The organism is Marinovum sp., assembly GCF_034669705.1.
Taxonomy (GTDB): domain Bacteria; phylum Pseudomonadota; class Alphaproteobacteria; order Rhodobacterales; family Rhodobacteraceae; genus Marinovum.
Genome location: NZ_JAXMOR010000006.1, coordinates 1 through 57,214 on the forward strand (window position 1 = coordinate 1; position 57,214 = coordinate 57,214).

Below are 57,214 nucleotides of genomic sequence, written 5' to 3' on the forward strand. Positions count from 1 at the left end.
CGCCGGACGCTTGAGCAATTTGAGGGCTCCGCACCCGGCGCGCTTGCCAAGCCCGAAGCCGACCACTACCAAAATCAAACCCGCAGACTCTCGTCATGAACGAGGGACCAGTGGGGGGCAGGTCAGCCAGCCTATCAGAACCGGGCTGCCCTATGACGACATCTGGAAACCGTCGCCGCCATTTGCGACACTGCACCCATGGATCCGGCGACTATCGCCGCCCTGTAACTGCGGCCGAGCCAAGGCAGAGGAACAAAGTTACACCATTTCACGGGACACTATCACGGCGAGCGGCAGCCAAGTTTTCTGATTGTCAGCCCCGGCGCTCCCGAGACTACTCCCCGGGACCGCAATGCCCCGACAGAGCGCGTCTAAATTTCTGACGCGCTTCTGCGAAACCGTTTCCAGCGGGCCCGCGCGGCGGAGGAACTGGGCACGCGCACGCTTTGTAGCAAGGTCAAGAAACACAAATTGGTGCCTTAGTCCGAGCAAGTCAGAAACTGCTTAATCCACTCAAAGTTTGGTCCTCAGGTCTGGGCACTGTCAGAGTCCATCTCTGCCCATCTGAACATGTGGTTTCTCAGCGTCAGTCTGAACCCTTCAAGATCGCGGGATGCGATCTGGTCGATCATGTCAAAGTGCTCGGCGGAACTGGTCCGGAATCCACGGATCGTGGCCCAGGGGTGATTGCCGGACGGCAGGATCACCTCACGCAGTTCATCGATGGTACGCGCCATGATCGGGTTTCCCGACAGGCGCGCCATGGCCCGGTGAAAGTCGTGGTTGGCCAAGTCAACCTCACCATAGGTCAGGTTCTCTATGCTCCACTCGAAATGCCGGGCTTTCTCGCGCAGATCGGCCAGCCTGGCCAGATCGCCTGCGCTGAAGAAAGCCTCGACGTTCGCCACTTCGAGCACAAAACGCGTCTCTCTGTAGGCGCGGTCAAGGTCCCTGTCGAACATCACCACGCGATAGCCGTGGTTTTCGACGTGCTCGAGGGTGCGCAGCGTGGCCAGAGTCGACAGCGCCTTGCGGACTTCTGCCCGGCTCACCCCGTAGCGTGCCTCCAGTTCGTTGAGACGCAACCATTCGCCGCTCTTGTAAAGCCGCGCCAGGATGTCGCGCTTGATCCGCTGGGCAAGCGGCGACACCGTCGGCCCCTGCGCGGCGGCCGGATCCGGCATCTCTGCGTCGATCCGCGATACTGCCTGTTCGCTCATTCTATCTCCCCTCCCTCTGCCGGGTCTTTAAGGACATGCAGGGTCATGCAGGCCACCTCATCGGCGCCCATGTGAATGGAATTTCTCGCCACCCGTTGTTGAAGTGCCTGCCCTTCCGGTTCGCCGGTGTTCGGATTGGGATCATATCGCGGGAAATTGCTGGAAGACAGGTCAAGTCGGATGCGGTGGCCGGGCGCGAAATGGTTGGCCATCGGCGGCAGCTCCAGCGTCACCCGCACCTTGCTGTGCGGCGCAGGAAATTCCGTGCGCCGGGGATCCGCGACATACCGCAGCCGCAGGATGCTGTCGCAAAGATTGAGGGCAAACCCCTCGGGATATGCCGTCGAGGGGGGGTATTCGTCAATCAGCTTGCCCGAAAAATCGGTGTCCGGACCGTCGGTGGAAACGGTCAGCTCCAGGGTGACAGAGCCAGCAAGATCGACGCCGGTCTCGAGCAGGTCGGTCCGGAAGACCAGAACGTCGGGACGCTGGGCGAGCGGGCCCGCGCTGGTGCGCTGATCAAAGCCGCCGGCGCTGGCGAAAGGCTCGAGGCTGGCCAGCGGGCCACCCACGGTGGGCACCGGGTCGGCAGGGTCGAATTCGAAGGACATGACAGCGGTGTGGGCAGGCGGGGTCCTGCCAAGACGACCGTCAGGCTGCAGGTGCAGGTTGACCGGATGCGCGTCGGCGGGCGGCCAATCGGTCGCCTCTCGCCACCGTCCTCCATGGTCGAGATGGCCCGCGTCGGTGCGCCTCCCGGTGCCGCCGCCCATCATGAAATACCTGACCCGCGGGCCGTCCGGCGGCAGACCCTCGAGCGCGCGACGCAGCGCATGGGCCTGGAACTGCATCCAGTCGCCGGCCCAGCTGTCCAGCGGCGCCTCGGGCCCGAGATCGACGCAGCCCACGATCCGTTCGCTGCGCCGGCCATGGGTGAAGGCGCCGAGGATCAAGGTTTGCGGGCCGCGGCCGGCTGCGCTGAGGCCAAGGAAGTTGCCCACGGCCGTCACAGAATAGGGATCGTACCAGCCTGACAGATGGGTGCAGGGCACGCAGGGGTACTGCGCGTGACCGCCTTCGAACCAGAGGCCCGGCGTTTGCCAATAGGCGCTGAATTCACCTTCAGTCCATTGTTCGAGCAGCGCGGCCTCGGCGCGCGGATGCGCCTTTAGCGGCGACTGCCCCGGCCTCCAGGGCAACCGCCGGAGCCAACCTGCAAGGGTCTCACGCGCGAGGGCCGCTGCCACGGCTGCGTCTGCCAGCGCCTCCGGCGAGCGCCGCGCGGCCGCAACGGCCCAGGTTGCTTGTTTCAGCTCGTAAACGCCATTGGTGCGGATCACGGATTTCCAGCCGTTCCACAGGCCACCGCAATCGAAGATCTGGCCTGTCAGCCCGGGCGGATCGGTCAGCCCCAGCGTGGCCTGCAAATGCGCGTCATACGACAGGCCGGTGGTCAGGATACGCCCGTCGCACCAGTCCTGCGACACGATCCACGCGCATGTGTCGTAGCCGTCGGTTCCGTCGGAGACGTATTTGACAAAGTCCCCTTCAGAGGCATGTCGGCCGCGGCAGTCCTGGGTCACGTAGACGAAACCGTGACGCCAGTAAAAGTTACCGATATCCCTTGGGGCCAACGGCACGGCATCATGTTGCGAGACATTGGCATCGCTTGTCGCGGTGCGGTCGTAGGGCGTGCGATGCAGGACCACCGGACGTGGTGCCGGGTCCGCTCCGGCATAGACATCCACGGCAAGACGCACCCCGTCCCGCATTGCGATCCTGCGCGTCAACGGCGCGACCGGCTCGCTCCTGTCGAGCGTCTGGATTGGCCCTCCACTGTATCCGGACACGCTCAGATCACTCCATCGTTGAGGTGGCAGGCGCTTCTGTGACCGGACGCGATTTCCTTGAGTCGGGGGGCCTCGACCCGGCAGAGGTCCGTGGCGTGCGGGCAGCGCGGATGAAAAGCGCAGCCGCTGGGCGGGCTGATCGGGCTGGGTAATTCGCCCTTGAGCGGATCAAAGGCTTTCTGACGCGTCTCGATCTTGGGGATCTGCTTGAGCAGCGCGTCGGTATAGGGATGATTAGGGCGGGCAAAGAGCTCGTCGGTCGGAGCGGTCTCGACAATCCGGCCAAGATACATGATCGCGACCCGGTCCGAGATATGTTCGACGACGCCTAGATCATGACTGATGAACAGGTAGGTCAGACCCAGTTCGTCGCGCAGGTCCATGAAGAGGTTGAGAATCTGTGCCTGGATCGACACGTCGAGCGCGGCGACAGCCTCGTCGCAGACCAGAAACTCCGGGCGAACCGCCAGCGCACGGGCAATCCCGATCCGCTGCCGCTGGCCACCGGAAAACTGATGTGGATAGCGCCGCCGGATGGCCGGCGATAGCCCGGCCCTTTCGAGCTGCCGGTCGATATAGCCGGGTTCCTCGTCCTTGAGAATGCCGTGCACGCGTGGCGCCTCGCCGACGATCTCCGCCACTCGCATCCGCGGGTTCAGCGACGAATAGGGGTCCTGAAATATCATCTGGACCTTCAGCTTGGTCGCTGTGCGCGCCTGCCGGTCCATCTCGGCCAATGCCCGACCTTGCCAGCGAACTTCCCCCGCGCTTGGAGGCATGATCCCCGCCACCATTCGGCCAAGGGTCGATTTTCCGCAACCGGATTCGCCCACCAGTCCCACGACTTCGCCTCTTTGCACCGACAGGTCTACGTCACTGACCGCGTGCACCGCTTTTGGCGGTTTGCGCAGGCCGGCCTTGATGGCGAGGCTTTCGGCGAAATCCGGCTTGGTGGCGAAAACCCGACTTACATTATGGAGTGACAGGATCGATTGATCGGTCATGCGACCTTCTCCCCTTTGAGGGATGTTTCCGGGTGGTGACACCGGGTGACATGCCCCCGGGTGATTTCCCGCTCGGCCGGCATCTCGAGGCAGGCCGCGGTGGCGCGGTCGCAGCGCGGGTGGAACGGACAGCCCTGCGGACGCCGCCCTGTGGCCATCGGCATGCCAGGGATCTGAAAGAGCCGCTGTCCTCGGCTGTTGCGGGATGGCACCGAACGGATCAGCCCCAGGGAATAGGGATGCAGCGTCCGGTCGAGCACGTCTTCGGTCGGTCCAGTCTCGACCACCCGCCCGGCGTACATCACCGCCAGCCGCTGGGCGAGCCCGGCGACAACCGAAAGGTCGTGGGTAATCCAGATCATGGCGGTCCCGCTACCCTGCGCCAGTTTCTGGACCTCCGAGAGAATCTGCGCCTGAATCGTGACGTCGAGCGCCGTGGTCGGTTCGTCGGCGATGATCAGGTCGGGGCGATGCAGCATCGCGATCGCGATCGCCACGCGCTGGCGCATGCCGCCGGAAAACTCGTGGGGATAGGCAGCCAGCCGCTCCTCGGGCGAGGGAATGCCCACCATACCCAGCGCATCGCGCGCGCGTTCCCAGGCCTCGCGCCGCGACACCTTGTCATGCGCCAGCACGGTCTCGACCATCTGGGTGTCGATCCTGAGAACCGGGTTCAGGGTCATCATCGGGTCCTGAAAGATCATCGCGATCCGCTTGCCTCTGAGCCGGCGCATGCCGGGCTCTGACTGCTGTGCCAGGTCGCGGCCATTGAACAGGATGCGGCCGCCGGTGATGTGACCGGGCTCATCGAGCAGCTTCATGATCGAGAACCCGGTCACGGATTTGCCCGATCCGCTTTCGCCGACAAGGCCGAGAAACTCGCCGCGGTGCACGCTCAGATTGACCTCTTCGATGGCAGACACCGCGCCGAAGGCGACCGACAGGTTCTCGACGGACAAGACCGGGTTCATCGTTCCATCCTCGGGTTCAGGACGTCCCGCAGGTGGTCGCCCACAAGGTTGATCGAGACGATGGTGATCAGAAGGGCAACGCCCGGGAAGAAGCTGGTCCAGTAATCGCCGGCCAACATGTAGCGATAGCCGTTGGAGATCAGCAGGCCGAGCGACGGCTCGGTGATGGGCACGCCGAGCCCGAGGAAGGACAGCGTCGCTTCAAAGGCAATCGCCGAGGCGATCTGGATCGTCGCGATGACGATCAGCGCCGGCATGCAGTTGGGCAGGATGTGGCGGAACACGATGCGCCAGCGGGGAAGGGCCAGGGATTCCGCCGCCTCGACGTATTCCCGCCGCCGCTCTGACATCGCCGAGGCGCGCGCGGTGCGGGCATAGATTGCCCACTCCACGATGATCAGCGCCAGCATGACGTTGAAAATTCCCTTGCCCAGCACCGCCAGGATCATCAGAGCGGTCAGGATTGTCGGAAATGACAGTTGCAGGTCGACGAGCCGCATCAGAAGTGTCTCGGTCCGACCGCCGGCATAGGCCGCGACCAAGCCGACCGCCGTGCCGACCACCGCGGCGATCAGCGCAGAGCCAGCGCCGACCAGCAGCGATATGCGCAAGCCGTAGAGAATGCCGGAAAGCAGGTCGCGGCCCTGATCGTCGGTGCCGAGCCAGAAGGTGGTGCCGGTATAGCCTTGGCTGCCGGGAGACAGGCGGCCGTCCATGATATCCAGCTGCATCAGGTCGTAGGGGTTCTGCGGCGCCAGTACCGGGGCGAAGACGGCGGCAAGGACGATAGAGGTGAACACCACCAGCGCACCCACGGCCAGCCCGGATCGAGTGAACTGGCGCAGGAAGTCGCGCAGCAGCGAGCCGTCGTCCGCCTGGGGTGCGGCCCACTGCGCTCGCGATCGTGCCAGCGCGTCGGATTGTGGATCGGTGATACCGGTCATTCCTGTGTCTCCAGTCGCACGCGCGGATCGAGCGTGGTATAAATCAGGTCGACGATCAGGTTGATCGTCACGAAGATGATCACGATCATCATCAGATATGCGACGATCATCGGCCTATCGAGAACGTTGATGGAGTCGATGATGAGCTTGCCCATCCCGGGCCAGGCAAAAACCGACTCGGTGACCACGGCAAAGGCGATGGTGCCGCCAAAGCCGAGCCCGATCACGGTCACCACGGGGATCATGATGTTCTTGAGGACATGGACAAGGATGATGCGTCGCGGCGACAGACCCTTGGCGCGGGCGAACTTGACGAAATCCTTGGAAATCGTCTCCCGAACCCCCGCCCGGGTGAGCCGCATCACCATGGAGATCTTGTAGAGCGACAGGTTCAGGGCCGGCAGGATCAGGTGCTGGATCCCGTCCCACGTGAGGAACGACCAACGCATTCCGAGGACCTCGACCGTCTCGCCGCGTCCGATGCTGGGCAACCAGCCGAGCATCACCGTGAAGACCATGATCATCATCAGCCCGACCCAGAAGGTCGGCAGGGAAAACCCGAGAATGCTGAAGGCCATGATCGCCTTGGACAGCAGGTTGTCTGGGTAGAGCCCGGCATAGAGCCCCAACGGAATGCCGATCACCACCGACAGAAACAGCGCGACGAGCGCCAGCTCCAGCGTAGCCGGCAGGCGCTGCAGGATGATGTCGAAGGCGGGTTGGTTGTAGACGTAGCTGTTGCCGATGTCGCCCTGAAGGGCATTGCCCATGAATGTCAGGTATTGCCGCCAGAGCGGCTGGTCGAAGCCGAGCGCCTCGATCGCCCGCTGCCGCACGTCCTGCGTGGCCTCGGGAGAGATCATGATGTCGACCGGATTTCCGATGACGTTGACGCCGATAAAGACCAGCACCGTCATCGACAGCAGAACGAGCGCGGCCTGAAACAGGCGCCGGATGAGCCAGGTGATCATGTCGTCCTCCCTTGTCCGCGTAAGTCTGGCCCGCCATGGGGCGGGCCAGAGAGCATTCTACATTGCATCTGCGGGGTGGACGTATTGGATCATCGAATTGACGGCCATGTTGGCATCAAAGGTGATCCCGCCCCGCGTCGCCCAGGTTGCGTTGAGGAAATAGAGCGGGATGACCCCGTGCTCGCCAATCATGATATCGGTGGCGTCACGCAGGAGCTGGTAGCGCGTCTCCTGGTCGAATTCCTGCAAGGCGGCGGCAACCAGAGCATCGAACTCCTGATTGGAATACCGGCCGCGATTGTAGGACCCGAAGCCGCGATCGGCATCATAGGTCATGTAGCCGTTGCGCAGATTCAACGAGGTGTCAGGCGAACTGTCGTTGCGTCCCCAGATGAAGGCCGAGAATTCGCCCTTGGTGGCCGCCGAGGAGTAGACCGAATAGGGCTGACAATCGACCGCGTTGATCTTGATGCCCCCGCGCGCCCACATCTGCGCGATGGCCTGAGCGGATTCTGCGGTATTCACATCGCGGTCGGTGGCGCAATGCAGGGTCATGCCGAAACCGTCGGGGTATCCGGCCTCGGCCAGAAGCGCACGGGCCTGATCGACGTCATAGGGATCGGGCGGCATGTTGTCGGAGAAACCGCCCTGCCCCGGGGCCGCGACCTGCCCTGCCGGCGCCGCGAGACCGTCCATGATCCGGTCGGCAATTGCCTGGCGGTTCAGCATCAGCGACAACGCCTTGCGAACCTTGGGATCCTTGAGCGGGTTCACCTCCAGAGGGTTGCCTTCGGTGTCGGTGATCCAGGGACTGTTGTCGTTGGCAAGGTCGAGATGCATGTAGAGCAGGCGCACCGATGGCGCGGAAAAGACCGTCAGGTCAGCGTTGGCCTTGAGCATCGGAACGTCTGCCGGCGGCACGGCGTCGATCACATCCACCTGTCCCGAAAGCAGCGCTGCGGTCCGCGCGGCCGGATCGGTGATGAACTGCATCCGGACCCTGTCCCATTCCGGCGCCGGACCCCAGTAGTCGCGAAAGGCTTCTACTTCGACATTTTCGTTGGGGATCCAGCTGACGAATTTATAGGGACCGGTGCCGATCGCGGCCGCGCCGGAATTGAAATCCGCCGTGGTCGCGTCGCCGAGTTCTGACGGGGTGATAAAGACATGCCCGATCTGGTTCATCAAAAGCGGGGTCGGTTCCTTGGTGACGATTTTCAGCGTCAGGTCGTCGATCACCTCGACTCGCTCGACCGCCGCGACGTTGACCGACATCGGCGACGGGCTTTCGGGCATCGAACTGGCGCGCTCGAGCGAATAGGCCACGTCCGCTGCATCAAACGTCGATCCGTCGTGGAACACCACTTCCGGCCGCAACTTGATTTCCCAGGTCATCTCGTCCAGCGGCTTCCATGAAAGCGCGAGCCCGGGTTCAAGCTGCAGATCGAGACCGAAGCGGACCAAACGGTCATAAATGTCGGTAGCAATGGCCACCCCAGTCGGCTGGACCGTGTAATGCGGGTCGAGCACCGATTGCGGGGTCGAGCGGCCAAAGACAAGGTCGCTCGCGCTCGCCTGGACGCCGCCCACGGCCGCCGCAACGGTTAGGGCCGTAGCACTCCAAAGCTTGGTTCTGAACATAAAGGTTCCTCCCTTTTGACCGGCGCGGGCGTCGCTCCGGCAGTCATGGTCCGATTCATCTCCGGGTCGGATGTGAGGCGAGAATAGGGGTTAAAATTATTTGCGCAAATATTTAATCAAACTATTGCGCAGATAGTTTCTGGCCCGCGCAACCCGCGCGTATCCAGCTGGACGCCATGAGGTTCCCAACCGTCTGAGCCAATAGACAACGTGTCCGATCTGGACGTCGCACCTTCGCACTTCGCGTTCTTCAGGAGAGATCGGTCGTCCTGGGGCAGCATGTGCACGCCGGTCGCACCTGCCGCACCGTCCAGTAAGTGCTATTCGACGCGACCGAAGTCGCGCTGCACCTGCAATTCACGCGCAGAATTCAGTTCTCGGACCTCCATTGCCGATAGGCAATCGATAACGGTCGCACCTCTGGCCCCACAGCCCCCTCCGCCACTGGCACGAATTGAAACCATCTGGCAAGATCGGCCCAACCTGTTCCAGACCCCCTGCCGGAGGTGACCGTGATACTGACCAAGCATGACGTCGACATCGAGACGCCAACCGGACCGATGCGCACCGGCGTTTTCCAGCCGGCGGAGCCGGGCCGGTACCCGGCCCTGCTGTTCTACTCGGAAATTTTCCAGCGGACGGCACCGATCGAACGGGCTGCGGCGCTCATGGCCGGGCACGGGTTCATCGTGCTCGTGCCGGAAGTCTTTCACGAGCTGAACCCCATCGGGACCGTGTTGGCCTATGACGATGCGGGCAAGGACAAAGGCAACAGCGACAAGTGGGAGAAACCGCTGGAGTCGCATGATTCCGACACGGTCGCGATGCTGGATTACCTGGCAAGCCTGGACTCTCACAACGGTCGGACAGGCGGCATGGGTGTGTGCATCGGCGGTCACCTGGCCTTCCGGGCGGCGCTCAATCCCGGCATTGCCGCCGCGTCCTGTCTTTACGCAACCGATCTTCACAGCGATACCCTGCCCGCGGCGCCGGGGAACGGCACCCTCGAGCGCTGCGGCGATATCGAGGGTGAAATGATGATGGTCTGGGGCCGGCAGGACCCCCATGTGCCAACCGAAGGCCGCGCGAAGGTCCACCATGCCCTGATGGACGCCGGGGTGACCTTCGCCTGGCACGAGGTGAATGCCCAGCATGCCTTCATGCGGGACGAAGGCGACCGCTATGATCCGGAACTCGCCCTGTTCGTCTATCAGCAGTCGGTGGCCTTGTTCCGGCGCTGCCTTGCCTGAGGCCGCATGCGCCGTTTGCTCGCGCGACGTGCGCTGTCACCCGGATCGCATCAACGTGTTCTGATTGATCGCGTAATCCTCGTACATCGGCAGCGTCGCAGCGCCAACGGCGCGGGCGACTCCGCCGAATTTTCCGGCCTCGACCCTGGGGCGTCCGACACCTTGCAAATCCGCCTTGTCCAACTCAGCTTGGACCGCGGTCACCACCGCGCGCCGGACGTCGTCGGGAAAGGCGCCATCGATGATGACTGAGTCGAAATCGATCACCGCAAGCGACGAGATCACCGCATGCGACAGACCGCGCGCGCAGGTGACGATCCAGTCGGCTGCCTCGGCCGGATGCGCGCTCCAGACACCGTCGTCGGCCGCGACACGCGCAGGGTCGCCGCCCGCCTGTCGGACCCTGTCCTCGAAGACAGACAGCGAGGCGCAGTCGACCAGCCGGTCCTTACCGGGCGGCCCGCCGGGCACCCGAAGCGGGCCGAAGCCCCCGGCATTGCCCTGCCTGCCGAAGAAGACGCTTGAATTCAGCACGATACCGCCGCCGATGAAGGTGCCGACAAAGAAATAGACGAAGTCGGTCTTGTCCAGGTGCCGGCCGTGCATCAGTTCGGCGGTGCAGGCGGCCGTGCCGTCATTCGCGACCGTGACACGCCAGGGACCCAGACGATTGAGCGCGCCCTCGACGTCGAAGGCCATCCAGGCCTCCATCACCTCCTTTGGCGCGCCGGCCTCCTCGGTCCAGCTCCAGAGCTCCCATGGCATGGCCACGCCGAACCCTGCCACCTGTGACGCATTGATCCCCGCCGCGCCGAGCACCTCCGGAATGGCGCGGTCGACAAAGGCGATGCAGCGTTCAGGCACCGGATACTGGTGAAATTCGCAGGCGCGTGACACCACCCCGCCGGCGAAATCGATGATCACCAGCTCGGTGCTGCGTCGGCCGATCTTGAGCCCCATGTAGCGCTTGGCGTCCGGATTTATCGCCGAGGGCACCGAGGGCTGCCCGATCCTGCCACGCTCCGGCTTGCCGCGGACCAGCAGGCCGGCCCTGTCCAGCGACTTGAAGATGACCGAGACGGCATTGGGCGACAGGCCGGTCGCGACCGTGGCCTCGGACTTGGTGAGCCACCCGTGGTTGCGGATGAGCTGGAGCACCAGCCTCTCGTTGTAGTCCCGGACCGTGGATTGGTTGGAGCCCCTCTGCGGCGTTGAACGCAGCAAGGCGTTGCGATCATGATCCACTGATTTTCTTCCTTTTGAGGCCTGCTGGTTGACTACCTTTGCCATGAAACCTCCCCTTCCCCGGTCAGGCCGAGATTGCAAGGCGCAGTCGGAATACTTGAGCACATTTATTACTTCCTTCGCAAGTAAGTATTGACCGGCGGCTGTATGCCAAGGTATCTCAAGCCAGAGCAAACGGACCGAGTCGCCTGTTTTCCGCGCCCATCTGGTCGGGAGAGCGGCGCCAACCCACCGGAAGTCGAAGATGAACACGCCTGATATGGTTTTCCCCAGCGAGGTTGCCGACCTGTCGCGTCGCGTCGCCGAGCTGCCGCGCAAGGAGGGCCGCTGGCTGATCGCCGTCGCCGGAGGTCCCGCCGGAGGCAAGTCGGTGCTGGCCCACGTCATCACCGGGGCGGTCAACGCGGCCGGCCGCACCGCCCGCGCCATTCCGATGGACGGGTTTCACCTCGACAACGACATCCTCGACGCCCGCGGCCTGCGGGCGCGCAAGGGGGCGCCGGAGACCTTTGACGCCGATGGCTTCATCCACCTCATGCACCGGCTGAAGGCGGGCGGCGAGGTCATCTACCCCCTGTTCGACCGCAGCCGGGATCTGGCCGTGGCCGGGGCCGGGGTGATTGAGGCCGACTGCGACGTGGCCATCGTCGAAGGCAACTACCTGCTGTTTGACGAAGCGCCCTGGTCGTCTCTTGGCAAGCTCTGGGACCTGTCGGTCTGGCTCGACACGCCTGAGGAGGAGTTGCGCAACCGTCTCGTGCAGCGCTGGCTGGATCACGATCACACGCCCGAGGAGGCGCTGGCGCGGGCCGAGAGCAACGACCTACCGAATGCCCACCGCATCCTTGCCGCCCGCCTGCCCGCCGACGTGACGATATCCGCCGTGGGCGTCGATACATGAGCGCGATTTCGTGAAGATGCGACGCGGCACGTCGGACCGTGTCGCGCCCAGACGGCTTCAGACATGCGGCGCAGGAAGCGCCCATCACACCACCCATCAAGGGAGACGAGACCATGCCAAGCAGCTTGAGCCAATTGCGCGAGATGACCACCGTCGTCGCGGACACCGGCGATATCCATGCGATCCGGGCGCTGAAGCCCTATGATTGCACCACCAACCCGAGCCTGATCCTGAAGGCGCTGCAAATGCCTGCCTTCGAGGACATGGTGGCGCGAGAGGTCGCGGCCGGAAAGAAGGCCGGCAAGACCCCGCTCGAGATCGCGGATGCGCTGACGGTCGGCGTGGGCGTCGAACTGGCGCAACTGGTGCCGGGCCGCGTCTCTACCGAAGTGGACGCACGGCTATCGTTCGACACCGAGGCCTCGCTTGCCAAGGCGCGGGCGCTGGTGGCCGCCTATGAGGACCGCGGTGTCGGGCGTGACAAGATCTTCATCAAGCTCGCCTCGACCTGGGAAGGCATCCGCGCGGCCGAGATCCTTCAGGACGAAGGCACCGACTGCAACCTGACGCTGCTGTTCTCGATGGCCCAGGCGGCGGCCTGCGCCGACGCCGGCGTGGCTCTGATCTCGCCTTTCGTCGGCCGGATCACCGATTGGTACAAGGCCAAGGAAGGGCGCGACTTCGGGCCCGAAGAGGACCCCGGCGTGCTCTCGGTGCGAGAGATTTATGACTATTACAAGTCGAACGGGATCGAGACCATCGTCATGGGCGCCTCGTTCCGCAACATCGGCCAGGTCAAGGCGCTGGCCGGCTGTGACCGGCTGACGATCTCGCCGACCCTGCTCGAAGAACTTGATGCCGAGACGGCGACGCTCGACAAGGTCCTGACACCCGAAAAGGCCACCGGCATGGCGCGGATCACCGTGGACGAGGCAGACTTCCGCTGGCGGATGAACGCGGATGCGATGGCGACCGAGAAGCTGTCCGAAGGCATCCGGAACTTCGACGCCGACCACCAGAAGCTCCTGAAAGGCATCGAGGAAAAGCTGGCTGCGGCCTGACAGGCACTTTATAGCCGGCGGCCTCGTGCTTTGGAGGGCAAGGCCCGCCGGGCATGACACGTTCAGACGGACTGCATCGAGGCGGGGTCACACGCATCCGGGCCGAAAAGGACGGGCGCTCACCCCGGTCGGAGACGTCCCGCAGCCCGAACACAGTGCTGCGCTCGCGTGCGATCTATCTTCGCACGCCTTCGAAGTCCGGGATCAACCCCGCCTCAGCCGGACCAGTGTCTTGGTGTAGCGGAAAAGGAAGCAGGTGCGCCGGCCGGGGCCGCCGGCGGTCGGCTGACAATTAGGGGGGTCTTTGGCTCAGTCGTGGAACGCGGCGACGGGCACCCGCCGACCCAGCGTGAAGGCATCCGCCACCAGCGTCATTGGCCGCAGGTCGACATCGCAGCGCCCGTCCCGGACCAGCTCGGCCATGCGGGCGTAGAGCCGGGGGTATTCGCCGGACAGCGCCGCCGCCGTGCAGCTGGTGCTGCCGTCGACGGTCATATGCGCGCCGCCCTCGGTCAGCTTGAGGGTGCCGCCCTCGGTGACCGCCTCGATCTCCCAGATCTGCGCGCCCTCCGGGCGCCAGTCGAAGACGGCGCTGACCTCGGCCCCGCCGGGGTGGTGAAAGCCCAAGCTGGCGGCAATCGGGGTCTGGCGGTTCTCGGGCACGTCGAGCCGCGCCTCGGTGACATGCAGCGGGTCAGGCAGGATCTCGGTGAGGATCGACAGCGCGTTGATGCCGGGATCGAAGACGCCGAGCCCGCCCGGCTCCCAGATCCAGTCCTGACCGGGGTGCCAGCGGCGGACGTCCTCCTTCCAGGTGACGGTCAGCCGGGTCAGCGCCTTGTCTGCCAGCCAGGCCTTGGCCGCGGCCACCATGTCGGCCGCGCGCGAATGCCATGTCGCATAAAGCGTCAGTCCGGCCTTGCGCGCCGCCGCGTCCAGCGCGTGGCACTCGGCCAGCGTCGCGCCGGGCGGCTTTTCCAGCATCACATGACGCCCGGCCGCCAGCGCCTGCATCGCGTAGTCGAACCGCGGCACCGGCGGCAGGCAGAGCGAGACGACGCGGATATCGGGCCGCGCGTCCAGCATCTCGCCCAAGTCGGTGAACGCCTCGACACCCTCGACCGCGCCATGACGGCTGACCGTGCCGGCCAGTTCCCAATCCGGACTTCCCGTGATCGCGGGAACGTGCTGGTCCACAGCGATCTTGCCGATGCCTACGAGGGCAACTTTCATCAGTGACTGTCCTTTCCGACCGGCGCGCCGCGACAGCCCTTGAGAGAATCGAGGTCAGCGCCGGTATCGTCGCCGTCCACATGCGCCTGATGCAGCCAGGCATAACCGTGCCTGGCGCAATCGTGGCGCGGGGTTCAGACTGCGCGCCGCGCCTGCACCTTTGCGTCAGGGCCACCAAGATGCAACCGGCGTCGCTCGACGTCCACCTTGATCCTGTCGCCGGCTGTGAAATTCAAGGATATGATGCCGCTCAAGACACGCTTGTTTCCAACCCGGGGTTTGCCATGCGACTTCGGAAAGAACGGGGCCAGAGGCGCGATCGGCGCATCCTTCAGCCAGAAAAGGTCGCTCGTGTCACCGGGCCGTTTTCAGAGCCGTGAAACATGTAGCATGACGGAAATCAACGCGTTCTGTCCCTAGGTGTCGTGGGTGCCGACGAACATCCGGTCCTTGGCCGCGGTGATGTGGTGGCGCATGGTGGCCTGGGCGACCTCGGGCTGTTTCAGGCGGATCGCCTCGAGCACCGCGCGATGCTCGGCCAGCACCACTTCCTGACGCACCGGCGTGTCGAGCAGGGTCAGCGACCGCGAGAGCTTGACGCCATAGGCGATCTGCTCGCTCAGCGACTCCAGCACCGAGGCAAACAGCGGGTTCTTGGAGGCGCGCGCAATCGACAGGTGCAGCTTCTGGTCGGCATCGACGCCGAGCGCGTTCTGCTGGTAGGTCCGTTCCAGCTCGCGATAGGCCCGGTCCATCGCCGCCAGGTCCTCGTCGTCGCGGCGCCGCGCGGCCCAGGCCGCTGCGGCGCCTTCGACGTCGATGCGGAACTCGTAACAGCGCTGCACGTCAGAGACCGACTCGAGCGGCACGAAGCTGATCAGTTGGCGGTCGGGCCGGCGCATCACGTAGCTGCCCGAGCCCCGGCGCGACTGGACGATGCCGTCATCGCGCAACCGCGACAGCGCCGCCCGCACGATCGGCCGCGAGACGCCGAAGGTCTGCGCCAAGACCTCTTCGGCCGGCAGCCGGCTGTGCACCGGGTATTCCTCTTCGAGGATTTTCGCCAGCAGCTGATCGTACACTTGATCGGCCAGTGAAGGGCGCCGGGTCTCTGACACGCTGGTCTCCTGTGGTCTGGTCTTGAGGGCAGTATAGACCGGCCGACGGCCCGTTGTCCCGAGCTCTTGGCGCGCCTGCCCCGGCTGCCGTGGCACCCGGGGCGGGCCGCAGTCTTACCCGGCGGCCGCGGTCGGTTTCGCGGCGGGTTTGCGGATCACCAGGAAGTAGACGAAGACCAGCGTCAGCACCACGAAGAACAGGCTGTCGAGATTGGTGAAGAAGGTCGTCGGATCGCCGTTCGACAGCGCCAGCGAGCGGCGCAGGAATTCCTCGAGGTTGGGTCCGAGGATATAGCCCAGCAGCATGGTGATCACCGGGAAGCCATTGCGCCGCAGATAGAAGGCCAAGACCCCCATACCGAGCGCCATGAACATCTGGAAGGTGGAATAGGTCGCGACATAGCTGCCCACCACGGCCAGCAGCGCGATCACCGCATAAAGCACATCCTTGCGCACCGAGACGATCTTGATGAAATACGGCCCGATCAGGTAGAGCGTCAGCGGGATCAGTACCACCGCCGAGAACAGCAGCGCCGCCAGCATCGGGGCGATCAGCCCGGCCTGGTCGGACATCAGCTGCGGTCCCGGCTGGATGCCGTTGATCACCAGAACGCCGAGCATGATCGCGGTGATCGGATCGCCCGGGATGCCGAAGGTCAGCATCGGCACCATCGCCCCGCCACAGACCGCGTTGTTGGCGCTTTCCGAGGCGGCGATGCCCTTGGGGTTGCCCTTGCCGAAGGTCTCGGGCTCGTCAGAGGTGCGGACCGTCTCGGTATAGGCCAGGAACGAGCCCATCGAGCCGCCAGCGCCCGGCAGGGTGCCGACGAAATAGCCGATCAGGCAGGACTTGAAGTAGACGCCGAAGCCGATCTTGCGGATGTCCGACAGCGGCGGCAGGAAGTCGCGACGGCGGATCTTGACCTTTTCGGCAGCGGCGGTGGCGGCGGAGATGTCGCGTGACGAGGCGGCCTGCATCAGCACTTCGGCGATCGCGAAGGTGCCGATGATCACCGGCATCAGGTCGATGCCCGCGGTCAGGTTGGAATAGCCATAGGTGAAGCGGGTGATCGGCTCCATCGCGTCAAGCCCGACGGTGGCCAGCATCAGACCGATGCAGGCGGCGAGGCCGGCCTGCGGAATGCGGCCGCGCTGCGCGATCACCACGACGATCAGCGCGAAGGCCAGAAGTGAGAACTTGCCGGTGGTCTTTACCAGCAGCGACAGCTCGGCCACGAAGGGCGCCACGGCAATCAGGAGCAGCGCGCCCACGGCACCGCCGAACATCGAGCCGAGAGCGGCATGGCCCAGCGCCAGCGCGCCCTTGCCCTGCTGCTGCATCGGATAGCCGTCGAGCGCGGTCATCATCGACGACGGCGCGCCGGGGATGTTGATGGTGGTGGCGGTGATCGAGCCGCCGCACATGCCGGCCATGTAGATGCTGGCGCAGGCCATCAGCGCGGTCTCGACGTTGAGCGTGTAGGTCAGCGGCAAGAGCAGCGCCATCGCCAGCGTCGCGGTCAGGCCCGGAATTGCGGCAAAGATCGTGCCGATCACGAAGCCCAGGATGACATAGGTCAGGTTGAACGGGTCGGCCAGCAGCGAGAAGCTGCTGAAGACGAGGAAGATGAAATCCATGAGTTACCCCCACAGCGTCGGGAGGCGGACCCCGAACAATTGCTGGAACATGAGATAGGCGATCCCGACAATCGCGGCGGAGATGACGAGCTTGATCAAGAGCTTCTCGAAGGACGAGAAGATCACGATCAGCGCCAGCACGAAGAGATAGGACGACAGGAAATACCCCAGCGGCTTGAACCCGAGGATATAGACGAAGATCGCCACCGCCACCCAGAGGTGGGTGTAGTTGGCCGGGGCCGCCTCCTCTTCGGGGGCGGACGTGGCGCGCAGCTGCTGAAGGATCAGCACGGCGGCAAAGAGGATCGCCGCGGCCCCCACCAGGATGGGGAAGAACGACGGCGTCAACCCGCTCTCGGAGATCGGGGCGCCGAGGCTCAGGGCCGAGATCAGATATCCGACAGACACGGCCAGGATGACATATAGAAATAACAGCTGCCTGTTCAAAAGCATCGTCTTCTCCCGCGATGGGTGTGGTGAGGGGCATCGGGGCCGGCGGCTTGCGGCGCCAGCCCCTCGGGGCCATGCCCCCGGCCTGACGGTCGGAGGCATGAGGATATCGGAGAGCCGGGCTTACAGCTCCAGTTCGTCCATCAGGGTAAAGGTCTTGTCCTGCAGCTCGTCGATCCAGGCAACGACCTCGTCGGAGCCGAGCCAGTCGGCGGTCACGCCGATCTGTGCCAGCCAGTCCTGGAACTCGGCGCTGTCATAGGCCGCCTTGAAGGTGGTCTCGAGGGTCTCGACCGCCTCTTCGGGGGTGTTGGCCGGGGCCGCCAGCACGATGAAGCTGCCGGTCTGCAGGTCGTAGCCCTTGGATTTCAGCGTCGGCACGTCGGTGTAGGTCGCGTTCTGAACCGAGGTCAGCTCGACCACGCCCTTGGCGTCGCCCGACGACAGGATGCCGCTGAAATCGCCCAGCGACGAGATCGCCGCGTCAAGCTCGCCCGAGAGCAGCGCCTCGGCTTCGGCGCTGGACGAACCGGCATAGGTGATGACGTTGAAATCGACGTCGAGCAGGTTTTCCAGCTGCATCGCCGAAAGATACGGACCCGAGCCCTTGGGGGCCACGCCGAGACGCACTTCGCCGGGGTTTTCCTTGGCACGGGCCACCAGGTCCTCGAAGCTCTCGATGCCCGAGTGCTTGGAAACGACGATGGCATCGGCCTCGGAGGTGATGCGGGCGATCGGGGTCATGTTGTCGAGCGAGTAGCCCGGCACCATCTGGCCGCGCGGCAGGGTGATGATGCTGTCATAGGTCAGCACGCCGACGGTGTGGCCATCGGGACGGGCGTTGGTCATCTGGATCAGGCCGGTGGCGGTCACCGCGCCGGCGATGTTTTCCACGTAGATCGACTTCGGCAGGTCCTGCTCGGCGATGTTGCTGATCTTGCGCGAGATCGCATCGGCGCCGCCGCCGGCGGGCCACGGCACGATCAGGCGGATGTCGCGGGTCGGGAAATCCGCCGCGGCGACCGTGGTGCCGATGATGCAAGCGCCAAGCGCCAGGGTAAGTTTGCTTTTCAGGGACGTGGGAATCATGAACCTGTTCCTCCTTCACAGATGTCGGGAACCAGACAAGTCTGGCAAATTGCACGCGCCGGACTGGCCTGCGAAGCGGATCGCTTCGCCGGTCCGGCGTCGATGTTGGCAGTAGAGGGAAGCGATATCGGGCAATCCGCCCGGCCATCGCCTGTGCGCTCGGGACCGGACGCAATCGCGAAGGGCAGAGCCACCCCGCGTCTCGTCAGACCGTCGCGCTCGTGAAAGACACGGCAAGCGCCGCGCCTTGAATGCGACTGATAACACCCTCCCATATATTACCGAGTCCTCGCCCCCTCGCGGCGTGAGGCCAAAGGCCGGACTGCGAGAGAACTTGCGTCACACTACTGTGCTGTATTTTACAAATCAACACAAAAAATGACCGATTTGTGGGTTGATAGGTCAAATATCCAGACAAACCTGTTCACTCAAACTACAACTTACTGCTTCTGCGACAAATCTGTGAGAAGCCTCCGCCGGCTTGGCCGTAAGCCCTGGCACCTTCGCATAAAAAAGGCCCGCCCACCGCGCCAGGGCGCGGCGGCGGGCCTTTCGGTGCCGCAAGCGGAACCGCTCAGAGATCGCGCAGATCGGCCGGGAGGAGCGCGTCGGGCAGGTTCTGGTAGCACACCGGCCGCAGGAAACGGCGGATCGACAGCGTACCCACCGAAGTCGCGCCGAAGTTGGTGCTTGCCGGGTACGGCCCGCCATGAACCATGGCATCACAGACCTCGACACCAGTGGGGAAGCCGTTGGCCAGAACCCGTCCGGCCATCCGCTCGAGCACCGGCAGCAGCGCGCGCGCCAGGTCGATGTCGCCGTCGTCCATCTGCAGCGTCGCGGTCAGCTGGCCCTTGAAGCTTGCCGCAACCGCCTGCATCTGCGCCGCGTCCTTGACCCGGATCACCAGGCCAAGCGGGCCAAAGACCTCTTCCGACAGCTGTTCGTTGGCGATCCAGTCATCGGCCGAAACCTCGAACAGGTAGGGCGCGGCAGAGCGGCCCTCGCAAGCAGTGGTCAGCAGAGACTTGACCCCGGCCCCCTCGGAGACCTTGCGGGCGCCGCTGCGATAGGCGTCGGCCATGCCGTCGGTCAGCATGGTCTGGCCGGCCACGGCCTTGAGCCCCTCGGTTGCGGCGGCGGTGAAGGCATCGGCCTCGGGCCCGTCCACCACGATGGCAATCCCAGGGTTGGTGCAGAACTGGCCGACGCCCATGGTCAGGCTGCCGGCCCAGCCGGTGCCGAGCTCGGCGCCGCGGGCGACGGCGGCCTCTGGCAGCACGAACATCGGGTTGACGCTGCCCAGCTCGCCGAAGAACGGGATCGGGTCGGGGCGCTTGGCGCAGAGGTCATAGAGCGCGCGACCGCCGCCGAGCGAGCCGGTGAAGCCCACAGCCTTGATCCGCGGGTCGGTCACCAGCGCCTCGCCCACCGCGCGGGTGCCGCCCTGGACCAGGCTGAAGATGCCGGCGTCCATGCCCAGCTTGTCGAGCGCTGCGACGATGGCATCGGCGACGATCTCGCCGGTGCCGGGGTGCGCGCCGTGGCCCTTGACCACGACCGGGCAGCCGGCGGCCAGCGCCGCGGCGGTGTCACCCCCGGCGGTGGAGAAGGCCAGCGGGAAGTTCGAGGCACCGAAGACCGCGACCGGGCCGACCGGACGCTGCATCATCCGCAGATCGGGCCGCGGCAGCGGCTGGCGGTCGGGCAGTGCTGCGTCGTGGCGGCGGTCAAGGTAGTCGCCCTTGAGGATATGCTCGGCAAACAGCCGCAGCTGGCCGGTGGTGCGGCCGCGCTCGCCCTGAAGGCGGGCTTCTGGCAGGCCGGTCTCGGCGCTGCCGATCTCGGTGATCTGGTCGCCGCGGGCGTCGATCTCGTCGGCGATGGTGTTGAGCAGCTTGGCCCGGTCCTCGCGCGATGTCGCGGCAAAGCCGGCAAAGGCGGCATCGGCCGCGGCACAGGCCTGCGATACCAGCTCGGGCGAGCCTGCGGAGAAGTCAAAGCCGGAGCCGGTGGCGGGGGCAGAAGAGAACGTGCTGTCGGAGCCGACGCGGGTGCCGGCAATCCAGTGCTGTCCGTGGGGAGTGAATGTCATGTTATCGTCCTGTCTTTTCGCGCCATGCGTTGTATTTCACGAGGTTTTCCTCGTCGGTGCCCGGGTAGAGGCCGATGATCCCGGCCCCTTCGTTCACCTGTTCGAGCACGAAATCCTCGTAGGATTCCATTTCGGTGCATTCAACCGCAATCTCGTCGGCCAGATGCGCCGGGATCACCATCACGCCATCGCCGTCGCCCAGCATGACGTCGCCCGGGAACACCGGCGCATCGCCGCAGGAGATCGGTACGTTGATCTCGATCGCCTCGTGCAGGGTGAGGTTGGTGGGCGCCGAGGGGCAGGCGAAATAGGCCGGCATGTCGAGCGCGCCAATGCCGGCGGCATCGCGCACGCCCCCGTCAGAGACCACGCCGGCAGCGCCGCGGTTCTGCAACCGGGTGATCAGGATCGAGCCGGCGGTGGCGGCGCGACTGTCCTTGCGCGCATCCATCACCAGCACATGGCCCTCGGGGCAGGTCTCGATGGCGACCCGCTGCTTGTGATCGCGGTCGCGGAACACGGTGATCGGGTTGCGATCTTCGCGCGCCGGAATGTAGCGCAGGGTGAAGGCCTGGCCGACCATGGTCACCGCCTTGCGCTCGACCGGGGCGACACCCTGCACGAACTGCTGGCGCAGCCCGCGCTTGTAGAGCGCCGTGGCGACCGAGGCGGTCGACACCTTCTTGAGTTTGTCACGGGTTTCGGGGGACAAGATGTAATCGCTCATGGTGTTTTCCTTCGTCCGGCCGTGTGCAGCCTTGTTTGCCTGAGGCCCGGCCCCTCCCGGGCGCCGTCCAAGTTGTCTGGAGACGTATAGGACAGCCACAAATGTGTCAACATTTGTAATCAATCGGACCTGCAAATAGAGAGATTTCCGCCGTATGGGGACAGGTCAGTTCAGTTAAATTACAAATCCAAAGGTCTGAGCCCTCTCGCTCCCGGTCCGCGAACAGAAAAGAGACGGAGGCTTCTTGGAGTCAGCGCCCCAACGCCATCAAGCCAACAAAGGTCAGCGCCGTCCACCCGGACAAAGCCCCCCCGCGATCTGGCCCCCTGCCCCCAGCCCGCGGTCTCTTGCGGTCCTCGGCCTCACGGGGAGGGCATGACCCAGCCTACGCCTCCGACAATTCCCAGCGCTCCGCTGCCCCTATCACCACTTGGCGCAACGCCTGGGCGGTGCCGGACGCGCTGAACAAGTCCACCATGGCGGCGCTGTCGGAGGCTGCCCCGGACGCGCGGTTCGAGATGTCCCGCGCGCTTCAGGCCGCGGTGCAGGAGAGCTCGCCGAGCGTGATCAGGTTCCAGGCCGCTTCCCAGATGGCGATGGACAAGCCTGTCTCGGGCTAGGCACGACCTCGGACTTCGTTTACGACCAGCTTGGAAATAAGGTCTGATCTCAGACTTTCAAGCCGCAGACCCCCACGGCGGCCTATTTCCGCACGCAATGGAGCCCGCATGACCGCCTTTCCCCGCACCGCCACCCGCCTTGCCAACCTGCGCGCGCGCATGGCCGAGACCGGCACCGATCTGGTGGCGCTCGGCCCCTCGAGCCACATGGCCTGGCTGTCGGGCGTGCACCCGCATGGCGACGAACGCCCGGTGATGCTCTTGGTCAGCCAGGACCACGCCGGCTTCCTGATGCCGGCGCTGAACGCCGACGCCGCGCGCCGCGACACTGATCTGCCGTTTTGCACATGGCGCGACGACGACGGCCCCGAGGCCGCGCTCGATGCGCTGCTGGCCGAGTGCAATGCCACCGGCCGTGGCCTTTCGGTGGTGCTCGACGAGACCATGCGCGCCGATTTTGCCCTGCGTCTGGTCGATGCGATGGACGCGCCCAAGCGCCGCTTTACCGAGGATACCGTGGGCCTGCTCCGCGCCGCCAAGGACACCGAGGAATACGAAGCGATCAAGGCCGCACATCTGCTCAACGACAGCGCCGTCGCGGCGGCGTTCGCGGCGCTCAAGGAGGGCATGACCGAGCGCGAGGTGGTGGCGCTGATTCAGGATCACTACAAGGCCAACGGTGCCAGCCTGGTGTTCTGCTCGGTCTGCTTCGGCGCTTCGGCCGCCTTTCCGCATCACACCCCCGGCGACACGCCGCTGACGCCTGACACCGCCGTTCTGATCGACACCGGCTGCCGATTGGACGGCTACCCGTCGGACATGACCCGCTGCGGCTTCTTCGGCACGCCCAGTGAAGACTACACCAAGGTTTTCAACGTGGTGGAAGACGCAGTTCAGGCAGCGCTTCACGCCGCAAAACCCGGTGTCGCGGCGCGTGACATCGACAAGGCGGCGCGCGACGTGATCGCCGCAGCGGGCTATGGCGAGAGCTTCCTGCACCGCACCGGCCACGGGCTCGGCATCGACGTGCACGAGCCGCCCTATATCGCCGCCAATTCCGATGCTGTGCTGGCCGTGGGCAATGTGTTCTCGATCGAGCCCGGCATCTACCTCAGCGGCAGGTTCGGCGTCCGCCTCGAAGAGATCGTGATCCTGCGCGAGGGCGGCCCGGAGATCTTCTCGGAGATGCCCCGCGACATGCGGCGCTGCGGCTGACAAGGCCCCCAGCCCGGGACCAAGGGCGCGGCCCGCCGGGCCAGCGGCTGCCTGCGCTCCGGGCTGCCGCTTTGCGTGCGGCAGAGGGTTACCTGCGTCGTTGGACGGACTTGGCTGGCATAAAGTGGCTAAAGCAACCGTTGCAGCCGCACCTCGCGGGCAGTCTTTGGCCCGGCGCGACGCAGAGGCTGCACGCGGCACCCGTATCAAACGTCGAAACGGGCAGGCCCTTCCCCGCCGGTCCCGGACCTGATCCGGGACCTCCCGGTCGCCCTGACCCCTAGCGCTTTTTCATCGCATCAAGCAGCGCAGCGCCCAGAGCGCCCTGTCCGCCGCCCTGCGATTTCGCCGGCGCGGACTTGCCCGCAGCCGTGCCCTTGCGCCCCGGATTGCCCTTGCCACCCTTGGGCGCCGCGCGCTCATCCCGCGCGCCCTTGCCACCCTGCGCCGCGCCGCCGTCCTTGCGCATGGTCAGGCCGATGCGCTTGCGCGGCACGTCGACCTCGGTCACCCGCACGCGCACCACGTCGCCGGCCTTGACCACCTCATGCGGATCCTTGACGAACCGGTCGGCCAGTTGGCTGACATGCACCAGACCATCCTGATGCACGCCGATATCGACAAAGGCGCCGAAGGCCGCGACATTGGTCACCGTGCCCTCGAGCGACATGCCGGACTTGAGGTCGGTGATCGTCTCGATCCCCTCGGCAAAGCTCGCGGTCTTGAAGCTGGGGCGCGGGTCGCGGCCGGGCTTCTGCAACTCGGCAAGGATATCCTGCACCGTCGGCAGGCCAAAGCTGGCATCGGTGAAATCCTCGGCCCGCAGCCCCTTGAGCACGCTCTCCTGCCCCATGATCTGGCGGATATCGCGGCCGCAGGCCTTCACGATGCGCCGCGCCACGTCATAGGCCTCGGGGTGGACCGAAGAGGCGTCGAGCGGTTCGACGCCGTCGTTGATCCGCAGGAAACCGGCGGCCTGCTCGAACGCCTTCGGCCCGATGCCAGAGACCTTGAGCAGCGACTTGCGCGAGGGAAACGCCCCCTGCGCATCACGATGCGCCACGATCGCCTGCGCCAGCGAGGGGCCAAGCCCCGCCACATGCGCAAGCAGCGGCGCCGAGGCGGTGTTGAGATCGACGCCCACGGCGTTCACCGCATCCTCGACCACCGCTTCCAGCGCCTTTGACAGTTGCCGCTGGTCGACGTCGTGCTGGTACTGCCCGACGCCGATGCTTTCGGGGGTGATCTTGACCAGCTCGGCCAGCGGATCCTGCAAGCGGCGGGCAATCGACACCGCGCCGCGCAGGCTCACGTCGAGCCCGGGAAACTCCTGCGCCGCCAGTTCCGAGGCGGAATAGACCGAGGCGCCGGCCTCTGAGACCACCACCTTGGTAGGCTGAGGCCCGGCGGGCAGCCGCTTCAGCGTCTCGCCCACCAGTTTCTCGGTCTCCCGGCTGGCGGTGCCGTTGCCGATGGCGATCAGCTCGACACCATGCTTGGCGATCAGGTGCAGCAGGGTCTCTTCCGAACCGCGCACATCGCGCTTGGGCTGGAAGGGATAGATCGTGGCAGTGTCCAGAAGCTTGCCGGTGGCGTCGATCACCGCCACCTTGACACCGGTGCGGATGCCGGGATCGAGGCCCAGCGTCGTCTTGGCGCCGGCCGGCGCGGCCAAAAGCAGGTCCTTGAGATTGCGGGAAAACACCCGGATCGCCTCGTCATGGGCGCGGCGACGCAGCTCGGTCAGCAGGTCCATGTACATGGTCAGGCTCAGCTTGACCCGCCAGGTCCAGCCGGCCGCCTCGCGCAGCCATTGGTCGCCGGGCCCGTCGCCGGGGATGCCGATGGCGCGGGCGACGATGCCGGTGGCGCGCTCGGTGCCGGTCTCGGGGTCGGGCTCGATGTCGAGCGTCAGGATCCCCTCCTTCGAGGCGCGCAGCACCGCCAGCGCCCGGTGCGCCGGCATGTCGGCCCATTTCTCCGTATGGTCGAAGTAGTCCGAGAATTTCGCCCCCGCCTCTTCCTTGCCCTTCTGCACCCGCGCCACCACCCGGCCCTCGGATTTCATGAACTCCCGCAGCCGGCCCAGCAGGTCGGCATCCTCAGACAGCTCTTCGGCGAGGATGTCGCGCGCCCCGTCGAGCGCCGCCTTCGCCGTCTCGACATTCTCGCCAAGGTAGCGCTCGGCCAGCGCCTGCGGCGTGGCGCGGCGGTCGGTCTGGATGGCGCGCAGCAACGGCTCGAGCCCGTTCTCGCGGGCGATCATCGCCTTGGTGCGGCGCTTGGGCTTGAACGGCAGGTAGATGTCTTCCAACGTCGCCTTGCTCTCGGCCCCGGCGATCTTGCGCGCGAGATCGTCGGTCAGCTTGCCCTGGCCCCTGATGGTCTCGAGGATCGAGGTCCGCCGCGCCTCCATCTCGCGCAGATAGACCAGCCGGTCGCCCAGGGTGCGCAGCTGGGTGTCATCCAGCCCGCCGGTCACTTCCTTGCGGTAGCGGGCGATGAAGGGCACCGTGGCGCCCCCGTCAAGCAGCGCGGTGGCGGCCTCCACCTGGCGCGGATCGGCGGCGATCTCGCTGGCGATGGTGCGGGCGATGCGGGTGGCGGTCTGGGCGGGGATCTGGCTCAAGGAAGGCTCCTGTCGTTCGGGACCGAAGTCATACCGGTCTGCCGGGCGCCACGCCAGAGCAAAGGCAGGCGGGGGGCGCGTGATATCGAGCCCCCCGCCTGCGCTGGCGGATTACCGCCCCATCCAGCCGCCATCCACGGTCAGGATTTCGCCGTTGACATAGTCCGAGGCGCTGGAGGCCAGAAAGACCACCGGGCCGGCGAAATCCTCGGGCCGGCCCCAGCGCCCGGCGGGAATGCGCTCGAGGATGGCTTTCGAGCGGTCGGGATCGTCCTGCAGCGCCTGGGTGTTGTCGGTGGCGATATAGCCCGGCGCGATGGCGTTGACGTTGACACCCTTGCCCGCCCATTCGTTCGAAAGCGCCTTGGTCAGCTGGCCGATGCCGCCCTTGGACGCGGCATAGCCCGGCACGGTGATTCCGCCCTGGAAGGTCAGCAGCGAGGCGGTAAAGATGATCTTGCCGGCGCCGCGCGCAACCATGCCGCGGCCCACGTCGCGCGACAGGACGAACTGCGCCGAGAGGTTGACCTCGAGCACCTCGTCCCACCAGTCGTCCGGGTGTTCGGCGGCGGGCTTGCGCCGGATGGTGCCGGCGTTGTTGATCAGGATGTCGGGTGCGATGCCGTCGGTCTCGAGCTGCGCCGCGAAGGCGGTCACCGCGGCGCGGTCGGAGAAGTCGCATTGGTAGCCGGTGAAGCTGCGGCCGAGCTGTTCGACCGCCGCGCCGACTTCGGAGCCGGAGGTCTCGAGCGAGGCGGAGACGCCGACAATGTCCGCGCCGGCCTGCGCCAGCGCCTCGGCCATGCCACGGCCGATGCCACGCTTGCAGCCGGTCACCAGCGCGGTCTTTCCGGAAAGGTCAAAGGATTTCAACACGGTCATGGCTCAGGCTCCTACCTTGATCAGGCTCTTCATTGCGGTCGGCGAGGCGTCGAGCGCTTCGAAGGCCTGCTGGATCTGCGACAGCGGGCTGACGTCGGTGATCACCTTGTCGGCGGCAATCGCACCAGAGGCCACCAGCGAAATCGCCCGGTCGTAGTCCTGCGGCTCGTAGACCCGCGCGCCGATCAGCTGCAACTCGCGCCAGAAAAAGCGGAACATGTCGACCGTCGGTTTCTTTGCGTGGATCGCCACCATGACGACGCGGCCGCGGGTGGCGGCCACATCGGTCATCGCGTCGACGCCCGGCTGGCTGCCGGAGACCTCGAAGACGACATCGGCGCCCTTGCCGTCGGTGCGTCGGGTTATCTCTTCGACCAGATCGGACCCGGCCGGGTTCACCACGTCGAACCCCATGTCTTTGGCGAGGGCAAGCCGGTTCTCGTTGACCTCCGAGATCACCACCTTGCCGCCGGCCTCGCGCGCCACCATGGCGACCAGCACCCCGATCGGCCCGCCACCGATCACCACCACGTCTTCGCCCGTCCTGAGGCCCGACATGCGCACGTCATGGCAGGCCACCGCCACCGGCTCGATCAGCGCGGCATGGTCAAGCCGCATGTCGTCCGGCAGCGCGTGCAGGGTGTGGGCCGGGACCGTCCAGACCTCCTGCATCGCGCCGTCGGTGTCGAGGCCGAGGAATTTGAGGTTGTGGCAGATGTGGCTGTGGCCGGCAGTGCAGGCCGGGCAGTCGCCGCAGTGATCGAGCGGGCGAACGACGACTTTCTGGCCCTTGGTCAGACCATCGACTCCGTCGCCGAGCGCTTCGACAGTGCCGGACATCTCGTGGCCGATGATGCGCTCAAAGCCGACGCGGGCGTCCATGTTGCCGTGGAACACATGCATGTCGGTGCCGCAAATGCCGCAAAAGGCGATGCGGACGGCAACCTGGCCGGGCTCCGGCGTCGGGGCGGGCTTTTGGGCGACGGCAAAGCGCTGGTCGCCGCGGTAGACGGCGGCAGTGATCTGGGGGGCGGTCATCTTGGGGGCGTCTCCTCTGGTCGGGGCCCTGGGGCACGGCGTAGTAAACGCCGGCCTCTCGCGGGCTTGATATGGTAAGACCAAATTAGGGCGCATGAGTCAAGGATGCATGAACCTAGCCCCCATATCGCGAGCATTGCCAAGGGATGGTATGACCAAATACCAAGGATTTAGCGCGCTATGGCTGCCCCGGACCCCCGCCCTAGGGGCGGCATGCCTCGCATCCTGCAAGCAGCGATTACAGGTCGTCGAAGGTGTCGCGCACCTGATTCCAGGCCGATTCGAGGTGGTCGCGCAGGGCCTGCTCGGCGCGATCGGGGTCGCGGTCGAGGATCGCCTCAAGGATCCGCGCATGCGCCTCGTAGTTCTGCCGGTTGCGCTCTGGCAGGCGCGGCATCTGTCGCCAACGGGCATCGAGCCAGTCGCTGAAGCCAGTGTGGATCGCCGGAAAGATCGGGTTGCCGGGGATCGAGTAGAGAACGCCGTGAAACGCGGTGTCGGTCTCGTAGAACGCCAACGAGTCGTCGATGCTGGCCTGATTGGCCTCGAGCGCCTGTCGCAGCCGCGCGATATCGGCCTTGCCTGCGCCGGTCGCAGCCTGGCGCACCAACCCCGCCTCGACAAAGATCCGCAGGTCGAAGATCTGCCGCACACCGCCGGTCTGGCCGGTCAGATGGCCGACCAGACCGCCGAGCACGTCCATCACCGTCTCGGCGTCGGGCTTGCGCACGATCGGGCGGTGACGCGGCTGGATTTCGAGCAGCCCCTTGCTGCCAAGCACCTTGATCGCCTCGCGCGCCACCGGGCGGCTGACGCCCATGGCTTCGGTGATGCTGCGCTCGGCCGGCAGGGACTGGCCGTCCTTCAACTCGCCAGAGAGGATCTGCGCCTCGATTGCCGCCACAACGCGATTGACCGCGCTCTCGCGCGGGACGGTGGCGGGTTCGGCGGAGGCTGGCTGTAGGTCACTCATGCAGGTTTATCCCATGGGTGATTTCGCGGATCAAGCGCTGGATATGGACAGACCAAACGCCTGATGACGCTAGGCCATATGCCGCATTGACCGTCGCTCCATTATTTTGGTAAGACCATATTCAGCACAGGAGGAGCGTCACATGCCCAAGGTAACCGCCGTCACAGCCGAACTGTTCAATCTGCCCCTGGCCGAGGTTCTCAGCGACGCGATGCATGGCGATCACAGCCATTTCGAACTGGTGATCGCGACGGTCGAGCTTGACACCGGCACCAGAGGCACCGGCTATACTTATACCGGCGGCAAGGGCGGCCATGCGATCCTGGCGATGATCGAACATGATTTCGCCGGTTGGCTCAAGGGCCGCGAGGCGGGTGACATTGCGGCGCTGCATGCCGAGATGGGCAAGCACATCCATTACGTCGGTCGCGGCGGCATCGACAGTTTCGCCATCGCCGCCATCGACATCGCGCTCTGGGACGCGAAATGCCGCGATCTGGGTCAGCCATTGTGGCAGGTCGTGGGCGGCACCTCTGACCGCTGTCGCGCCTATCGCGGCGGGATCGACCTGAACTACTCGCAGGACAAGCTGCTGGCCTCCGTGCAGGGCTATCTCGACCAGGGGTTCAACGGCGTCAAGATCAAGGTCGGCAAGCCCGACCTGGCCGAAGACCTGGCCCGCGCCGGCGCGGTGCGCGCGCTGATCGGGCCGGATGTGGCTTTCATGGTCGATGCCAACTACGCGCTCTCGGTCGAGCAAGCGATCACGGCGGCCAAGGCATTCAAGGAACTCGACGTGCTGTGGTTCGAAGAGCCGATCGATCCCGACGATTATGCCGGCTACGGCCGCATCGCCGAGGCCACCGGCTGCCCGCTGGCGATGGGGGAAAACCAGCACACGGCGCATGAATTCCGACAGGCGCTGGCGCAGTCGCAGCTCTCGTTCATCCAGCCCGACGCCTCGAACTGCCGCGGCATCACCGGCTGGCTGCAGGTCGCCGAGATGGCCCGCGAGGCCGGCATCCCGGTCTGCAGCCACGGCATGCAGGAGCTGCACGTGAGCCTCGTGGCCTCGCAGCCCCATGCCGGCTGGATCGAGGTGCACAGCTTTCCGATCGACGCCTATACCACGCGGCCGCTGGTGATCGAGGATCACCTGGCGGTGGCGCCCTCGACGCCGGGGATCGGGGTGGAATTCGACTATGACAAGCTGCGCGCGGCGCATGACCCGACAGCGTAATCCGCGCCATGGGTGGGCAATGCTGCCCACCCGACGGACGCCGTGTCAGTACTGCATGTAGACGGTGCGCTTCTGCAAGAACCCCTCGAGCCCGTGAATGCCATCCTCTCCGCCTAGGCCAGAGCGCTTGTGACCGTTGTGATAGCCCTGCACGTAGCCTGAAATTCCTTTGTTAAGAAAGATTGTGCCGGTCTCTAGCTCGTGGATGGCGCGCATATAGTTGCCGGCGTCGCGGGTCCAGAGATAGGCCGAGAGCCCGTCTGGGCGGGCATTGGTGATGCGCAGCGCATCCTCGAGCCCGCCGATCCGCACCACCGGCATCACCGGCCCGAAGATCTCTTCGGCCACCGCCGGCGTGTCGGGCTGCGCGTCGAGCAGAACGGTCGGCTCGTACCAGTTGCCAGTGGCGAAATCGCCGCGGCCGCGCCGGCCGCCGAGGGCCACCCGGGCGCCCGAGGCGACGGAGGTCTCTACCAAAGCCTCGATCCGGTCAAGCGCGCCCTCGGTCGAAACCGGGCCCATGCCGGCGTTCTTCATCGGATCGCCCAGCCTGACCTGCGCTGCCCGGGACAGCAGCTTTTCGGTAAAGGCCTCGGCCACGCTGTCGGCCACCAGCACGCTTTCGTTGCAGATGCAGACCTGTCCGGCATTGGCAAAGCGTGCCACCACGGCCGCCTCGACCGCGGCATCGAGATCGGCATCCTCAAGCACGATGAAGGGCGCGTTGCCGCCCAGTTCCAGTGACAGCGCGGCGAGGTTCTGCGCCGCTGCCGCCGCAATCGCCTGCCCGGCGCGGGTCGAACCGGTGACGCTGACCAGCCGTGTGGCGGGGTTCGAGACCAACGCCGATCCCAGCTCGGCGCCGCCGCCGGTGACCAGCCCGACGACACCCGCCGGCAGGCCCGCGCCCTGCACCAGCCGGCAGAATTCGCTGCCGGTGACCGGGGTCGCCTCATGCGGCTTGATCACGATGACGTTGCCGGTCACCAGCGCAGGGCCGAGCTTGCGGCCGATCAGCGCCAGCGGGTAGTTGTAGGCGCAGATGCCCAGCGTGGTGCCGTAGGGCACGCGGTATATGAACAATTGCTCGCCCGCCGCATCCGCCGGCAGGATCTCGCCCTGGATGCGGCGCGCGGCTTCGGCGGCATAGGTCATGTAGCGGATGGTGTCGTCGACCTCGGCGCCGGCCTCGGCCAGCGGCTTGCCCTGCTCCATCACCAGGAGCCGCGCGAAATGATCGCGCTCGGCGCGCAGCGCCTCGGCGATCTTGTAGATGTACCCGGCCCGCTCGACCGAGGGCAGACGCGCCCAGTCGCGGCGCGCCGCCTCTGCCGCCGCGATGGCGCGTTTGGCGTCTTCGGGACCGCATTCCGGCACCTCAGCCCAGACCGCGCCGGTGGCGGGGTTGCGCACCGGGCGGCGCTCGCCACTGGCGGCATCGGTAAAGTCATTGGCGATGAACGCCTTGTAATAGGTGGTCATGTCGGAGGTCCTTATGCGTGAGGGTGGGGGCGGGCGGGGCTAGTGCCCCTGCCCTGCCCTGAAACCGGCCCCGGCCATGTCGGCCAGCATCCGGTCCTTGTCGAACCCGGGATAGGCGTATTCCGCCACCGTTTCGCCCTGGTAGAGGGTGAGCACCCGGTCGGCGAGCATGATGACTTCGTCGATCTCATACGACAGGATCAGGATGCCGACGCCACGGCCGGCGAGGTCTTCGATGATGCGGTAGATGTCGGCCTTGGCGTGGACATCGATGCCGCGGGTGGGCTCGAGCAGGATCAGCAGTTTCAGGTCCGGATCGAGCCAGCGCGAAAAGCAGATCTTCTGCTTGTTGCCACCCGACAGGAAACGGATCTCCTGCTCCGGCGAGGCGGTCTTGGTCGAGGTGTCGCGGATCGCCTTGCTCACCAGTGCATCGATCCGGCTTCCGTCGATCAGCCCGGCCTTCACCGATTTCTCGAGGTAGGGCAGCGCGATATTGTCGCGCACCGACAGCGGCGGCAGGATGCCGTTCTTGTCACGATTTTCCGTCACCAACCCCATCCCCTCGGCCACCGCCTGTGCCGGGCCGCGGCCGGGCTTCAGCGGCCGGCCGAAATAGCTGATCCGGCCCTCGTAACCGTCCTCCAGCCCGAAGATCGCCTTGGCCAGCTCCGGCGCGCCACAGCCGCGCAGACCGGTCATCACCACGATCTCGCCCTCATGGACGCTGAACGAAATATCCTCGTAGGCGCCGGGATGGGTGAGGTTCTCGACCGTCAGGATGGTCTGGCCGGTGATGTCCTTGTGCGGCTTGACGAAGTGATCCAGCTCGGTGCCGGTCATCGACCGGATGACGTGATCCTCCGAGGTCTCTGCGGTGCGCTCGGACAGCACGATCACCCCGTCGCGCATCACTGTGACCTGTTCGGCGATGCTGAAAATCTCGGGCATGTGATGCGAGATGTAGATGATCGCGATGCCCTCTTCCTTCATCTTGCGGATGAAATCGAAAAGCATCTCCTTGTCCTCCTCCGACAGCGCCGAGGTCGGTTCGTCCATCACGATCAACCAGGCGTCGGACATCAGCGCGCGGATGATCTCGACGATCTGTTTCTCGCCAGAGTTCAGCTCGGCCACCTTGCGATTGGGGTCGAGCTTCAGCCCGAAGCGGTCGAGCTGGGCGCGCACCTGCGCCGCCATCTCGCGCGTGTTCATGAAAGGCGTTCTGCCGCGGCGCAGCTCGCGCCCGAGGAAGATGTTGCCCGACACCGTGAGCTCGTTGATGAGCGACAGCTCCTGGTGGATCATCGCGATGCCCTGCGCCCCGGCGTCGGAGGGGGCGGTGATCTCGACCGGCGCACCGTCGATCTCGATCTCGCCCTCGTCCCTTTGGTAGACGCCGCCGAGGATCTTCATCAGCGTCGATTTCCCGGCGCCGTTCAGCCCCACCAGCGCATGCACCTCGCCCGCGTGGCAGGTGAAGGTCACCTCGTCGAGGGCGCGAGTGGCAAAGAAGCTCTTGCCGATGCGTTTCATGTCGAGCCGCTTGGTCCCCGATTGTTTGGTCATTGCGCGGTCCTCCGCTGCACCAGCGTGTCGAGCAGCACCACGCCCAGCAGGATCATCCCCTTGATCAGGCTCTGCAAATAGGGATTGGTGCCGGTCAGCACGAGGCCGTTGATGATGATGCCGTAAAGCAGGACGCCGAGGATGGTGCCCAAGAGCCGGCCCCGTCCGCCAAACAGCGAGGTGCCGCCGAGAATCACCGCGGTGATCGCGTCGAACTCGAGATAGAGCCCGGCCCACGGCTGGCCCGAAGAGACGCGGCCCACGGTGATGATCGCCGAAAGGCCGGCCAGCGCGCCGGAAAGCACGTAGACCCAGACCAGCGTGCGCTCGGGCCTTCGGCCCAGCACGAAGGCGGTGTTGATGTTCGATCCGGCGGCATAGACGTCGCGGCCGAAGGTGGAGCCATAGAGCAGCACCGAAAGCGCCACGAAGACCAGCACCACGAAGGGGATGACCACGGGCATGTTGCCCCAGCTCACCCCACCGAGCCAGAGGAAGGCGGCGTCGGAGACATTGATCGAATCCGCGTCATAGATCACCAGCGCCATGCCGCGCGCCAGCGCATAGGTCGCCAGTGTCACCATGAAGGCCGAGAGCCTGAGCCGGCCGATGAAGACGCCGTTGATCGCGCCGATGGCCATGCCGGCGGCGACGGCGGCGGCGAATCCCAGCGGCGCCGATCCGGTGGCGGTCAGCGCAACCACGCCCACACCGCCTGAAAACGCCACGTTGGAGCCGACCGAGAGGTCGATCCCGCCGGTCAGCATGATAAAGGTCATGCCCATCGACAGCAGGAACAGCACCGCGATCGAGCGCAGCAGGATGCCGATATTGGCCAGCGAATAGAAGTTCTCGTTGGCGATGCCGAAGCCCACCGAGGCGATCACGATCAACCCGATGAGAAACAGATAGCGCCGGGCCAGGCTGTCGAGCCTGAAACCGGGCCGTGGCGGCGTCGTGGCGGTGGCGGTGGTCATGGTCTCTCCTCCCCGGTGTCGGGACGGCCCGGCCGGGCCGCCCCTGTCATCCCGTTACTTCACCGAGTCCGGGCCGAACTCGAGAAAGCCCTTGGCGGCCACGTCGAGCGCCTGGTCGACGTAATAGACCTCGACGTCCTCGGGAAAGCCGTTGGCCAGCGCCAGCTTGTGGTTCTCCTCGCTCATCACCAGCGGGGTGAAGAAGTCATAGACCTTCTCGGGCGTCTCACCCTTGTGGAGGCGATAGGCCATCTGCACGAAGTTCCAGCCCTCGCGGGTGCCCGACAGCAGGATATCGGCCTTGACCGGACCGTCCTGCATCTGCTGCAGGATCGGGATGTCGCCGTCATAGCCAAAGAACTCCAGATCCTTGCCCGAGTTGGTGGCGATGGCAATCGACGGGTACATGTAGGCATCGGTCACGCCCGAGATGGCGTCGAGATCGGGGTATTGGGTCAGCCAGTTCTCGGCAATGGACTGCGCCTTGACCGTGTCCCAGTCGGCCGGCTGTTCGGCCACCACCTCGACGTTGTCGCAGGAGGCGATGCCTTTCATGATCCCTTCGCGCCGCGCCTCGCCCGACGGGTTGCCCGCCTGGCCCAGCATCACCGCCACCTTGTAGGCCTCGCCGCCCGAGAGTGCGCACATCGCGCGCCCTTGGTTGGTGCCGTTCTCCACGTCGCCCAAAGTGAAACTGTAGTCCGCGCTCTCCATCGGCGAATGTACCGCGATCCAGGTGATGCCGGCCTCCTGCGCCTTGGCCACCAACGGCTCGAAGGCGTCGACGTTGATGGCGTTGACGAACATCACGTCGGGCTTTTCGTTGATCGTCACCTCGGTCTGCTGGATCATCTTCTCCAGCGAGCCCTCGGCCGAAAGCCAGCGGCCGGTGATCTTCACATCCTCGAAGGCCGCGTCATAGGCCTCGATGGCATCCTCGAAGCCCGACAGCCAGGCGACGTGATAGGGCGCGACATGGCCGTCGTTGATGAACACGATGTCGAGCGTGTCCTCGGCCGCCATCGCGGTGCCGGCAAACCCGGTGGCCAGCGCCAGCGTGCTGGCGAGTGTCCGTTTGAAAGTCATCTGTAGTCTCCTCCTTGTTGATGGGTCTTTGGTAATTTTGTCAGTGCGCCTCGACCTGCCGGGACTGCCAGAGCACCCAGTTGGCCCCCAGCGCCGCGAGGATCACCGCGCCCTTGAAGACCTGGTGCCAGACGTCCTCGACATTCAGCAGGTTGAGCGCGTTGTTGATGACGCCGATGAACAGCAGCCCCCAGAAGGCGCCGCCGATGGTGCCGCGACCGCCAAGGATCAGCGTGCCGCCGATGATGATCGCGGCGATGCCGTCGAGCAGCAGGCCGTTGCCGTCGAGCCCCGGCTGCACGAACCCCATGCGCGAGGACAACACGATCCCTGCCAGCCCGCTGCAGAGCGCCGAGAACATGAAGACGCCGATCTTGACCCGGTCGACGTCGATACCGGCCAACCGCGCGTTTTCCTCGGAGTTGCCGATGGCCACCACATAGGCGCCCCAGCGGGTGTGGTTGTAGACCACGTAAGCCAGCGCAAAGAGCGCCACGAGGAACAGGAACGACCAGTAGAGCCCCATGACCTTGCCTGCGCCGACGAAGCGGAAGAAATCGCCCATCAGGAAGATCTGCTGCCCGCGCGGGATGATCAGGCCCGAGAGGCCCTGGGCGCTGAACAGCATCGCGAGCGTGACAATGAAGGCCGGCAGCTTGAGCTTGGCCACCAGCACCCCGTTGAAGAACCCCAGCGCCAGCGAGCAGACGATGACGGCGACGATGCCGAGCGCCACGCCGCCGGTCAGGCCGAAGAACACCCCCAGCACGATGGCAAAGAGCACCGAGCCCATGCCCATCGACAGGTCGATATTGCCCGAGACGACAACGAAGTACTGCCCCAGCGCAATCAGCCCGATGGGCACGATCTGGCGCGAGATCGCCGACATGTTGTCGAGGCTCAGGAACCGCGGGCTGATCAGAAAGAACACTAGGCACAGCGCGAGGGTGACGAAAATAATGTTCTTCTCGCGCAGGAGACGTCCGACTTCAGGCATGGGTTTGTCCTTTCTCATCCGGTCACAGCCGCCCCAGCACCATCTCGGCGCAGCGGTCGCCCAGAACCATGGCGGGGGCGTTGGTATTGCCGGCAGGGATCTCGGGCACGGCAGACATGTCGCAGACCCGCAGGCCATCGATCCCGCGAACCCGCATCCGCGCATCGAGCACCGCCATCGGGTCGCCATCGGCACCCATTTTCGCGGTGCCGGCGGGGTGGAAATTGGTTTTGACCACGCGGCGGCAGTGCTCAGTCAGGGCGGAGTCGGAGTAATCCTTGGGCGCCACCACCTCGGCGATGCGACTGGCCAGCGGCGTCTGGTTCAGCGTCTCGCGGAAGTAGCGCAACCCCGTGACCATCTCGTCCATGTCGCGGCTGTCTGACAGGAAGTTCGGGTTCACCAGCGGCATGTCATCGGGATTGGCCGAGGCCAGCTTCAACGCGCCCCTCGACTGCGGTTTGAGCAGCACCATCTGGATCGACACGCCATAATCCTCGGGGATGGTCCTGGCCTGCTCGGCGTTGAGATACATCACCGGGATGCAATAGGCCTCATGCGTAGGCAGCGCCTCGGGGTCGGTGGGGTTGACGAAACAGGCGGCCTCGAGCCCGGTGGTGGTGATGCGGCCGCGGCCGAAGAGTTTGAACTCCGCGCCGTTGCGCAGCATGTTCCAGCCGCGGTCCTGCTTGTGATAGCCATATTTTCCATTGGCCCGCGCGACGATCGAGACGTCGGGGTGGTCCTGCAGGTTCTGACCTATGCCGGGCAGATCTGCGGTGACCTCGATGCCGTGTTCGCGCAGGTGATCGGCGGGGCCAAGGCCCGAGAGCATGAGGATCTGCGGCGTCACTAGCGCGCCGGCCGAGAGGATCACCTCGCCATCGGAACGCACGCTATGCTCCGCGCTGGACTTGTCCTTGTAGACCACGCCCACCGCCCGGCCGGCCTCGATCAGCACGCGCTGTACCGCGCTTTGCAGGCGGATCGTCAGCTTCGGGTTGCCCTTCAGCGGATCGAGAAAGGCATAGGCGGCCGAGATGCGCTGGCCCTTGTCGTAGGTGAACTGGAAGAATCCCGCGCCGCGCTGGCTCTTGCCGTTGAAATCGGGGTTGAAGGGCTCGCCCTGCGCCTGCAGCGCCTGCACGAACCAACGCGCCATATCGTCGATGTGCCCCGGGTCCGAGACCGTCAGCGGCCCGTCGCAGCCATGCAGATCATCGTTGAACCGACGGTTTCCCTCGAGCCGCTTGAAGTGCGGCAGCACTGCGTCCCACGCCCAGCTTACCGCATCATTGGTACCGCGCAGCATCTCGTGCCAGCCGTCGTAATCCTGCGGCCGGCCACGCACGTAGGCCTGGCCGTTCACCGTCGAGCCGCCGCCCAGGACGTTGCCCTGCGGGATCTCGGTCTGGCGGCCGCCCAGCTGGGGCTGCGGGACGGAGGTATGGGTGCGGAAGAACTTCGAGCCGTTCCTGAGCAGCTTGAACACGCCCGGCGGCATGTCGAGCAGCGGATGGCGGTGGTGATGCCCGCCCTCGAGCAGCAGCACCTTGGCGCCGCCCTCGACCAGCCGCGCGGCAGCCACGCTGCCCGCCGATCCGCCACCGATCACGATATGGTCGTATCTGTCCAAGCCACCCCTCCCCGGTGACCGACCCTCCTGCCGGTCACGCATTTGGTAAGACCAAATGTTGCTCAATACCTGCCAAATCGGCCCCAAGCTGTCAATACGCTATCTCGAACTCTCCTATTGTCAGACTAAAGTGACGCCGCGGGCAAACCCGAACCGATCAGGAGAATCTTGCCAATAGCCCCGCCCGCCGCCATCAGGGCCAGCGCCTCGCCAGCCCGGTCGAGCGGGTATTCCGCCGCGGTCAGCGCCTCGAAGTTGATCGCGCCGGTCTCGATCAGCGCCACCGCCTCTTCGAATTCGCGGTTGAACTGGAAGGAGCCGACGATCTCGATCTCCTTGAGCATCACCAGGTGCAGCATCACCTGCGCCTCGCGCGGCTGGATGTTCGACAGGATCGAGATCCGGCCCTTCTGCTTCACCGCCCTGAGCGCGGTGTTGAAGGCCGGGATCGCGCCTGACGCCTCGATCACCACGTCGAACCGCTTCTCGATCCCGGCCGCGTCGACGCGGTCGGCAAGCAGCCCCTCTTCGGCCCCGGCCTGAAGCGCCACCTCGACCGCTCCGGGCCGCAGGTCGAGCGCCGTTACATGCGCCCCCCGCGCCGCAGCCCCGGCAATCGCCAACAGTCCCATCGGCCCGCAGCCGGTCACCATCACCTTCTGCCCTTCGGTGACACCGCCCTTGTTGAGCGCATGAAGCGCGCAAGCCAGCGGTTCGGCAAAGGTGAGGTGGCGTGGGTTCACGCCCTCGGCCACCGGGCGGCAGCAGCGCGCCGGATGGTCGATCACATCGCGAAAGAAGCCGTCGAGATGCGGGACCGTGGTGGCGGAGCCGGGAAATTTCTTGGCGGTGCAGAGGTTTTCCTCGCCCCGCCTGCAGGGGGCGCAGGTCTGGCAATTCATGATCGGGTTGAGCGCTATGAGCTGACCCGGCTTCAGGTCCGACCCGTTGGGATCCTCGACCCAGGCGCAGGCCTCGTGGCCGAGCGTCACCGGGTTTTGCAGCTGAAAGCCGGCGTTGGCGAAATGCGCGTAGTAATGCAGATCGGTGCCGCAAAGGCTGGCAGCGGCGAGGCGCAGGCGGGCATGACCTTTGGGGATGGTTTCGGGCGCGGTCTGCGCGCTGCTGTCGACGCGGGTCGCGGCGCTCAGGCGGGTCTGGATATGGCTCATGGTCTGTCCTTCAGAATCCGACGGCATAGCCGCCGTCGACGGGGAGGTTGACGCCGTTGACATAGGCGGCCTGTTCGGAGGCGAGGTAGAAGATCGCATTGGCCACATCCCCGGGCTGGCCAAAGCCGTGGCCGGGAATGCGGCCCTCGATCCGGTCGCGGCGGGCGGGGTCTTTTTCCAGCACCGCGCGGGTCATGTCGGTGTCGATGAACCCGGGGCTGACGGCGTTGCAGCGGATGCCGAAGGGCGCCGCATCCACCGCGACCGAGCGGGTCAGGCCGAGGACGGCGGTCTTGGCGGTGACGTAGGCTGCGGCCGAGGGCAGTGCCATGATCCCGCCCATGGACGAGACGTTGACGATGGTGCCGCCGGTCTCGCGGTGCAGGGTCACGTAGCGCCCACAGGCCGCAAACATCGCGCGCACATTGATGTCGAGCACCCGGTCGAGCGCCTCTGGCGGCACGTCCCAGATCGGTTTTTTGAAATGCACGCCGGCGTTGTTGACCAAAGCCGCGATCGGCCCGGCCTGTTCGTGGATCGTGGCCAGCCAGTTGGCCTCGCGGTCGGCGGCTATATCGCAGTCATGGAACGTCGCCGCCGCGCCCAGCGTGTCAAAATCGGCACGGCTGCGGGCGACGACGTGCACCTCGTATCCGGCGTCGAGAAAGCGGCGCGACTGGCTGAGACCGAGGCCCTTGTTTCCACCGGTGATGACGGCAATCGGCATGGCTCAGACCTCGCAGAGATGATGTTGATAAAGCTGGTTGATCCGGCGCAGGAACGTCTCCTCGGGGATCCGCTTGCGGAAGAAATCCGGCATGATGGCGCAGACCTCGTCGACGAAACCGAGAAACCAGATGTCGCGCGGCCGGGTCCAGGCATTGTCGATGGTGTGGAACCCGCCCTTGAAGAACCCCGCGACCTCCGGGTTGTCTGCCTGCGCCAGCCAGGTGTGGCGGTTGGCGGGCTGGCCGTTGTTCGACAGGTAGTCGCCCGATTGCACCTCCGGTGCGGTGATCCATTGGGCAAAGCGAATGGCCTCCTCGGGGTGGCGGGTCTTGGCGGAGACGCCGATCCCCGCCCCACCGAGAATGCTGCGCGGGCGGGTGTGACCGGCACAGAGCGGCAGGTCGAAATAGGCCACCCGGTGCGGGCGAAACCCGGGACGGGCGTAGTTCACATAGCCGAAGAGACAGGGTGAGAGCGCGAAATCATCGGTCGTCGTCAGCGTGTCGAGCACCGCGATGGGGTTCATGTCGACCTGCTTATCGGGACCGAGCCGGTAGAGCGCGCGCAGGATCCTCAAGGCGTAGAGGCCATTGTCGTCCGAGACGAAATGCGCGGGGCTTGCCGGCATCGCTTCGCCACCGCGCCCGGCAACCAGCGTCATCAGCATGTCGAAGGCATCGACCGGCAGGAGCGGCGTGAGGGGGCGCAAGCGTCGGGCCTCCGGGCTCAGGAAGTCCTCCCACTGGCGCGGCAGCGGCGGGTTCAGGTCGGGGCGAAAGGCCGCCATCTGGCAGGCCGCGTCCACCGCGTAGGCCCAGCACTGACCGTTCCAGAGATAGCTTTCCGCAGACCCGCCCAGCGAAGCCGAGGCATCCTGCGGCAAGGGCAAGGGCAACAGCGCGCCGGTTTCGGCAATCTGGCCAACATGCGGGTGATCGAGCACGATGAAATCGTAGCGCTCGGCGATCTCGGCAATGGGCGCATCGGCAAAGGCCTGAAGCGACCGCTTGTCCCAGGCGATCTCCACCCCGGTCTCGGCGCGAAACGCCTCGGAGGCGGCGACCACCGGGTCGTAACCCCGCGGATGATCCCAGGTCATGCCCCTCAGTTTCATCTGGCTGCTCCTCCTCGATTCTGCGGCTTCACATTTGCTTGCCGCATCATCTTGCCGTTTTCAAGTATCAAAATTACTTTTGTATTTGAGATTTGATATGCTATGTCGAGTCGGGAAGCGGCGGGCAACAGCGCGTCGCCATCCAAATCAGAGGAGGAGAAATCGGCGACATCTCAGATAATTGGCCGCGCAGGCCGCCTGTTCGCCGCCGCCAGCCTGGCGCTGGCCCCATTGGCTGCGGGGGCGGCGGAGTACACCTTCCGACTGGCGCATGTGACCTCTGACAAGGAGCCGATCCAGCAGGCGATGGAGGCGTTCGTCAGCAAGGTGGAGGCCCGCACCGAGGGCGCTGTGGCGATCCAGATCTTTCCCAATGCGCAACTCGGCTCGAACCCGGAGGTCTTTGAGCAAATCCGCGCCGGTGCGCCGATCATCTCGATCTCGGACCCCGGATACCTCAGCGATTTCGTGCCCGATTTCGGCGTGCTGGGCGGGCCCTACCTGATGGACGACCCGCGCGACTTCACCAAGATCGTCGAAAGCGACCTTTATGCCGAGATGAAGGACCGGCTGCGGGAGGAGTCCGGCATCGAGCTGCTGTCGATGAACTGGCTGTTCGGATCGCGTCACATGCTGGCCGACAAGGCGATCTCGAGCCCCGAAGACACCGCGGGCCTGACCTTCCGCACGCCGCCCAACATCATGTGGGTCGAGACCTTCAACGCCATGGGCGCGCGTCCAACGCAGGTCGCCTGGGGCGAGGTCTACTCGGCGCTCTCGGCCGGGGTGGTCGACGGGGCCGAGGCGCCACTGCCCTCGATCCACGGCGCCAAGCTGCACGAGACCAAGAAGACCATTTCGCTCACCGGGCACTTCAAGGGCTTCACCGGGCTGATCATCAACGCCGATCTCTTCGCATCGCTGCCCGAGGACATTCAGACGGTGCTGGACGAAGAGGCCAACGCGGCCGGCGTCTTCATGACCGACCTGATGCTGAACTCCGAGGAGGAGTGGATCGGCAAGCTCGAAGCCGAGGGCGTGACCTTCAACCGCGCCGTCGATCTCGCGGCATTCCAGGAGGCGACGGCGGAGGTCTACAGCAAGTTTCCCGACTGGTCCGACGGGCTTTATCAGCGCGTCCGCACGATCCTCGACCAGTAAGACACACCACCGGGCGCAGACAGCGCCCGGCCCCCCGAGGGAGGAGAGACCATGCAACATGTGGCAAGATGGGCCCGGCGGGCCGAGAACCTCGTATCCTTCAGCGCGCTGGCGGCGCTGACCGGCGCGGTGCTCTGGGGCGTGCTGACGCGCTATGTCACCGAGCGGCCGGCGGTCTGGACGACCGAGCTGTCGGGCATCCTGTTCACCTGGGTGGTCTTCATCGGCGCGATGACCGCGCATCGGGAAGGGCGGCACATCCGTGTCACCCTCTTGGTCGACCTGTTGCCGCCACAGGTCCGGCGCGCCCTGCGCAAACTGGCCGACGCACTGGTGCTGGGTTTTCTGATGTACGCAGCCTGGCTGAGCTTTGTAATGATGCAAAACGGCGCGACCCGCCCCTCGCCGGTGCTCGACATCCCGTTTTCCTGGGTCTACCTCGCCACGCTGATCGCCTTTGCAGGCATGTCCCTCACCTCCGCCCTGCGGCTGATCGGCGTGATCGACCCGGCCTCGGTCGACGCGTTGGAGGAGGTGGCATGACCCTCGCCCCCGTCCTGATCCTGCTTCTGGGCATTGCCATCGGCATCCCCGTTGCCTTTGCCATCGGCATGGCGGGCCTGTCGTTCTTCCTGATTTCCGGCGCCATGCCGCCCGAGATCTTCATTCAGCGCATCGTCGCCGTGACCCATTCCTTTCCGCTGCTCGCCGTACCGCTGTTTGTCATGACCGGCGTGGTGATGAACTACGCGGGCATCACCAGCCGCATGATGGCCTTTGCCGAGGCGATGACCGGCCATTGGAAGGGCGGGCTGGCGCAGGTCAACGTGCTGCTCTCGACGCTCCTGGGCGGCGTGTCAGGCTCGGCCAATGCCGATGCGGCGATGCAATCCAAGGTGCTGGTGCCAGAGATGACCAAACGCGGCTATGACCCGGCGTTCTCGACCGCCGTCACCGCCGCCTCGTCGATCATCTCGGTGATCATCCCGCCGGGGATCGGGCTGATCCTGTATGGCTTCATGGGCGATGTCTCGATCGGCCGGCTGTTCCTCGCCGGGATCGTGCCGGGGGTGCTGATCTGTGCGGCGATGATGGCGGCCGTGGCCCTGCGCGCCCGCCAGCTGAACCTGCAGCCGGCCTACGCTGCGCCCATGCCTTGGGCGGGCCGGGGCCGTGCCCTGCGCGGTGCCTTCCTCGCGCTCATGGTGCCGGTGGGCATCGTTCTGGGCATTCGTCTGGGCTACTTCACCCCCACCGAGGCAGGCGCGATGGCGGTGCTCTTCGCGGTGATCGTGGGGCTGGTGCACCGCGACCTGAGGCTCGCCCACGTCCGCCCGATCCTCGAGCAGACCATGCAGGCGACGGCGGTGATCTTGCTCATCATCTGCGCCGCCAATGCCTTCGGCTTCTACATGACCTGGGAGATGATCCCCGCGAAGGTCGCCGCGGCCATGCTGGCGCTGACCGAGAACCCGATCCTGCTGCTTGTGCTGATCAACCTGTTGCTGGTGCTGGCCGGCATGTTCATCGAAGGCTCCGCCGCGCTGATCCTGCTGACGCCGATCCTCGTGCCCGTGATCACCAAGGTCGGCATCGACCCGGTGCATTTCGGCGTGGTGATGGTGTTCAACCTGACCGTCGCCGGCGTCACCCCGCCGCTGGGCACGCTGATGTTCACCACCTGCTCGATCACCGGCGTGCGCATCGCCGACTTCATCCGCGCCTGCGCGCCGTTCTACCTGGTGCTCTTCGGGATGCTCTCCGTGCTCACCTATCTTCCGCAGCTCTCGCTCTGGCTGCCCAACCTGCAATTCGACTGAGGCCGCATATGACCCACGACACCGATGGCAGCGTGGATTTCACGCTCGACGGCAACGTCGCCGAAATCACCCTGAACCGTCCGGCCAAGCACAATGCCCTGACGCCGCAGATGTATCGCCAGATCGGTGACTGCTGCGCCGAGGCGAACGAGACCGCGGCAGCGCACGTGGTAATCTTTCGCGGCGCCGGCGCGCGGGCGTTCTGCGCCGGCTCCGACATCAAGGCGCTGGAGGACTATGAGGACTTCTGGGCCTGGCGCAATCGCTACGACTATGTCCCGCCGATCCTTGCATTGCGTAAACCGGCCATCGCGGCGGTCAAGGGCTGGGCGCTCGGCGGCGGGCTCGAGATCGCGCTGGCCTGTGACCTGCGGGTGGTGGCGCGCTCGGCGGTGTTTGCCGCGCCAGAGGTGCAGCTCGGCTGGAACGGCGCGGGTGGTGCAGCGCAGCACCTGACGCGGATGTGCGGCCAGGGCCAGGCACTGCGATTGCTGCTGACCGGCGACCGGTTCGACGCCGAAGAGGCCGCGCGCATCGGCATGGTCGAATACCTTGTCGAGCCGGGCGAGGAGCTGACCCGCGCCCGCGAGATCGCCCGCCGGATCGCCGGCTCCGCCCCCCACGCCACGCAGGCCGTCAAGGCGGCGGTGCGCGGCGCGATGGATCTGAGCCTCGAACAGGGGCTGCGCAATGAAAACGAGCTGATGTCCCTCTGTTTCGCCAAGGCGGAACAGGCCAAGATGCGCGCGACGCAATCAGGGGACGACAGATGAACAAACGCGCGACAGGTGACGAGGGCAAGAAGGCCAAATCTTCGGTTCCGGCGGTGGAAAAGGCGCTCGACGTGCTGGAACTGCTGACCGAGCAGCCCGCCGGCCTGACGATGAACGAGATCGTCGATGCGCTGGGCCGCACCATGGGCGAGATCTACCGCGTCGTGGTTTACCTCACCGAACGCGGCTACCTGAGCCAGGATCCGCGCACCAGCCGCTATGCGTTGACGCTGAAGCTCTTTGAGCTGTCGCACCGGCACGACCCGACGGAGCGGTTGATCCACGTCGCCCTGCCGCAGCTCGAACGGATCGCGGCGCGAACCAGCCAGTCCTGTCATCTGGGCGTGCTGAACCGCGACAACGTGCTGGTGCTGACCTCGGTGCAAAGCCCCCTGCCCGCCGGCTATTCGGTGCGTACCGGCGCGCTGTTTCCGGTCAGCCAGACCAGTTCGGGCCATGTAATCCTCGCCTTCTCGGGCGAGGATGTGCAGGAGCGCCACATCTCCCGCCAGCCGGACGAGGCCCGCGCGGCGCTGCGTCAGCGTCTCGCCCGGATCCGCCGCGACGGGTTCGAGGATACGCCGAGCACGATGATTTCCGGCGTCCGCAACCTCTGTGTGCCGGTGTTCGACACCCGCGGCGTCGCCGCCGCCATCACCTCGGGGTTTATCGGCCAGGTGGGCGACGCGCCCTCGGCCGAGGAGACCCTCGCCACCATCCGCCTCACCGCGCTGGAGCTGTCGCGGTCGCTGGGCTTCCTGCCCGACGCCAGCCCTTTCGGTGCCGCGCTCACCTCATGACAAGGATCTGACTGATGACCGACCTCGCCCTTTCTGGCCTCCCCCGTGCCGACCTCCCCCTTGCCGGCCTGCGTGTGCTGGATTTCGCGCAGTTTCTCGCCGGGCCTGTGGCGGCGCTGCGTCTGGCCGATCTCGGGGCCGAGGTGATCAAGATCGAACGGCCCGGGGTGGGTGATCTCTGCCGGTCGATGGTGGTCAACGACCAGCGGCTGGACGGCGACAGCCTGGTCTTCCACACCTTCAATCGCGGCAAGAAGAGCGTCGCGGCGGACCTCAAGGCGCCCGAAGATCTGGCCCGCGTCAAGGCGCTGATCGAGACCGCCGACGTGATGATCCACAACTTCCGCCCCGGCGTGATGGAGCGGATCGGGCTGGACTATGAGACGGTGCAGGCGCTCAACCCCCGGCTGGTCTATGGCGCGGTGTCGGGCTACGGCGCGGACGGTCCGTGGAAGGACAAGCCGGGGCAGGACCTGCTGGTGCAATCGCTGTCCGGCATCGCCTGGCTCAACGGCAATGACGGCGACGGGCCGGTGCCGACCGGCTTTGCCATGCTCGACGTCGCCACCGCCGGTCAACTGGTGCAGGGCATCCTTGCCTGCCTGGTACGGCGCGGGGTCAGCGGCAAGGGCGGGCTGGTGGAGGTCGACCTGATGTCGGCCGCAATCGACATGACCTTCGAGCAGTTCACCTGTTTTCTCAACGACGACGCAGGTCAGCCGCGCCGCCACGCGCAGGGCAATGCCAACCCCTATCAGCCCGCGCCCTACGGCGTGTACGAGACCGCCGATGGCCATATGGCGCTGGCGATGGCACCCTTGACCACGGTGGCGGACCTGCTCGACTGTCCAGAGATCGCAGGCTTCGGGCAGGATCAGGCCTTCGTCCGGCTTGACGAGATCAAGGCGGTGGTGGCGGGCGTTCTTGTCACTCAGCCGACGCAGCACTGGCTCGATATTCTGGAACCTGCGGGGCTATGGTGCGCGCCGGTGCTGGACTGGCCGGGCTTCGTGGCGACCGAGGGGTTTGCTGCGCTGGACCCGGTGCAGGTGATCCGCACCAAGGGCGGCCGCGAGGCGAAAACCTCCCGCTGCCCGATCCGCATCGACGGGCGGATGCTGCGCAACCCCGCGGGCGGCCCGGCGCTCGGCGCGGATACCGCGGCGGTGTTCGGCACCGTGCCCGCCCCGGCATGAGGCCGCTTGAGGGCGTGACCGTGGTGGACTTCAGCCAGTTTCTGGCCGGACCCTATGCTGCGCTGCGACTGCTCGACCTTGGCGCGCGGGTGATCAAGATCGAAAACCCCGACCGCGGCGATCTTTGCCGTCATCACTACGTGTCAGAGACCTGCGTGGATGGCGACAGCACGCTGTTTCACGCCATCAACCGCGGCAAGGAGAGCGTGACGCTGGATCTCAAGACCGAGGCGGGGCACGCGGCCGCGCGCAGGCTGATCGAACGGGCTGACGTGGTGATCCAGAACTTTCGCCCCGGCGTGATCGACCGGCTGGGGCTGGGGTACGAGGCGGCGGCAACCCTGCGGCCGGGTCTCGTTTACGGCTCGATCTCGGGCTACGGCGAGGCAGGCGAATGGGCCGGCCTGCCGGGACAGGACCTCCTGGCGCAGGCGCGCAGCGGGGTGATGTGGCTGAGCGGCAATCGCGGCCAGGGGCCGGTGCCGGTGGGGCTGCCGATTGCCGATATCGCGGCCGGGGCCTGTCTGGCGCAGGGGCTCTTGGCGGCGCTTTACCGGCAGGCCCGGACCGGCGAGGGCACACATGTGCAGACCAGCCTGCTCGAGGCGTTGATCGATCTTCAGTTCGAGTTCCTGACCACCTGGCTGAGCAATGGCCAAAGGCCGCCAGAGCGTCTGCAGCACGGCTCGGCGCATGGCTATCTCGCGGCGCCCTACGGGGTCTATGACACCGCCGAGGGTCACCTTGCCGTGGCGATGATGCCGCTGGCCACATTGTCAGACGCGCTGGATCGCCCGAGCCTTGCAGCGCAGCTTGCCGGGCTCGAGGCGTTTGCCGACCGCGAGGCCATCCGCGAGCGCCTGCAGGAGGTTCTGATCACCCGACCGGCGGCCGAGTGGGAGGCAACCCTGAGCGCAAAAGGCATCTGGTGCGCCCGCGTCCGCAGCTGGGCGGAAATGAGAACCGAAGGCGGCCCGGCGGTCACCGGCATGCTTCACGCGGGGGGCGAGCTGGCGCGCGTTGCGGCGCCGTTCCGCATCGACGGCGCGCGGCCGATGCCCGTGGCGCGCGGGCCGGTGCTGAATGAACACGGGGCGGCGCTGGCCCGGGAGTTCGGGTTCGACCCGGTCTAATGCGAGGCGACGTTCTTCATCACCAGCGCGCGGATCTGTTGTGACATCTGCACGAAGGATCCGTCCACATGCTTGCGGATCACCGTGTCGGCGCGCGCCGGGTCATTGGCGCGGAAGGCAGCGATCAGATCGTCGTGTTCCTTCTTGATCGACTCGAACCGCGCCGGCGAGATCCGCAGCCGTGACGCCTGCACGTTCAGCGTCGTGCGCAGGTTGCGCCAGATCTCGGCGGCGGTCTGGTTGTAATGACCGCGGCAAAAGATCTCGTGGAACTGGAAATCGAGCTTGCGGAAGATGCGCTGCTCGGAATGCGGCAGCTCGTGGATCTTGGCCTGGATGCCCTCCAGCTCGTCGAGCAGCTCTGGCGGGGCGTAATCGGCGAACCAGTTGACGAAGTAGGGCTCGAGCATCTGCAGCACTTCGAAGATGTTCTGGATCGAGCCGGCGTCAGTGGGCTTGATGGTGGCACCGCGGTTGGGGTGGATCTCGACAAAGCCCTCGCCCTGCATCCGCCGCAGCACCTCGCGGACCGGGCTGGTCGAGGTGCCGTAGCGCTCGGCGATCTCGGACACCTTGAGCCGCTGACCGCCGGCCAGGCGCCCATCGTAGATGTCGTCGAGGATCGCATCGTAGAGCGGGAGTTCCCCGGTATCGTCGCCGGTCTTCATGATGTCTTCGTACTCTCTGGATCGTCGGTCATCATAGCGGCCTGCCCCGCGCTCTGCCAGAGCGACGGGGCGGCCGCGCTCATATCTCTCCCGCGTAGTGGCACAGCACGTCGGCCCCGCCGATCCGGCGCGCCGGCGGCCGGGTCTGCCGGCACAGATCGGTGGCATGCGGACAGCGGGTGCTGAAGCGGCAGCCTTTCGGCGCGGCGCCCACATCCACCGGCTCGGCCTTGCCGCGCCTGCGGCCGCGCTGGCGCGGATCGGCCACCGGCACCGCCTGGAGCAGCGCACGGGTGTAGGGATGCTGAGGGTTTTCAAACAGCGTCTTGGTATCGGCCACCTCGACGAACTGGCCACGGTACATCACCGCCACCCGGTCGCAGATGTGTTCGACCACCGCCAGGTCATGCGCGATGAACAGGAAGGTCAGGGCGAACTCCTCCTGCAGGTCCTGCAAGAGGTTCAGCGTCTGCGCCTGGATCGAGACGTCGAGCGCCGAGACCGCCTCATCCGCCACCACCAGCTCGGGATGGGTCGAGAGCGCCCGGGCGATGCCCAGCCGCTGGCGCTGACCGCCGGAAAAGGCGTTGGGATAGCGGTGCATGAACTCCTTGCGCAGGCCGACGTTTTCCAGCAGGCCCGCCACCCGGTCGGCCAGCGCCTTGCCCTTCAGACCCTCGGTCTTCTGCAGCGCCTGACCAACGACGTCGATCACCCTGAGCCGCGGGTTGAGCGAGGCCTGCGGGTCCTGAAAGATCATCCGCACCTTGCGCCAGACCTGCCGCAGCTGGTCGATCGGCGCCCCGGCCAGCTCGACCGCGCCGCCCTCCTTGGGCAGGAAGCGGATCGAGCCGGAGCTGGGGTCGAGCACCCGCAGGATGCAGCGGCCGAGCGTGGTCTTGCCCGACCCGCTTTCGCCGACGATGCCGAAGGTCTCGCCGCGGCGAACCTCGAACGACACCGCATCCACCGCGACAAAGCCCTGCATCGGCTTGGAGAACCAGCCGCCCTTGGTGTCGCCGAACGACATGGTGAGGTCCTTGACCTCGAGAATGGCCTCAGACATCGGCGCGCGCCTCCTCTTCATGCAGGAAACAGGCCACCTGCCCGTCTCCTTGCGATTTCAGCTGCGGTTCGCGCAGGTCGCAGAGACCCGGCATGAAATGATCGCACCGCGTGCGGAAGGTGCAGCCAGAGGGCCGCGCCAAGGGGTGCGGAACCATACCGCGGATCGCCGGAAGGCGGTCGCGGGTGGTCACCCCGATGCGCGGCACGGAATCGAGCAGCGCGCGGGTGTAGGGGTGTTGTGGGTTCTCGAAGAGCCCGTAGACGTCGGATTTCTCGACGATCTTGCCCATGTACATCACCGCCACGTCATCGGCCACTTCAGCCACCACGCCAAGGTCGTGGGTAATCAGCATTACCGCCATCTTGAACTCGTCCTTGAGCTCGGCGATCAGGTCGAGGATCTGCGCCTGCGTCGTCACGTCGAGCGCAGTGGTCGGCTCGTCGGCGATCAGCAGCCGCGGCTGGCACGACAGCGCCATGGCGATCATCGCCCGCTGCCGCATCCCGCCCGACAATTCGAAAGGATAGGCCTCGAAGCGCTCGGCCGGGCGCGGAATGCCGACCCGGGCCAGCATGTCAATCGCCTCTTCGCGGGCCTCGGCCTTGGTGACGTCGCGGTGCAGGCGGATGGTCTCGGTGATCTGCTTGCCGATCTTCTGGATCGGCCCGAGCGAGGACATCGGCTCCTGGAAGATCATCGCGATGTCGCTGCCGCGGATCGCACGCAGTTCCTTTGACCCGGAGCGCGCCCGGGCCAGGTCGACCGTCCGGCCATCGGCGGCATGGTAGAGGATGCTGCCGCCGGTGATCCGCCCCGGCGCATCGACGATGCGCAGGATCGAGCGCGCCATGATCGACTTGCCGCAGCCGCTCTCGCCCAGCAGGCAAAGGGTGCGGTTGGGCAGGATGTCGAGGTCGACGCCCTCGACCGCCTTGACCAGCCCGTCATCGGTGAAGAAGTGGGTTTTCAGGCCCTTGATCTCGACCAGCGGTGTGTCTTGGGTGTCATTGTGCATAGGGGTCAGCGGCATCGCGAAGGCCGTCTCCTAGGAAGTTGAGGGCGAGCACGGTGATCACGATGATCGAACCGGGCGCGATCAGAAGCCAGGGGGCCTCGATGATGGTGCGGATGTTCTGCGCCTCTTTCAGCAAGGTGCCCCAGGACACGATGGGCGGTTGCAGCCCGATGCCGAGGAACGAAAGAGAGGTCTCCGCGAGGATCATCAGCGGCACCGCCAGAGTGAGCGAGGCGATGATATGGCTGGCGAAGCTGGGCACCAGGTGCTTGCGGATCACCTCCCAGTCGCTGAGACCATCGAGCCGCGCGGCGACCACGAAATCCTCATGCCGGAGCGACAGGAACTTGCCGCGCACCTCGCGGGCCAGCGTCGTCCAGCCGATCATCGAGACGATCAGCGTCACCACGAAGTAGGTCCAGAGCGGCGGCCAGTCGAGCGGGATGGCGGCGGCAAGGCCCATCCACAGCGGGATGGTGGGGATCGAGCGCAGGAACTCGATCAGCCGTTGGATGGCGTTGTCGATCCAGCCGCCGTAATAGCCCGAGATGCCGCCGAGGCTGACGCCGACGATCAGCGAGACCGCCACGCCGACCAGACCGATCGACATCGAAATCCGCGTGCCCATGATGATCCGGCTCAGGATGTCGCGGCCCAGCCGGTCGGCGCCGAAGAAATAGACCTTGTGCGACGGATCCTTGGGGCCGAAGAAGTGCCGGTCGGTGGGGATCAGCCAGAGCAGCTTGTACTCATAGCCCTTGACGAAAAAGCCCAGCGGGATGACCTTCTCCGGGTCTTCGACGAAGTGCCGGCGCATCGCCTCGCGGTCGATCTCCATCTTCAGCCCGTTGGCGTGCAGCCGGAACTCCCTCGAGCCGTCTTCGGCATGGGTGAAGAAATGCACGCCCTGCGGTGGCGCGAAAGGCGCACGGGTATTGGTTTCCAGGTAGTTGGCGGGGGCCAGGAACTCGCCGAAGAGGGCGACGACGTAGATGAACCCCGTGACGTAGAGGCTGACCCAGGCAATCTTGTGGCGGCGGAACTGGCGCCACATCAGGGCCCAGGGGCCAAGCAGCGCCGGGGATTTGACGGACTCGGCCGCCTGAACTTCGGATGCGGTGTCGATGGCTGTCATTGGTAACGTATCCTTGGGTCGACCCAGGCAAGCAGGACATCGGACAGAAGCGTGCCGATCACCGTCAGCAGGCTGACGATCAGGATCAGCGATCCGGCCAGGTACATGTCCTGCACCAGAAGCGCGCGCAGCAAGAGCGGTCCGGTGGTGGGCAGGTTCATCACCACGGCGACGATGATCTCGCCCGAGACAAGCGTGGGCAGGATCCATCCGATGGTCGAGATGAACGGGTTGAGCGCGACGCGCACGGGATAGCGCATCAGCAGCTGGAATTCCGACATGCCCTTGGCACGGGCCGTCACGACGTAGGGCCGGTAAAGCTCATCGAGCAGGTTGGCGCGCATGATGCGGATCAGCGCCGCCGCGCCGGAGGTACCGACGACGAAGACCGGCATCCAGATGTGCTGCAGCAGGTTGACGAACTTGCCCCAGCTCCAGGGCTGGTCGAGGTACTCCGGGCTGACCAGCCCGCCGACCGACTGGCCGAAGTATTTGAAGGCCACGTACATCATCACCAGTGCCAGCAGGAAGTTCGGGATGGCGAGACCGATGAAGCCGAAGAAGGTGGCGATGTAATCGCCCACCGAATACTTGCGCACGGCGGAATAGATGCCGATCGGCAGCGCCACCGCCCAGATGAACCCGAGAGTCAGCAGCGAGATGCCGAAGGTCCAGCCGAGCCGGTCCCAGATCACGTCGGTCACCGGCAGGTTCTTCTCGAAGGAGATGCCGAAATCGCCCTCCAGCAGGATGCCGCCCATCCATTTCAGGTATTGCAGGTACATCGGCTGGCCGAGGCCATATTGCTCGCGCAGCTGCTCGACGACGGCGGTGTTGTCGACACCGGCCTCGCCCATCTCGGCGGCGAGGCTGTCGAGATAGTCGCCCGGCGGCAGCTGGATGATGATGAAGGTCACGATGGAGACCAGGAAGACCGTCGGGATCATGTAGAGAACCCTTCGGAGGATGAAGCCACCCATGTCCGCTCCTTGCGTTAAAGGTCAGGTGGGGCGCCCGGAAGGGAGGACACCGGACGCCCCGTCAGGTACTTCGGATCAGGGCAGGTTGGTGCCGCCTTCGAAGTACATCTGCGCAGTGTAGGGCGCCGGGAACCACAGCTGCCCGGCGATCGGCAGCGGATCGGGCACGTTACGCACGTTGTTGCGGGCGATGCCGAAGACCGGATCGTTCTGCACCATGCCGATGGTAAAGAACTGCTCTGCGGCCATATCGAGCACCTGTTGCATCAGCGCCTTCTGCTCGTCCGGCGTGGCGGCGGCGCGGACCTGCTTGTAGGTCTCGAAGATCGCCTTGACCTCCTCGGGAGGCTCTTCACCGGTCGCGGGGTCGACGCCCCATTGCGCCCATTCGCGCGCCCAGCTCACCGAGTTCGAGATCGTCGGAACATAGCAGATCGGCGAGGTATAGGCATCGGCCTGCCCGCCAGAGCAATTCCACAGGTAGGCGTCGAAATCGTTCGAGGTGTGCAGCTCGATCAGCCGCGAGCGGTCGGTGGTGCGGATCTGGAAGTCGAGACCGACGTCCTTGGCATAGCCCGCGATCAGCTCCATCGCGTCGGGATATTGCAGCCCGAAGACATCCGCGACCAGAAAGATCAGCGAGAACCGTTCGCCGTCCGGACCGATGCGGAAGCCTTCGCTGTCCTTCTCCGGCAGCACCTTGTCGAGGTATTCGTTGGCCTTGTCGACGTCGTACTCGGTGTACTGCTTGGCGTATTCCTCCTTGTAGAGTTCGGTGCCCTCGCGCGGCGCGGTCTGGGCCGCCTCGCCGGCGCCGAAATACAGCAGGTCGATCACTTCCTGACGGTTCATCGCGTGACTGACGCCGATGCGGAAGTCCTTGTTGTTGATCACCTCGCGCTTGACCGGATCGGTGTGGTTGAGGTTCATCATCAGGATCATGATATTGGCCGGCAGGTCGCCCACGTCGAAGAAGCCGTACTTGCCGCGCTCGGCATTGTCGGTCAGCGAAGCCTTGTTCGACGGCCGGCCAAGGTGGCGCAGCATGTAGTCGATCTCGCCGTTGAAGGCCTTGAGCAGGATGGTCTCGACATCCTCGACCTGATCATAGGTGATCCGGTCCATGTAGGGCAGCTGCTGCCCTTCGCTGTCGACCTTGTAGTAATAGGGGTTGCGTTCGGCCACCACGCGGTCGGCGGCGCCATAGGCATTGGTCAGGTGCCAGGCGTGCAGCGTCGGGCGGTCGGGGTTCTGCCAGAACAGCGGCGTGTCCATCGGCCCGGCCTTGAGGTTGAACAGCTGCTTCCAGTCCGCCGCCGCAGGCTCGGCCTCGACCAGCGATTGCAGGTCGTCGTTGTAGGCCTCATGGAACTGGCTGAGGTAGTGCTTGGGATAGGCGGTCGGGTGATACCCGAAGCCATAGGCCAGCGCCTGGATGAACAGCCCGTTGGGCGCGCCAAAGTCGAACTCGACGGTGACATCGTCAATCTTGGTCACCTTGACCGGGCCGGCGGGGCCGATGAAGGTGCTGTCCTTGTTGGGGGTCAGGTCGGTGTTGGTAAAGACATCCTCGTACCAGAACATGATGTCATCGGCGGTGAACGGCGCGCCGTCAGACCACTTCATGCCCTCGCGCAGGTGGAAGGTGAACTTCGAGGCATCGTCGGACACGTCCCACGACTTGGCGATATTGGGTCGCACCTCAGACCAGTCAGGCGACCAGCGCACCATATTGTCGCTGCCGATGGTGCGCACCATGTTGTGCTGGTCGCCTCCGCCGAGGATGGCGCGGCGCAGCGTGCCGCCGTATTCGCCGGGGCCCTCGATCACGTCCATCACCAGCGGCTCGGCCGGCAGCCGCTCATCCACCGGGGGCAGCTCGCCCGCGGCCACCTTTTCGTCCAGGATCGGTGCCTGCTCGTAGGCAAAGGCCTGGCTGGCGACCGCCATGGCAAGCGCGCTGGCCAGGGTGGTAAATCTCCACTTGGTCTTCATTGTCGTTCTCCTCCTCCGTTGAAGTATATCACCAGTTGGTGACAGAGCCGTCCGGCCGCGTCAGATGCGGCGGTTCGACATGGCTGGGCTGAGACGCCCGTATCTTTTCCTCGTCCACCTCGACCCCCAGACCGGGGCCGTCGGGCACCTTGTAGGTGATGCCGTCGAGTTCGACCTGCTTCGGGAACAGTTCGGGATCGTGGAAGCCCAGGCTTTCGGTCGGGCCCTGCCGGGTCTCGGCCCAGCTGAAATTCGGCACCGCCGCCGCCATATGCACCGTGGCCGCGGTGCAGACCGGGCCGAGCGGGTTGTGGGGCATCAGGTCGATGTAATGCTGCTCGCACCAGCCGGCGACCTTCATCGCCTCGGTGAAGCCGCCGATGTTGCAGATGTCGAGCCGCATGTACTGGGTCAGCCCTTCCTCGATATACGGCGCCGCCTCCCATTTCGACGAGAACTCCTCGCCCACGGCAAAGGGAATGTTGGTCATGGAACGCAGCGTGCGATAGGCCTGCGGGGTCTGGCAGCGGATCGGCTCTTCGAGGAAATCCAGCGTGCCGGCGGGCAGACGGTTGCAGAAATCCGCGGTCTCGGCGATCGACAGGCGATGGTGCAGGTCGATGCCGAGGCAGAGGTCGGGGCCGAACTCCTCGCGCAGGGCGATCAGCTCGCGCGCGGCCTGGTTGAGGTTCTTGCGCGGATCGAACACAGCGTCGCCGTCGAAGTTGCCGGTGTAGATCCGCAGACAGTCCCAGCCGGCGCCGACCAGCACCCGCGCCTTGCCCAGCAGATCGTCGATGTCATCGGACTGGCAGCTCGGAAAGGTCGGGATCTCGTCGCGCTGCTTGCCGCCCAGCAGCTGGTGCACCGGCACGCCCAGCCGCTTGCCAAGGATGTCATAGAGCGCGATGTCGATCGCCGACATGGCTGCGGTGAACACCCGGCCGCCCTCGAAATACTGGCTGCGATAGGTCTCCTGCCAGATCCGCCCGATCTGGCGCGAATCCTTGCCCACCAGGAACTCGGCGAAATGCGCGAGCGTGGCCGCCACCGCGCCCTCGCGACACGACAGGCCGGATTCACCCCAGCCGTAGAGCCCGTCCTCGGTGGTCACCTTGACCAGCAGCTGGTTGCGGATGCCGACGCGGGCGTGAAGCGGTTCTATGGAAACGATCTTGGTCATCTTGGTCCTTTTCAGTGCCAGCCGACGCGCGGTGCGGCGGGGATCATGCCGGGACGGTCCGTCGCGATGCACGCGCAGAGCCGGTCGCGCACCGATGCGGCGCCGGCGGTGTCCCAGAGGTTGCTCATTTCATGCGGATCGGCGGCGAGGTCATAGAGCTCGCCCGCGCCGCTCTTCAGGTCGACGGAGAGCCGGTGATCGACCGACCGCACCGTCCTGAGATCGAGATCGACACCGCTGCGGCTGGCATCGACCTCCCATTCGTTGTGCGCCACCGCCCGGGTGCCGCCCTGCATGACGTCGCTGAGCGATATGCCGTCCCCGTCCGGGGCGTCCAGCCCGCAGAGCTCGGCCAGGGTGGCGTGCAGATCGAGGGTCGAGACCGGCGCATCGAAGCGGCCCGGAACGATCCCCGGCCCGGCCATCACCAGCGGCACCCGCAACAGCCCGTCATAGAGCATCGGGCCTTTCAGCAGCAGGCCATGGTCGCCCAGCCATTCGCCGTGATCGGAGGTGAAGATCACGATGGTGTTGTCCCGCCGCCCGGAGGTCTCGAGATGATCGAGAATTCGGCCGACCTGCTGGTCGATGGCGGCGATCATGCCGTAATAGACCGCGATCACGTCGCGCAGGTCGCTGTCGTCGAGCGCGTCGTCATTGCCCCAGTAGGGCTGGTCGCCGGCATGCACCCGCTTCTGGTTGCGCCGCGCCGGGCTCTCGAGAAAGGCGCGGTGCCACCACGGCCGGCGGTCGAGATCGAGCGCGCGATGCGGCGACAGGTCGACCTCGGCGGGATCATAGAGCGTGGCCCAGGGCGAAGCGGCCAGAAACGGTGGATGCGGATCGGGAAAGGAGACCCATGACATCAGCGGCCGGTCGCGGTCCTCGTCCAGCATGTCGATGGTGCGGTCGCCGACCCAGGCGGTCGAGAACCACTCCTCGGACAGCGCCGAGCGCCAGACCTGCTTGTGAGAGGTGCGCGGCGCGACCTGGTCCTTGGCCCTCTCCCAGCGGGCACCGCCCTGCCCGTCCTGATCGAGAAAGTTTTCGTAGTGCAGCGTGTAGGGCCGGTCCTTCCAGCCGCAGTGGTGATGCGGCCGCAGGGTCAGGTCGACCCGCTCGAACCCCATGTAGGGCCCGGTCCAGTCCTCTGGGTAATCGGCCACCGAGCTGTAGCATTCGGCCGCCCCTGTGGGGGCAAAGGTCTCATGCGTCGACAGGTGCGCCTTGCCGATGAAGCGGGTGTCATAGCCAGCGCCGGAGAACAGCCCGCCCAGCCCCGCCTCGGCGATCTGTGGGTCGAGATTGCGGCCATTGTCGCGCACGCCGTGGGAGTAGGGCAGCAGGCCGGTCAGGATCGAGGCGCGCGCCGGCTGGCACATCGGATGCGGGGTGATGCAGGTGTCGAACCGCGCGCCGCGGGCGGCGATCCGGTCGATATTGGGGGTGCGCACCGCGCGCCCTGCCCCGCCGATGCAATCGCCGCGCTGCTGGTCGGTGGTGATCAGCAGGATGTCCG

General features: G+C 65.6%; 49 protein-coding genes and 1 pseudogene (1 of these 50 cut by a window edge). 13 read left to right on the forward strand and 37 right to left on the reverse strand.

Annotated features, from left to right (window positions below):
* Window positions 1-527 precede the first annotated feature (527 nt).
* From VOI27_RS05840 to VOI27_RS05870, 7 genes are all read right to left on the reverse strand, one after another.
* Window positions 528-1,220: a GntR family transcriptional regulator gene (locus VOI27_RS05840; protein ID WP_323764374.1), complete on the reverse strand. Its 693-nt coding sequence runs from the start codon at window positions 1,218-1,220 to the stop codon at window positions 528-530.
* Complete coding sequence (locus VOI27_RS05845; protein ID WP_323764375.1) at window positions 1,217-2,992, reverse strand: CocE/NonD family hydrolase; 1,776 nt, start codon at window positions 2,990-2,992, stop codon at window positions 1,217-1,219. The genes VOI27_RS05840 and VOI27_RS05845 overlap by 4 nt, the downstream gene beginning before the upstream one ends.
* An 80-nt stretch (window positions 2,993-3,072) precedes the next feature.
* On the reverse strand, window positions 3,073-4,074 hold the full coding sequence (locus tag VOI27_RS05850) for an oligopeptide/dipeptide ABC transporter ATP-binding protein (RefSeq protein WP_323764376.1): 1,002 nt from the start codon (window positions 4,072-4,074) through the stop codon (window positions 3,073-3,075).
* Entirely contained in the window at window positions 4,071-5,045 is a 975-nt protein-coding gene (locus tag VOI27_RS05855) for an ABC transporter ATP-binding protein (RefSeq protein WP_323764377.1), read from the reverse strand. Before VOI27_RS05855 ends, VOI27_RS05850 begins: the two co-directional genes overlap by 4 nt.
* Window positions 5,042-5,989: an ABC transporter permease gene (locus VOI27_RS05860; RefSeq protein ID WP_323764378.1), complete on the reverse strand. Its 948-nt coding sequence runs from the start codon at window positions 5,987-5,989 to the stop codon at window positions 5,042-5,044. The genes VOI27_RS05855 and VOI27_RS05860 overlap by 4 nt, the downstream gene beginning before the upstream one ends.
* On the reverse strand, window positions 5,986-6,960 hold the full coding sequence (locus VOI27_RS05865) for an ABC transporter permease (protein WP_323764379.1): 975 nt from the start codon (window positions 6,958-6,960) through the stop codon (window positions 5,986-5,988). The genes VOI27_RS05860 and VOI27_RS05865 overlap by 4 nt, the downstream gene beginning before the upstream one ends.
* Window positions 6,961-7,017: 57 nt before the next feature.
* Window positions 7,018-8,601, reverse strand: a complete 1,584-nt coding sequence (locus VOI27_RS05870; RefSeq protein WP_323764380.1) for an ABC transporter substrate-binding protein — start codon at window positions 8,599-8,601, stop codon at window positions 7,018-7,020.
* A gap of 512 nt (window positions 8,602-9,113) precedes the next feature.
* On the opposite strand from VOI27_RS05870, the gene VOI27_RS05875 reads away from it, so the two are divergent.
* Window positions 9,114-9,851 carry a dienelactone hydrolase family protein gene (locus VOI27_RS05875; RefSeq protein WP_323764381.1) on the forward strand — a complete coding sequence of 246 codons (738 nt, stop codon included), beginning with the start codon at window positions 9,114-9,116 and terminating at the stop codon, window positions 9,849-9,851.
* A 36-nt stretch (window positions 9,852-9,887) separates the two neighbouring features.
* Here VOI27_RS05875 and VOI27_RS05880 read toward each other — a convergent pair whose 3' ends face one another.
* Window positions 9,888-11,201, reverse strand: coding sequence for an ROK family transcriptional regulator (locus tag VOI27_RS05880; protein WP_323764382.1), 1,314 nt, complete (start codon window positions 11,199-11,201; stop codon window positions 9,888-9,890).
* Window positions 11,202-11,340: 139 nt separating this feature from the next.
* On the opposite strand from VOI27_RS05880, the gene VOI27_RS05885 reads away from it, so the two are divergent.
* Together VOI27_RS05885 and tal are read left to right on the forward strand one after the other, a co-directional pair.
* Complete coding sequence (locus VOI27_RS05885) at window positions 11,341-11,997, forward strand: nucleoside/nucleotide kinase family protein (RefSeq protein WP_323764383.1); 657 nt, start codon at window positions 11,341-11,343, stop codon at window positions 11,995-11,997.
* Between the two features lie 113 nt (window positions 11,998-12,110).
* The gene (gene tal, locus VOI27_RS05890) at window positions 12,111-13,058 is read left to right on the forward strand and encodes a transaldolase (protein ID WP_323764384.1); all 948 of its coding nucleotides are present in this window, start codon (window positions 12,111-12,113) and stop codon (window positions 13,056-13,058) included.
* A 309-nt stretch (window positions 13,059-13,367) separates the two neighbouring features.
* Here tal and VOI27_RS05895 read toward each other — a convergent pair whose 3' ends face one another.
* From VOI27_RS05895 to VOI27_RS05930, 8 genes and pseudogenes are all read right to left on the reverse strand, one after another.
* Window positions 13,368-14,291 carry a Gfo/Idh/MocA family oxidoreductase gene (locus tag VOI27_RS05895; RefSeq protein ID WP_323764385.1) on the reverse strand — a complete coding sequence of 308 codons (924 nt, stop codon included), beginning with the start codon at window positions 14,289-14,291 and terminating at the stop codon, window positions 13,368-13,370.
* 230 nt (window positions 14,292-14,521) lie between these two features.
* Window positions 14,522-14,626 (reverse strand): annotated as a pseudogene (locus VOI27_RS05900) (IS5/IS1182 family transposase); the annotation flags it as partial.
* Between the two features lie 81 nt (window positions 14,627-14,707).
* Complete coding sequence (locus tag VOI27_RS05905; protein ID WP_323764386.1) at window positions 14,708-15,409, reverse strand: FadR/GntR family transcriptional regulator; 702 nt, start codon at window positions 15,407-15,409, stop codon at window positions 14,708-14,710.
* A 114-nt stretch (window positions 15,410-15,523) separates the two neighbouring features.
* The gene (locus VOI27_RS05910) at window positions 15,524-17,047 is read right to left on the reverse strand and encodes a tripartite tricarboxylate transporter permease (protein ID WP_323764387.1); all 1,524 of its coding nucleotides are present in this window, start codon (window positions 17,045-17,047) and stop codon (window positions 15,524-15,526) included.
* Between the two features lie 3 nt (window positions 17,048-17,050).
* On the reverse strand, window positions 17,051-17,455 hold the full coding sequence (locus VOI27_RS05915) for a tripartite tricarboxylate transporter TctB family protein (RefSeq protein WP_323764388.1): 405 nt from the start codon (window positions 17,453-17,455) through the stop codon (window positions 17,051-17,053).
* A 165-nt stretch (window positions 17,456-17,620) separates the two neighbouring features.
* Window positions 17,621-18,586 carry a tripartite tricarboxylate transporter substrate binding protein gene (locus VOI27_RS05920; RefSeq protein ID WP_323764389.1) on the reverse strand — a complete coding sequence of 322 codons (966 nt, stop codon included), beginning with the start codon at window positions 18,584-18,586 and terminating at the stop codon, window positions 17,621-17,623.
* Window positions 18,587-19,160: 574 nt separating this feature from the next.
* The gene (locus tag VOI27_RS05925; protein ID WP_323764390.1) at window positions 19,161-20,681 is read right to left on the reverse strand and encodes an aldehyde dehydrogenase (NADP(+)); all 1,521 of its coding nucleotides are present in this window, start codon (window positions 20,679-20,681) and stop codon (window positions 19,161-19,163) included.
* 1 nt (window position 20,682) lies between these two features.
* Window positions 20,683-21,408: a ribonuclease activity regulator RraA gene (locus VOI27_RS05930; RefSeq protein WP_323764391.1), complete on the reverse strand. Its 726-nt coding sequence runs from the start codon at window positions 21,406-21,408 to the stop codon at window positions 20,683-20,685.
* Between the two features lie 449 nt (window positions 21,409-21,857).
* On the opposite strand from VOI27_RS05930, the gene VOI27_RS05935 reads away from it, so the two are divergent.
* Together VOI27_RS05935 and VOI27_RS05940 are read left to right on the forward strand one after the other, a co-directional pair.
* Complete coding sequence (locus tag VOI27_RS05935) at window positions 21,858-22,028, forward strand: hypothetical protein (protein ID WP_323764392.1); 171 nt, start codon at window positions 21,858-21,860, stop codon at window positions 22,026-22,028.
* A 108-nt stretch (window positions 22,029-22,136) separates the two neighbouring features.
* On the forward strand, window positions 22,137-23,243 hold the full coding sequence (locus tag VOI27_RS05940) for a Xaa-Pro peptidase family protein (RefSeq protein WP_323764393.1): 1,107 nt from the start codon (window positions 22,137-22,139) through the stop codon (window positions 23,241-23,243).
* Between the two features lie 280 nt (window positions 23,244-23,523).
* Here the strand turns inward: VOI27_RS05940 and VOI27_RS05945 are convergent, their stop codons facing one another.
* The 4 genes from VOI27_RS05945 to VOI27_RS05960 form a co-directional block, all read right to left on the reverse strand.
* Window positions 23,524-25,872 carry a Tex family protein gene (locus VOI27_RS05945; RefSeq protein WP_323764394.1) on the reverse strand — a complete coding sequence of 783 codons (2,349 nt, stop codon included), beginning with the start codon at window positions 25,870-25,872 and terminating at the stop codon, window positions 23,524-23,526.
* A gap of 111 nt (window positions 25,873-25,983) precedes the next feature.
* A complete protein-coding gene (locus VOI27_RS05950) occupies window positions 25,984-26,754 on the reverse strand; it encodes an SDR family oxidoreductase (protein WP_323764395.1) in 771 nt (256 codons plus the stop codon).
* 3 nt (window positions 26,755-26,757) lie between these two features.
* On the reverse strand, window positions 26,758-27,792 hold the full coding sequence (locus VOI27_RS05955; RefSeq protein WP_323764396.1) for a zinc-dependent alcohol dehydrogenase: 1,035 nt from the start codon (window positions 27,790-27,792) through the stop codon (window positions 26,758-26,760).
* Between the two features lie 238 nt (window positions 27,793-28,030).
* Window positions 28,031-28,765, reverse strand: coding sequence for an FCD domain-containing protein (locus VOI27_RS05960; protein ID WP_323764397.1), 735 nt, complete (start codon window positions 28,763-28,765; stop codon window positions 28,031-28,033).
* Window positions 28,766-28,907: 142 nt separating this feature from the next.
* Between VOI27_RS05960 and VOI27_RS05965 the strand changes: the two genes are divergently transcribed.
* The gene (locus VOI27_RS05965; RefSeq protein ID WP_323764398.1) at window positions 28,908-30,005 is read left to right on the forward strand and encodes a mandelate racemase/muconate lactonizing enzyme family protein; all 1,098 of its coding nucleotides are present in this window, start codon (window positions 28,908-28,910) and stop codon (window positions 30,003-30,005) included.
* 45 nt (window positions 30,006-30,050) lie between these two features.
* On the opposite strand, the gene VOI27_RS05970 is transcribed toward VOI27_RS05965, so the two are convergent.
* From VOI27_RS05970 to VOI27_RS06010, 9 genes are all read right to left on the reverse strand, one after another.
* Window positions 30,051-31,487: an aldehyde dehydrogenase family protein gene (locus VOI27_RS05970; protein WP_323764399.1), complete on the reverse strand. Its 1,437-nt coding sequence runs from the start codon at window positions 31,485-31,487 to the stop codon at window positions 30,051-30,053.
* A 39-nt stretch (window positions 31,488-31,526) separates the two neighbouring features.
* Window positions 31,527-33,056: a sugar ABC transporter ATP-binding protein gene (locus tag VOI27_RS05975; protein ID WP_323764400.1), complete on the reverse strand. Its 1,530-nt coding sequence runs from the start codon at window positions 33,054-33,056 to the stop codon at window positions 31,527-31,529.
* Entirely contained in the window at window positions 33,053-34,033 is a 981-nt protein-coding gene (locus VOI27_RS05980; RefSeq protein WP_323764401.1) for an ABC transporter permease, read from the reverse strand. The genes VOI27_RS05975 and VOI27_RS05980 overlap by 4 nt, the downstream gene beginning before the upstream one ends.
* Window positions 34,034-34,087: 54 nt before the next feature.
* The gene (locus VOI27_RS05985) at window positions 34,088-35,119 is read right to left on the reverse strand and encodes a sugar ABC transporter substrate-binding protein (RefSeq protein WP_323764402.1); all 1,032 of its coding nucleotides are present in this window, start codon (window positions 35,117-35,119) and stop codon (window positions 34,088-34,090) included.
* Window positions 35,120-35,159: 40 nt separating this feature from the next.
* Window positions 35,160-36,116 carry an ABC transporter permease gene (locus VOI27_RS05990; RefSeq protein ID WP_323764403.1) on the reverse strand — a complete coding sequence of 319 codons (957 nt, stop codon included), beginning with the start codon at window positions 36,114-36,116 and terminating at the stop codon, window positions 35,160-35,162.
* A gap of 22 nt (window positions 36,117-36,138) precedes the next feature.
* Window positions 36,139-37,752 (reverse strand): GMC family oxidoreductase, encoded by a 1,614-nt coding sequence (locus VOI27_RS05995; protein ID WP_323764404.1) that lies wholly within the window; start codon window positions 37,750-37,752, stop codon window positions 36,139-36,141.
* A gap of 125 nt (window positions 37,753-37,877) precedes the next feature.
* Entirely contained in the window at window positions 37,878-38,924 is a 1,047-nt protein-coding gene (locus VOI27_RS06000) for a zinc-binding dehydrogenase (RefSeq protein WP_323764405.1), read from the reverse strand.
* A 10-nt stretch (window positions 38,925-38,934) separates the two neighbouring features.
* Window positions 38,935-39,651, reverse strand: coding sequence for an SDR family NAD(P)-dependent oxidoreductase (locus VOI27_RS06005; RefSeq protein WP_323764406.1), 717 nt, complete (start codon window positions 39,649-39,651; stop codon window positions 38,935-38,937).
* A gap of 3 nt (window positions 39,652-39,654) precedes the next feature.
* Window positions 39,655-40,767: an extracellular solute-binding protein gene (locus VOI27_RS06010; RefSeq protein ID WP_323764407.1), complete on the reverse strand. Its 1,113-nt coding sequence runs from the start codon at window positions 40,765-40,767 to the stop codon at window positions 39,655-39,657.
* Window positions 40,768-40,998: 231 nt separating this feature from the next.
* On the opposite strand from VOI27_RS06010, the gene VOI27_RS06015 reads away from it, so the two are divergent.
* Genes VOI27_RS06015 through VOI27_RS06045 form a run of 7 tightly spaced genes read left to right on the forward strand, consistent with a single transcriptional unit; the run spans window position 40,999 to window position 47,650 of the window.
* Window positions 40,999-41,928, forward strand: coding sequence for a C4-dicarboxylate TRAP transporter substrate-binding protein (locus VOI27_RS06015; protein ID WP_323764408.1), 930 nt, complete (start codon window positions 40,999-41,001; stop codon window positions 41,926-41,928).
* 51 nt (window positions 41,929-41,979) lie between these two features.
* On the forward strand, window positions 41,980-42,471 hold the full coding sequence (locus tag VOI27_RS06020; protein ID WP_323764409.1) for a TRAP transporter small permease: 492 nt from the start codon (window positions 41,980-41,982) through the stop codon (window positions 42,469-42,471).
* Window positions 42,468-43,748 carry a TRAP transporter large permease gene (locus tag VOI27_RS06025; protein ID WP_323764410.1) on the forward strand — a complete coding sequence of 427 codons (1,281 nt, stop codon included), beginning with the start codon at window positions 42,468-42,470 and terminating at the stop codon, window positions 43,746-43,748. Before VOI27_RS06020 ends, VOI27_RS06025 begins: the two co-directional genes overlap by 4 nt.
* An 8-nt stretch (window positions 43,749-43,756) precedes the next feature.
* Window positions 43,757-44,521: an enoyl-CoA hydratase/isomerase family protein gene (locus VOI27_RS06030; protein ID WP_323764411.1), complete on the forward strand. Its 765-nt coding sequence runs from the start codon at window positions 43,757-43,759 to the stop codon at window positions 44,519-44,521.
* The gene (locus VOI27_RS06035; protein WP_323764412.1) at window positions 44,518-45,321 is read left to right on the forward strand and encodes an IclR family transcriptional regulator; all 804 of its coding nucleotides are present in this window, start codon (window positions 44,518-44,520) and stop codon (window positions 45,319-45,321) included. The genes VOI27_RS06030 and VOI27_RS06035 overlap by 4 nt, the downstream gene beginning before the upstream one ends.
* Before the next feature lie 14 nt (window positions 45,322-45,335).
* Complete coding sequence (locus VOI27_RS06040; RefSeq protein ID WP_323764413.1) at window positions 45,336-46,517, forward strand: CoA transferase; 1,182 nt, start codon at window positions 45,336-45,338, stop codon at window positions 46,515-46,517.
* Window positions 46,514-47,650, forward strand: a complete 1,137-nt coding sequence (locus VOI27_RS06045) for a CaiB/BaiF CoA-transferase family protein (protein WP_323764414.1) — start codon at window positions 46,514-46,516, stop codon at window positions 47,648-47,650. The genes VOI27_RS06040 and VOI27_RS06045 overlap by 4 nt, the downstream gene beginning before the upstream one ends.
* On the opposite strand, the gene VOI27_RS06050 is transcribed toward VOI27_RS06045, so the two are convergent.
* The 8 genes from VOI27_RS06050 to VOI27_RS06085 form a co-directional block, all read right to left on the reverse strand.
* A complete protein-coding gene (locus VOI27_RS06050; protein WP_323764415.1) occupies window positions 47,647-48,318 on the reverse strand; it encodes a GntR family transcriptional regulator in 672 nt (223 codons plus the stop codon). The two genes, VOI27_RS06045 and VOI27_RS06050, sit on opposite strands and share 4 nt — an antisense overlap.
* 79 nt (window positions 48,319-48,397) lie before the next feature.
* Window positions 48,398-49,384 carry an ABC transporter ATP-binding protein gene (locus VOI27_RS06055; RefSeq protein WP_323764416.1) on the reverse strand — a complete coding sequence of 329 codons (987 nt, stop codon included), beginning with the start codon at window positions 49,382-49,384 and terminating at the stop codon, window positions 48,398-48,400.
* Window positions 49,377-50,417, reverse strand: coding sequence for an ABC transporter ATP-binding protein (locus VOI27_RS06060; protein ID WP_323764417.1), 1,041 nt, complete (start codon window positions 50,415-50,417; stop codon window positions 49,377-49,379). Before VOI27_RS06060 ends, VOI27_RS06055 begins: the two co-directional genes overlap by 8 nt.
* The gene (locus VOI27_RS06065) at window positions 50,392-51,537 is read right to left on the reverse strand and encodes an ABC transporter permease (RefSeq protein WP_323764418.1); all 1,146 of its coding nucleotides are present in this window, start codon (window positions 51,535-51,537) and stop codon (window positions 50,392-50,394) included. Before VOI27_RS06065 ends, VOI27_RS06060 begins: the two co-directional genes overlap by 26 nt.
* Window positions 51,534-52,517, reverse strand: coding sequence for an ABC transporter permease (locus VOI27_RS06070; RefSeq protein ID WP_323764419.1), 984 nt, complete (start codon window positions 52,515-52,517; stop codon window positions 51,534-51,536). The genes VOI27_RS06065 and VOI27_RS06070 overlap by 4 nt, the downstream gene beginning before the upstream one ends.
* A gap of 75 nt (window positions 52,518-52,592) precedes the next feature.
* Window positions 52,593-54,512: an ABC transporter substrate-binding protein gene (locus VOI27_RS06075; protein ID WP_323764420.1), complete on the reverse strand. Its 1,920-nt coding sequence runs from the start codon at window positions 54,510-54,512 to the stop codon at window positions 52,593-52,595.
* Between the two features lie 28 nt (window positions 54,513-54,540).
* Window positions 54,541-55,695: a mandelate racemase/muconate lactonizing enzyme family protein gene (locus tag VOI27_RS06080; RefSeq protein ID WP_323764421.1), complete on the reverse strand. Its 1,155-nt coding sequence runs from the start codon at window positions 55,693-55,695 to the stop codon at window positions 54,541-54,543.
* 11 nt (window positions 55,696-55,706) lie between these two features.
* A protein-coding gene (locus VOI27_RS06085) for a sulfatase (protein ID WP_323764422.1) crosses the window boundary here: on the reverse strand, window positions 55,707-57,214 show its 3' portion. The gene runs 13 nt beyond the window's last position; the window shows 1,508 of its 1,521 coding nt (coding positions 14-1,521); its start codon lies beyond the right edge, outside the window; it ends in the stop codon at window positions 55,707-55,709.

What these genes read in the sequence shown, in the direction of transcription:
- VOI27_RS05960 (WP_323764397.1), bottom strand. Translation starts at nt 28,765, where the DNA reads ATGAGTGACCTACAGCCAGCCTCCGCCGAACCCGCCACCGTCCCGCGC.
- VOI27_RS05840 (WP_323764374.1), bottom strand. Translation starts at nt 1,220, where the DNA reads ATGAGCGAACAGGCAGTATCGCGGATCGACGCAGAGATGCCGGATCCG.
- VOI27_RS05850 (WP_323764376.1), bottom strand. Translation starts at nt 4,074, where the DNA reads ATGACCGATCAATCGATCCTGTCACTCCATAATGTAAGTCGGGTTTTC.
- VOI27_RS05865 (WP_323764379.1), bottom strand. Translation starts at nt 6,960, where the DNA reads ATGATCACCTGGCTCATCCGGCGCCTGTTTCAGGCCGCGCTCGTTCTG.
- VOI27_RS06060 (WP_323764417.1), bottom strand. Translation starts at nt 50,417, where the DNA reads ATGCCGCTGACCCCTATGCACAATGACACCCAAGACACACCGCTGGTC.
- VOI27_RS05885 (WP_323764383.1), top strand. Translation starts at nt 11,341, where the DNA reads ATGAACACGCCTGATATGGTTTTCCCCAGCGAGGTTGCCGACCTGTCG.
- VOI27_RS05985 (WP_323764402.1), bottom strand. Translation starts at nt 35,119, where the DNA reads ATGACTTTCAAACGGACACTCGCCAGCACGCTGGCGCTGGCCACCGGG.
- tal (WP_323764384.1), top strand. Translation starts at nt 12,111, where the DNA reads ATGCCAAGCAGCTTGAGCCAATTGCGCGAGATGACCACCGTCGTCGCG.
- VOI27_RS05930 (WP_323764391.1), bottom strand. Translation starts at nt 21,408, where the DNA reads ATGAGCGATTACATCTTGTCCCCCGAAACCCGTGACAAACTCAAGAAG.
- VOI27_RS05920 (WP_323764389.1), bottom strand. Translation starts at nt 18,586, where the DNA reads ATGATTCCCACGTCCCTGAAAAGCAAACTTACCCTGGCGCTTGGCGCT.
- VOI27_RS06065 (WP_323764418.1), bottom strand. Translation starts at nt 51,537, where the DNA reads ATGACAGCCATCGACACCGCATCCGAAGTTCAGGCGGCCGAGTCCGTC.
- VOI27_RS05970 (WP_323764399.1), bottom strand. Translation starts at nt 31,487, where the DNA reads ATGACCACCTATTACAAGGCGTTCATCGCCAATGACTTTACCGATGCC.
- VOI27_RS05870 (WP_323764380.1), bottom strand. Translation starts at nt 8,601, where the DNA reads ATGTTCAGAACCAAGCTTTGGAGTGCTACGGCCCTAACCGTTGCGGCG.
- VOI27_RS05855 (WP_323764377.1), bottom strand. Translation starts at nt 5,045, where the DNA reads ATGAACCCGGTCTTGTCCGTCGAGAACCTGTCGGTCGCCTTCGGCGCG.
- VOI27_RS06080 (WP_323764421.1), bottom strand. Translation starts at nt 55,695, where the DNA reads ATGACCAAGATCGTTTCCATAGAACCGCTTCACGCCCGCGTCGGCATC.
- VOI27_RS05860 (WP_323764378.1), bottom strand. Translation starts at nt 5,989, where the DNA reads ATGACCGGTATCACCGATCCACAATCCGACGCGCTGGCACGATCGCGA.
- VOI27_RS05940 (WP_323764393.1), top strand. Translation starts at nt 22,137, where the DNA reads ATGACCGCCTTTCCCCGCACCGCCACCCGCCTTGCCAACCTGCGCGCG.
- VOI27_RS05910 (WP_323764387.1), bottom strand. Translation starts at nt 17,047, where the DNA reads ATGGATTTCATCTTCCTCGTCTTCAGCAGCTTCTCGCTGCTGGCCGAC.
- VOI27_RS05990 (WP_323764403.1), bottom strand. Translation starts at nt 36,116, where the DNA reads ATGCCTGAAGTCGGACGTCTCCTGCGCGAGAAGAACATTATTTTCGTC.
- VOI27_RS06075 (WP_323764420.1), bottom strand. Translation starts at nt 54,512, where the DNA reads ATGAAGACCAAGTGGAGATTTACCACCCTGGCCAGCGCGCTTGCCATG.
- VOI27_RS05980 (WP_323764401.1), bottom strand. Translation starts at nt 34,033, where the DNA reads ATGACCACCGCCACCGCCACGACGCCGCCACGGCCCGGTTTCAGGCTC.
- VOI27_RS05895 (WP_323764385.1), bottom strand. Translation starts at nt 14,291, where the DNA reads ATGAAAGTTGCCCTCGTAGGCATCGGCAAGATCGCTGTGGACCAGCAC.
- VOI27_RS06010 (WP_323764407.1), bottom strand. Translation starts at nt 40,767, where the DNA reads ATGAAACTGAGGGGCATGACCTGGGATCATCCGCGGGGTTACGACCCG.
- VOI27_RS06070 (WP_323764419.1), bottom strand. Translation starts at nt 52,517, where the DNA reads ATGGGTGGCTTCATCCTCCGAAGGGTTCTCTACATGATCCCGACGGTC.
- VOI27_RS06055 (WP_323764416.1), bottom strand. Translation starts at nt 49,384, where the DNA reads ATGTCTGAGGCCATTCTCGAGGTCAAGGACCTCACCATGTCGTTCGGC.
- VOI27_RS06005 (WP_323764406.1), bottom strand. Translation starts at nt 39,651, where the DNA reads ATGCCGATTGCCGTCATCACCGGTGGAAACAAGGGCCTCGGTCTCAGC.
- VOI27_RS05955 (WP_323764396.1), bottom strand. Translation starts at nt 27,792, where the DNA reads ATGACCGCCCCCCAGATCACTGCCGCCGTCTACCGCGGCGACCAGCGC.
- VOI27_RS05925 (WP_323764390.1), bottom strand. Translation starts at nt 20,681, where the DNA reads ATGACATTCACTCCCCACGGACAGCACTGGATTGCCGGCACCCGCGTC.
- VOI27_RS06000 (WP_323764405.1), bottom strand. Translation starts at nt 38,924, where the DNA reads ATGAGCCATATCCAGACCCGCCTGAGCGCCGCGACCCGCGTCGACAGC.
- VOI27_RS06030 (WP_323764411.1), top strand. Translation starts at nt 43,757, where the DNA reads ATGACCCACGACACCGATGGCAGCGTGGATTTCACGCTCGACGGCAAC.
- VOI27_RS05950 (WP_323764395.1), bottom strand. Translation starts at nt 26,754, where the DNA reads ATGACCGTGTTGAAATCCTTTGACCTTTCCGGAAAGACCGCGCTGGTG.
- VOI27_RS06050 (WP_323764415.1), bottom strand. Translation starts at nt 48,318, where the DNA reads ATGAAGACCGGCGACGATACCGGGGAACTCCCGCTCTACGATGCGATC.
- VOI27_RS06020 (WP_323764409.1), top strand. Translation starts at nt 41,980, where the DNA reads ATGCAACATGTGGCAAGATGGGCCCGGCGGGCCGAGAACCTCGTATCC.
- VOI27_RS05965 (WP_323764398.1), top strand. Translation starts at nt 28,908, where the DNA reads ATGCCCAAGGTAACCGCCGTCACAGCCGAACTGTTCAATCTGCCCCTG.
- VOI27_RS06025 (WP_323764410.1), top strand. Translation starts at nt 42,468, where the DNA reads ATGACCCTCGCCCCCGTCCTGATCCTGCTTCTGGGCATTGCCATCGGC.
- VOI27_RS06035 (WP_323764412.1), top strand. Translation starts at nt 44,518, where the DNA reads ATGAACAAACGCGCGACAGGTGACGAGGGCAAGAAGGCCAAATCTTCG.
- VOI27_RS06040 (WP_323764413.1), top strand. Translation starts at nt 45,336, where the DNA reads ATGACCGACCTCGCCCTTTCTGGCCTCCCCCGTGCCGACCTCCCCCTT.
- VOI27_RS06045 (WP_323764414.1), top strand. Translation starts at nt 46,514, where the DNA reads ATGAGGCCGCTTGAGGGCGTGACCGTGGTGGACTTCAGCCAGTTTCTG.
- VOI27_RS05975 (WP_323764400.1), bottom strand. Translation starts at nt 33,056, where the DNA reads ATGACCAAACAATCGGGGACCAAGCGGCTCGACATGAAACGCATCGGC.
- VOI27_RS05845 (WP_323764375.1), bottom strand. Translation starts at nt 2,992, where the DNA reads ATGCGGGACGGGGTGCGTCTTGCCGTGGATGTCTATGCCGGAGCGGAC.